This is a genomic window from Kluyvera intermedia (assembly GCF_021440345.1).
GTDB lineage: Bacteria > Pseudomonadota > Gammaproteobacteria > Enterobacterales > Enterobacteriaceae > Kluyvera > Kluyvera intermedia_A.
Genome location: NZ_JAKCNS010000043.1, coordinates 1 through 50,316 on the forward strand (window position 1 = coordinate 1; position 50,316 = coordinate 50,316).

The 50,316-nt window shown below is 53.9% G+C and carries 50 protein-coding genes; 24 read left to right on the plus strand and 26 right to left on the minus strand.

What is annotated here, in order from left to right; genetic code table 11:
- Window positions 1-399 precede the first annotated feature (399 nt).
- Window positions 400-1,113: an SDR family oxidoreductase gene (gene bdcA, locus LZ634_RS13400; RefSeq protein WP_234505912.1), complete on the plus strand. Its 714-nt coding sequence runs from the start codon at window positions 400-402 to the stop codon at window positions 1,111-1,113.
- Between the two features lie 112 nt (window positions 1,114-1,225).
- Here bdcA and amyA read toward each other — a convergent pair whose 3' ends face one another.
- Window positions 1,226-2,713, minus strand: coding sequence for an alpha-amylase (gene amyA / locus LZ634_RS13405; RefSeq protein WP_234505915.1), 1,488 nt, complete (start codon window positions 2,711-2,713; stop codon window positions 1,226-1,228).
- A 121-nt stretch (window positions 2,714-2,834) separates the two neighbouring features.
- Between amyA and LZ634_RS13410 the strand changes: the two genes are divergently transcribed.
- Window positions 2,835-3,047 carry a KTSC domain-containing protein gene (locus tag LZ634_RS13410; RefSeq protein ID WP_234505918.1) on the plus strand — a complete coding sequence of 71 codons (213 nt, stop codon included), beginning with the start codon at window positions 2,835-2,837 and terminating at the stop codon, window positions 3,045-3,047.
- Between the two features lie 96 nt (window positions 3,048-3,143).
- Here the strand turns inward: LZ634_RS13410 and uraH are convergent, their stop codons facing one another.
- The 3 genes from uraH to LZ634_RS13425 all read right to left on the minus strand — a co-directional run bounded on the left by uraH (window position 3,144) and on the right by LZ634_RS13425 (window position 6,018).
- Entirely contained in the window at window positions 3,144-3,536 is a 393-nt protein-coding gene (gene uraH, locus LZ634_RS13415; protein ID WP_234506180.1) for a hydroxyisourate hydrolase, read from the minus strand.
- 347 nt (window positions 3,537-3,883) lie between these two features.
- Window positions 3,884-4,168, minus strand: coding sequence for a hypothetical protein (locus LZ634_RS13420; RefSeq protein WP_234505921.1), 285 nt, complete (start codon window positions 4,166-4,168; stop codon window positions 3,884-3,886).
- Between the two features lie 233 nt (window positions 4,169-4,401).
- Window positions 4,402-6,018: a peptide ABC transporter substrate-binding protein gene (locus LZ634_RS13425; protein WP_234505924.1), complete on the minus strand. Its 1,617-nt coding sequence runs from the start codon at window positions 6,016-6,018 to the stop codon at window positions 4,402-4,404.
- A gap of 190 nt (window positions 6,019-6,208) precedes the next feature.
- On the opposite strand from LZ634_RS13425, the gene mpaA reads away from it, so the two are divergent.
- The gene (gene mpaA / locus LZ634_RS13430) at window positions 6,209-6,928 is read left to right on the plus strand and encodes a murein tripeptide amidase MpaA (RefSeq protein ID WP_234505927.1); all 720 of its coding nucleotides are present in this window, start codon (window positions 6,209-6,211) and stop codon (window positions 6,926-6,928) included.
- Here the strand turns inward: mpaA and ycjG are convergent.
- Window positions 6,919-7,884 carry an L-Ala-D/L-Glu epimerase gene (ycjG, locus tag LZ634_RS13435; protein ID WP_234505931.1) on the minus strand — a complete coding sequence of 322 codons (966 nt, stop codon included), beginning with the start codon at window positions 7,882-7,884 and terminating at the stop codon, window positions 6,919-6,921. The genes mpaA and ycjG overlap by 10 nt on opposite strands.
- A 100-nt stretch (window positions 7,885-7,984) precedes the next feature.
- Between ycjG and tpx the strand changes: the two genes are divergently transcribed.
- A complete protein-coding gene (tpx, locus tag LZ634_RS13440) occupies window positions 7,985-8,491 on the plus strand; it encodes a thiol peroxidase (RefSeq protein ID WP_234505934.1) in 507 nt (168 codons plus the stop codon).
- 53 nt (window positions 8,492-8,544) lie between these two features.
- Here tpx and tyrR read toward each other — a convergent pair whose 3' ends face one another.
- From tyrR to pspA, 12 genes are all read right to left on the minus strand, one after another.
- Window positions 8,545-10,086 carry a transcriptional regulator TyrR gene (tyrR, locus tag LZ634_RS13445; RefSeq protein ID WP_414467740.1) on the minus strand — a complete coding sequence of 514 codons (1,542 nt, stop codon included), beginning with the start codon at window positions 10,084-10,086 and terminating at the stop codon, window positions 8,545-8,547.
- A 331-nt stretch (window positions 10,087-10,417) separates the two neighbouring features.
- Window positions 10,418-11,122 carry an ABC transporter ATP-binding protein gene (locus tag LZ634_RS13450; protein WP_234505938.1) on the minus strand — a complete coding sequence of 235 codons (705 nt, stop codon included), beginning with the start codon at window positions 11,120-11,122 and terminating at the stop codon, window positions 10,418-10,420.
- Entirely contained in the window at window positions 11,109-11,945 is an 837-nt protein-coding gene (locus LZ634_RS13455; RefSeq protein ID WP_234505941.1) for an ABC transporter ATP-binding protein, read from the minus strand. Before LZ634_RS13455 ends, LZ634_RS13450 begins: the two co-directional genes overlap by 14 nt.
- Window positions 11,938-12,771 carry an ABC transporter permease gene (locus tag LZ634_RS13460; protein WP_234505942.1) on the minus strand — a complete coding sequence of 278 codons (834 nt, stop codon included), beginning with the start codon at window positions 12,769-12,771 and terminating at the stop codon, window positions 11,938-11,940. The genes LZ634_RS13455 and LZ634_RS13460 overlap by 8 nt, the downstream gene beginning before the upstream one ends.
- Window positions 12,771-13,820, minus strand: a complete 1,050-nt coding sequence (locus LZ634_RS13465) for an ABC transporter permease (RefSeq protein ID WP_234505944.1) — start codon at window positions 13,818-13,820, stop codon at window positions 12,771-12,773. Before LZ634_RS13465 ends, LZ634_RS13460 begins: the two co-directional genes overlap by 1 nt.
- A gap of 79 nt (window positions 13,821-13,899) precedes the next feature.
- Entirely contained in the window at window positions 13,900-15,468 is a 1,569-nt protein-coding gene (locus LZ634_RS13470; RefSeq protein WP_234505947.1) for an ABC transporter substrate-binding protein, read from the minus strand.
- 124 nt (window positions 15,469-15,592) lie between these two features.
- Complete coding sequence (locus LZ634_RS13475; protein ID WP_234505951.1) at window positions 15,593-16,660, minus strand: YcjF family protein; 1,068 nt, start codon at window positions 16,658-16,660, stop codon at window positions 15,593-15,595.
- Entirely contained in the window at window positions 16,657-18,054 is a 1,398-nt protein-coding gene (locus LZ634_RS13480) for a YcjX family protein (RefSeq protein WP_234505954.1), read from the minus strand. Before LZ634_RS13480 ends, LZ634_RS13475 begins: the two co-directional genes overlap by 4 nt.
- 34 nt (window positions 18,055-18,088) lie before the next feature.
- The gene (pspD, locus tag LZ634_RS13485; protein WP_234505958.1) at window positions 18,089-18,307 is read right to left on the minus strand and encodes a phage shock protein PspD; all 219 of its coding nucleotides are present in this window, start codon (window positions 18,305-18,307) and stop codon (window positions 18,089-18,091) included.
- Between the two features lie 14 nt (window positions 18,308-18,321).
- The gene (gene pspC, locus LZ634_RS13490) at window positions 18,322-18,681 is read right to left on the minus strand and encodes an envelope stress response membrane protein PspC (protein WP_112204796.1); all 360 of its coding nucleotides are present in this window, start codon (window positions 18,679-18,681) and stop codon (window positions 18,322-18,324) included.
- On the minus strand, window positions 18,681-18,905 hold the full coding sequence (pspB, locus tag LZ634_RS13495; protein WP_061279508.1) for an envelope stress response membrane protein PspB: 225 nt from the start codon (window positions 18,903-18,905) through the stop codon (window positions 18,681-18,683). The genes pspC and pspB overlap by 1 nt, the downstream gene beginning before the upstream one ends.
- Before the next feature lie 164 nt (window positions 18,906-19,069).
- Window positions 19,070-19,738, minus strand: coding sequence for a phage shock protein PspA (gene pspA, locus LZ634_RS13500; RefSeq protein WP_234505962.1), 669 nt, complete (start codon window positions 19,736-19,738; stop codon window positions 19,070-19,072).
- Between the two features lie 167 nt (window positions 19,739-19,905).
- Here pspA and pspF point away from each other — a divergent pair, with 167 nt between their 5' ends.
- The 19 genes from pspF to osmB all read left to right on the plus strand — a co-directional run bounded on the left by pspF (window position 19,906) and on the right by osmB (window position 40,990).
- Window positions 19,906-20,874 (plus strand): phage shock protein operon transcriptional activator, encoded by a 969-nt coding sequence (gene pspF, locus LZ634_RS13505; RefSeq protein ID WP_234505965.1) that lies wholly within the window; start codon window positions 19,906-19,908, stop codon window positions 20,872-20,874.
- 287 nt (window positions 20,875-21,161) lie between these two features.
- A complete protein-coding gene (locus tag LZ634_RS13510; protein WP_234505967.1) occupies window positions 21,162-21,701 on the plus strand; it encodes a fimbrial protein in 540 nt (179 codons plus the stop codon).
- A 54-nt stretch (window positions 21,702-21,755) separates the two neighbouring features.
- The gene (locus LZ634_RS13515; RefSeq protein WP_234505971.1) at window positions 21,756-22,442 is read left to right on the plus strand and encodes a fimbria/pilus periplasmic chaperone; all 687 of its coding nucleotides are present in this window, start codon (window positions 21,756-21,758) and stop codon (window positions 22,440-22,442) included.
- A gap of 21 nt (window positions 22,443-22,463) precedes the next feature.
- Entirely contained in the window at window positions 22,464-25,004 is a 2,541-nt protein-coding gene (locus tag LZ634_RS13520; protein ID WP_234505973.1) for a fimbria/pilus outer membrane usher protein, read from the plus strand.
- Window positions 25,005-25,022: 18 nt separating this feature from the next.
- Window positions 25,023-25,556 carry a fimbrial protein gene (locus tag LZ634_RS13525; protein WP_234505977.1) on the plus strand — a complete coding sequence of 178 codons (534 nt, stop codon included), beginning with the start codon at window positions 25,023-25,025 and terminating at the stop codon, window positions 25,554-25,556.
- Between the two features lie 22 nt (window positions 25,557-25,578).
- Window positions 25,579-26,652, plus strand: coding sequence for a type 1 fimbrial protein (locus tag LZ634_RS13530; RefSeq protein WP_234505979.1), 1,074 nt, complete (start codon window positions 25,579-25,581; stop codon window positions 26,650-26,652).
- A 156-nt stretch (window positions 26,653-26,808) separates the two neighbouring features.
- The gene (locus LZ634_RS13535) at window positions 26,809-27,471 is read left to right on the plus strand and encodes a helix-turn-helix domain-containing protein (RefSeq protein WP_234505981.1); all 663 of its coding nucleotides are present in this window, start codon (window positions 26,809-26,811) and stop codon (window positions 27,469-27,471) included.
- A 201-nt stretch (window positions 27,472-27,672) separates the two neighbouring features.
- Complete coding sequence (gene sapA, locus LZ634_RS13540; RefSeq protein ID WP_234505984.1) at window positions 27,673-29,322, plus strand: ABC transporter substrate-binding protein SapA; 1,650 nt, start codon at window positions 27,673-27,675, stop codon at window positions 29,320-29,322.
- Window positions 29,319-30,284, plus strand: a complete 966-nt coding sequence (gene sapB, locus LZ634_RS13545; RefSeq protein ID WP_234505986.1) for a putrescine export ABC transporter permease SapB — start codon at window positions 29,319-29,321, stop codon at window positions 30,282-30,284. Before sapA ends, sapB begins: the two co-directional genes overlap by 4 nt.
- On the plus strand, window positions 30,271-31,161 hold the full coding sequence (gene sapC / locus LZ634_RS13550) for a putrescine export ABC transporter permease SapC (RefSeq protein ID WP_234505988.1): 891 nt from the start codon (window positions 30,271-30,273) through the stop codon (window positions 31,159-31,161). Before sapB ends, sapC begins: the two co-directional genes overlap by 14 nt.
- Window positions 31,161-32,153 carry a putrescine export ABC transporter ATP-binding protein SapD gene (sapD, locus tag LZ634_RS13555; protein ID WP_234505991.1) on the plus strand — a complete coding sequence of 331 codons (993 nt, stop codon included), beginning with the start codon at window positions 31,161-31,163 and terminating at the stop codon, window positions 32,151-32,153. The genes sapC and sapD overlap by 1 nt, the downstream gene beginning before the upstream one ends.
- Window position 32,154: 1 nt before the next feature.
- Entirely contained in the window at window positions 32,155-32,961 is an 807-nt protein-coding gene (gene sapF / locus LZ634_RS13560) for a putrescine export ABC transporter ATP-binding protein SapF (protein ID WP_234505994.1), read from the plus strand.
- A gap of 123 nt (window positions 32,962-33,084) precedes the next feature.
- Complete coding sequence (gene fabI / locus LZ634_RS13565; RefSeq protein ID WP_052281631.1) at window positions 33,085-33,873, plus strand: enoyl-ACP reductase FabI; 789 nt, start codon at window positions 33,085-33,087, stop codon at window positions 33,871-33,873.
- Between the two features lie 208 nt (window positions 33,874-34,081).
- Complete coding sequence (locus LZ634_RS13570) at window positions 34,082-35,239, plus strand: carboxymuconolactone decarboxylase family protein (RefSeq protein WP_234505998.1); 1,158 nt, start codon at window positions 34,082-34,084, stop codon at window positions 35,237-35,239.
- 81 nt (window positions 35,240-35,320) lie between these two features.
- Complete coding sequence (locus LZ634_RS13575; protein WP_234506001.1) at window positions 35,321-37,255, plus strand: exoribonuclease II; 1,935 nt, start codon at window positions 35,321-35,323, stop codon at window positions 37,253-37,255.
- A gap of 150 nt (window positions 37,256-37,405) precedes the next feature.
- The gene (gene pdeR, locus LZ634_RS13580) at window positions 37,406-39,391 is read left to right on the plus strand and encodes a cyclic di-GMP phosphodiesterase (protein WP_234506004.1); all 1,986 of its coding nucleotides are present in this window, start codon (window positions 37,406-37,408) and stop codon (window positions 39,389-39,391) included.
- 82 nt (window positions 39,392-39,473) lie between these two features.
- Window positions 39,474-39,656, plus strand: coding sequence for a hypothetical protein (locus tag LZ634_RS13585; RefSeq protein ID WP_234506007.1), 183 nt, complete (start codon window positions 39,474-39,476; stop codon window positions 39,654-39,656).
- A 74-nt stretch (window positions 39,657-39,730) separates the two neighbouring features.
- A complete protein-coding gene (locus LZ634_RS13590; protein WP_234506009.1) occupies window positions 39,731-40,480 on the plus strand; it encodes a DNA-binding transcriptional regulator YciT in 750 nt (249 codons plus the stop codon).
- A gap of 294 nt (window positions 40,481-40,774) precedes the next feature.
- Window positions 40,775-40,990, plus strand: coding sequence for an osmotically-inducible lipoprotein OsmB (gene osmB, locus LZ634_RS13595; RefSeq protein ID WP_234506012.1), 216 nt, complete (start codon window positions 40,775-40,777; stop codon window positions 40,988-40,990).
- 86 nt (window positions 40,991-41,076) lie between these two features.
- On the opposite strand, the gene yciH is transcribed toward osmB, so the two are convergent.
- From yciH to pgpB, 5 genes are all read right to left on the minus strand, one after another.
- Window positions 41,077-41,403, minus strand: coding sequence for a stress response translation initiation inhibitor YciH (gene yciH, locus LZ634_RS13600; RefSeq protein ID WP_234506014.1), 327 nt, complete (start codon window positions 41,401-41,403; stop codon window positions 41,077-41,079).
- Window positions 41,403-42,137: an orotidine-5'-phosphate decarboxylase gene (pyrF, locus tag LZ634_RS13605; protein WP_234506016.1), complete on the minus strand. Its 735-nt coding sequence runs from the start codon at window positions 42,135-42,137 to the stop codon at window positions 41,403-41,405. Before pyrF ends, yciH begins: the two co-directional genes overlap by 1 nt.
- A gap of 151 nt (window positions 42,138-42,288) precedes the next feature.
- On the minus strand, window positions 42,289-43,458 hold the full coding sequence (gene lapB / locus LZ634_RS13610; RefSeq protein WP_234506019.1) for a lipopolysaccharide assembly protein LapB: 1,170 nt from the start codon (window positions 43,456-43,458) through the stop codon (window positions 42,289-42,291).
- 6 nt (window positions 43,459-43,464) lie between these two features.
- Window positions 43,465-43,773 (minus strand): LapA family protein, encoded by a 309-nt coding sequence (locus LZ634_RS13615; protein WP_234506023.1) that lies wholly within the window; start codon window positions 43,771-43,773, stop codon window positions 43,465-43,467.
- A 184-nt stretch (window positions 43,774-43,957) separates the two neighbouring features.
- On the minus strand, window positions 43,958-44,668 hold the full coding sequence (pgpB, locus tag LZ634_RS13620) for a phosphatidylglycerophosphatase B (protein WP_234506026.1): 711 nt from the start codon (window positions 44,666-44,668) through the stop codon (window positions 43,958-43,960).
- Between the two features lie 167 nt (window positions 44,669-44,835).
- Here pgpB and ribA point away from each other — a divergent pair, with 167 nt between their 5' ends.
- Window positions 44,836-45,426 (plus strand): GTP cyclohydrolase II, encoded by a 591-nt coding sequence (gene ribA / locus LZ634_RS13625; protein WP_052281643.1) that lies wholly within the window; start codon window positions 44,836-44,838, stop codon window positions 45,424-45,426.
- Window positions 45,427-45,694: 268 nt separating this feature from the next.
- Here ribA and acnA read toward each other — a convergent pair whose 3' ends face one another.
- The 4 genes from acnA to cysB form a co-directional block, all read right to left on the minus strand.
- Complete coding sequence (acnA, locus tag LZ634_RS13630; protein WP_234506029.1) at window positions 45,695-48,370, minus strand: aconitate hydratase AcnA; 2,676 nt, start codon at window positions 48,368-48,370, stop codon at window positions 45,695-45,697.
- A gap of 206 nt (window positions 48,371-48,576) precedes the next feature.
- Window positions 48,577-48,744, minus strand: a complete 168-nt coding sequence (locus LZ634_RS13635; protein WP_234506031.1) for a hypothetical protein — start codon at window positions 48,742-48,744, stop codon at window positions 48,577-48,579.
- A gap of 2 nt (window positions 48,745-48,746) precedes the next feature.
- Window positions 48,747-48,863 (minus strand): YmiA family putative membrane protein, encoded by a 117-nt coding sequence (locus LZ634_RS13640; protein ID WP_234506034.1) that lies wholly within the window; start codon window positions 48,861-48,863, stop codon window positions 48,747-48,749.
- Between the two features lie 336 nt (window positions 48,864-49,199).
- On the minus strand, window positions 49,200-50,174 hold the full coding sequence (gene cysB, locus LZ634_RS13645) for an HTH-type transcriptional regulator CysB (RefSeq protein WP_234506037.1): 975 nt from the start codon (window positions 50,172-50,174) through the stop codon (window positions 49,200-49,202).
- Between the last annotated feature and the right edge of the window lie 142 nt (window positions 50,175-50,316).

Genomic DNA, 50,316 nt, shown 5'->3' on the forward strand with positions numbered 1-50,316 from the left:
ATAAGTTGGAGTCATTACCAAAATCTGCAAACACAGGTAATTCATTCTCAGATTGTTCGTTCTTTTCAGTAAGCATGACCGTTAAGGGGTCTGTTGCCTTATTAACGGTTCTCTTCAAACCATGATCGTTGTCTATCCCATTGTTTACAATTAAGAAATACCATACATTGCACATCAAAAATTGACAAGATGGAAACTTATTTTATTGCTGAGAAAATTGCACTCTCTACATAATAACTCCATCCAGAAACCCAATCGGCCAATGAAATTTGGCTACCCCTTAAGCCAGGTACACCAATTTGGCTACTGGCGACCTTGCAGGTCCTCGCGATGATCCTTTATACCTGGTTGATGCCGATGTACCAACAACCCCATGACAATCTCATCAGGAGTTCTCTTATGACCGTATTTAAGCATAAATCCGTACTGGTTTTAGGTGGTAGCCGTGGTATTGGGGCGGCAATCGTTCGACGCTTTGCCTCCGACGGTGCATCGGTGGTTTTCAGCTACGCCGGATCGCGTGAAGCGGCGGAGGAACTGGCAAAGGAGAGCGGCAGCACTGCGGTATTGGCCGATAGTGCCGATCGTGACGCGATAATCAAGCTGGTGAGCGACAGCGGGCCGCTGGATATTCTGGTGATCAACGCCGGGATCATTCTCTTCGGCGATGCGCGCGAGTTGGACAGCGACGACGTCGACCGCCTGTTCCAGATTAATATTCATGCGCCTTATCATGCGGCAGTCGAGGCAGCGCGGCAGATGCCTGCCGGTGGGCGCATTATTGTGATTGGCTCCGTCAACGGCGACCGCATGCCCCTTCCAGGACTCGCCGCCTATGCCGTCAGTAAATCAGCGCTACAGGGGCTTGGACGCGGTCTGGCGCGTGATTTTGGGCCGCTGGGGATTACGGTTAATATCGTACAGCCCGGGCCGATTGATACCGACGCTAATCCGGAGTCAGGCCCGCTAAAAGAACTGATGCACAGCTTTATGGCGATAAAACGCCACGGCAGACCGGAAGAAGTGGCGGGAATGGTAGCGTGGCTTGCCGGGCCGGAAGCCTCTTTTGTTACCGGCGCGATGCACACCATAGATGGTGCGTTTGGGGCGTAACGGAGAGAACGTTAGATTGCGCCGCTGGCCCCGAAGAAAAAGCCAGCAGCGCCATCGATCATTTTGCCACGACGCTCAATGCCCCAGGACTACGCATGATAACCGGGCCAAATCAGAGCACATCTTCCATCACCCACACGCTGACGCTGCCGCCGTTGCAGGTAAAGACCGCGCCGCCCTCTTCGCTGGTCTCGACGATCTCCTCCCGGTTGTTGAGAAAATCTCGCCAGCGCTTATTGCCGTAATTCTCCCCGAGTGTCAGCGTTTTTTTACCCTCATCACCGTTTGAAAGCAGCACAACGCAGCCAGGCATTTCATCCGTTCCGCTACGGCTAAAGGCGATACAGTTTGGGTGATCAAACCATAGCGTCTGCACACCGTGGGCAAACCGTTGGCGCGCGTCAATCAGCTCATGCAGTTGCTCAATGACCGGCATATCAATGGTGTAGGTTTCACCATCGCCGCCGGTATCTTCGTAATGCGCGCCAAACAGATCGGGATAAAATACTGACGGTACCCCGTTTTCGCGCAGCAGGATCAGCGCGTAGGCCAGCGGTTTAAACCAGGCTTCTACCGGCGCTTCCAGCGCCTGGAGCGGCTGCGTATCGTGGTTAGCCACCAGCGTCACCGCATGGAACGGGTCAGCTTCAACCAGCGTGCCGGTGAAAATCTGGCTCATATCGTAATCGCGCCCCATCCGTGACGCTTCGTGAAACTTCAGTTGCAAAGGCGCATCGAACAGCATCGTTTGGCCTTCAACCTGCGCGATATATTGCTGCAATTTATCCACTTCATGGGACCAATACTCGGCGACGATAAACAGCGGCCTGGTCGCCACCTCCTGCACGTGTTCTATCCACTCTTTATAGAACCACGCGGGAATATGTTTCACCGCATCCAGACGAAAGCCGTCGCAGCGGGTTTGCTCCAGCATCCAGCGCGCCCAGTATTTGAGTTCTTCGGTCACCGCGTGGTTGCGAAAATCAATATTTTCACCCATCAGGTAATCAAAGTTGCCCATTTCATCGTCGACCTGATCGTTCCAGCCTTCGCCGGTATAGTCGTTAACGATTTTGAAAATACCGTCTTCATTCGGGTTTTCAATATGGTCGATACCGCTAAAACACTTGTAATCCCAGACAAACTGCGAATATTTCCCCTCGCGGACCGGAAAGTAGTAGCGAGTCCACGCTTCACAGTCGATGATTTCCTCGCCAATCTGAGTGCGATCCTCCGCGTTGACCCGCTGTACGCGGATCCGCTCTTTTTCATCCGCCCCCATTTTGTGGTTGACGACCACGTCCATCAGCACCGCAATGTCGTGCTGTTGCAGCGCGGTAATCGCCTCCAGCAGTTGAGCTTTATCACCATACTTGGTGGCGACCGAACCTTTTTGGTCAAACTCCCCCAGGTCAAACAGATCGTAGCTGTCATAGCCGACGGAATAGCCGCCGGATGCACCTTTAGTGGCAGGCGGCAGCCAGATCATATTGATGCCAATTTCATTCAGGTTCGGGGCAAGCGCCGCCACTTCAGGCCACAATTCGCCGCCTGCGGGATAATACCAATGGAAACATTGTAGTAAGGTGGGATTTCGCATACCTGTTCTCCGTATAAGGCGACAGGAAAACTATAGATGATCCGTCAGTAAGCGTTAAGATAAGCCTTCAGCCGAGTTAGCCCGACAGCGGCTCAAAGATGAAGGGAGTAATGGGATCATCATGCAGCGTCAAGACGTTTCATCATCACGCATTAAATCAATTGGTTATGACGTAAAACAAAAAACTCTCGAAATTGAATTCTTTGGTTTAGGGATTTACCAATACGTCGGGGTCCCGGCCAGGACTTACGAAACATTTTTAACCGTAAAGTCCAAAGGCCGTTTTTATGATGGCGTCATTAAAGATAAATTTCTGTGCAGGAAAATGGATTAAACCGTCTATGAGACTTGCTCAATACACGGTTTAATCTGATAAGGGCTAGCGATTCGGCGGCCTAATAGATAAAAAGCTTTCGCCGCTTAACGTGAATTAACTCCCTTTGTAAGTCGAATACCCATACTGGCTAAGCAAAAGCGGAATATGGAGCTTTTCATTGGTTTTTGTCACGGTAAAGAGTACCGGGACCTCGGGAAAGAAGGACGACAGCTTTTCAGTCTTGAAGTAATTCCCCGTTTTAAACGTCACTCTGTACACGCCAGGTAACATATCCTGGTGTTCAGGGTACAGAGATTTGATCCGGCCATCGCTATCTGTTTTCCCCTGGGCCAGCGTGTCCCAACCGGTTGCCTGCTGTTTTTCCAGGGTGACATCCACATCTTTTGATGGAATGCCCGTTTGTTGGTTCAGTATATGAACACTCAATGTTCCTGTTGGCGCACTGAACGCCAGCGGTGCAAAGAGAGAGGCAGATAACAGAGTCAGGCTGACGATTTTTTGGGTCATTTTTCTTTTCCTGTAGTTGAAATCACAGGGAAATCTTAGCCATCTTATTGATAAATAATATTCAATTTTTTGTTATCAGTTGGTTAATGATTACTCATTAGTTATCTTTAAACTGAAATATAACAGCGAGTTATCTTGAGTCAAAACGTGCCAGTCGAGACTGCGGTTGCATAATCGCATCAGCGATGACCTATGCCATATCGCTGCCGTTCTGGTAGTCGAAAAAACGCTCGCGACCCAGGAACTAAAAAACCGCCTAACGGCAGTATCTCTAAATGACAAAGCCCCGAGTAATCGGGACTCCATCGTTATCATTTTAAAACTCATTAATTTCCGCTAAGGAGCATCTTCGTGATATCACAGCGTGTTAGCGGCTCAGTAATATTCGATTCTTCAAACACATCAACACCATCAAACTTTTGGTGGTTAGCGCCATTCATTGTGGTTACTGAGCGGTCCACGTGGATGAGCTGATAGTTTGGTTGAATACCTTTCCCGGTAATACCTAATCTCACAGCGATAACATCCGGCCTGCTCAACATCTCCAACAACTTCTCCACGAACTCGCTTGGTAGTGAAGAAATATTTCCATTCCAGTTTTTATTGCTCACGATCTCGCTCCAGTTAATTAATTCTATTAACAAAAGCGGTATAAACAATCATGTTCTTAAATACCCCTACCTGGGAACGCAAAAACGCGGGATTAACCGCAAGGCTATATCGTTGAATACGTCATTTATACCGTCAAAAAATGATGTGCTGAGCTAAGGTGAGAAAGAGACAATGGCGCTGTAAGTAGCGCCATTGCTGGTTTTGGATGAGGTCAGATAGAGAATAGATACAACTAGTGCTTAACGATATACATCGTGTGCGTGTACGCCACGTCTTCCGGGTTGGTTATCGGATACCCTTTCAGCCATGGTTTGATTAAGCGACCATTGGTGTACTGGTAAATCGGCGCAATCGGCGCTTTGGCAGCCAGAATTTTTTCCGCTTCGTTATAGTCAGCGTTACGCGCTGCGGCGGTGTTTTCCAGCGCCGCCTGACGAATCACCTTGTCATAGGCCGGTTCGTTAAAGCGTGCAATATTGCCGGTATTGGTTGAAGTCAGCAGCGACAGGAAAGTCGACGGTTCGTTGTAATCCCCAACCCATGACGCACGAATCACATCAAAATTGCCGGTGTTACGGCTGTCAATATAGGTTTTCCATTCCTGATTTTGCAGCTTCACGTCAACGCCGAGATTTTTCTTCCACATCGACGCCACCGCAATGGCAATTTTCTGGTGGTTTTCTGAGGTGTTATACAAAAGCGTCAGCTTCAAAGGACGGTTCGGACCGTAGCCTGCCGCCTGCAGCAGCATTTTAGCCTGCGCATTGAGTTCCGCCTGGCTGCTCTGTTCCAGCGCCGATGGCTGCGGAGTGAAGCCCGCCGTCACGTCAGGTGTTAAACGCCAGGCGGGTTTTTCACCGGTACCCAGTACCTTCTCCGCAATAATCCGCCGGTCGATGGTCATGCTCAGCGCCAGGCGCACACGCGCATCGGCGGTAGGCCCCTTCTGGGTATTAAAGGCGTAGTAATAGGTGCCCAACTGCGCCGGGGTATAGACCTGGCCCGGCAGCTCTTTGAGCAGCTTCTGGTACTGATTTTTCGGGAATGATTCGGTGATGTCGATATCGCCAGCCAGATAGCGTTTAGTGGCCGACGATTCCTGATTAATCGGTACAAAAGTGACTTTCTGAATCACCGTTTTCGCATTATCCCAGTACTGTTTGTTCGGGGTCGCAACCAGTTTTTCGTTAACCACTCGATCCGCCAGAACGTAAGCGCCATTGCCCACCAGCTTACCCGGGCGCGTCCAGTTTATATCGCTTTCAACGTTGGCTTTATTCACCGGGTACAGTGAGAAATTGGCGGTCAGATTCACAAACCACGGCAGCGGTTTATCGAGCTGAACGCGCAGAGTACGCGCATCAACGGCCGTTACGCCCAGAGTCTCTGGCTTAGCTTTGCCATCGATGATGTCCTGCGCGTTAGTGATACCAGCCAGTGCGGCAAACCAGGCAAATGGCGAGGTGGTTTTCGGATCCACCAGACGCTGCCAGCTATAGACGAAATCCTGCGCCGTTACCGGGGTACCGTCTGACCATTTCGCATCGTTACGCAGGGTAAAGGTCCAGATTTTTTGGTCATTGGTCTGCCAGCGGGCGGCAACACCAGGAATAATATTACCGTTGGCATCCTGGTTAACCAGGCCTTCGAACAGATCGCGGATCACCTGAATTTCAGGCAACCCTACTGCTTTAGCGGGATCCAACGAAGCGGGTTCATCTTTGATGTGGCGAACCAGATCTTGCTGTTTTGCCAGCACCGTTCCAGCGGGAACGTCGGCCGCAAACGCGGCAGAACTCAGACCTGAAAGCAACACAGCAAAGCAGGTCAAGGTGAAAGGATACTTCATGACATCCCCTTAAATTAGATAAACCCAAGTAACATAATGGAAATATTATTTGTTTCACTTTCTATAAATGCAAATGTCATATCATAGAAAGTTGATTTATGCCGCCTATTACCGCACAGGAAACTATTTGATTCGCGGCGACTTTTGCACAACACTGCTCAATAACGCACTTCGCATCAGGATTCTTGCTATGTCAGCACTTCGCCCTCGCGCTCAGCGCGGCGCGTTCCCTCAGGGAACACAACACTATGGCCGCTCTCTGCTGGGCGCGCCGCTTATCTGGTTTCCCGCGACGGTTGCCGGCCCGCAAAGTGGGTTGATCATTGCCGGTACCCACGGGGATGAAAACTCCTCCGTGGTGACACTCTCCTGCGCACTGCGGGCATTGGCCCCGGAGCTGCGTCGCCATCACGTGATTCTGGCGGTCAACCCGGACGGCTGTCAGCTTGGGCTGCGGGCGAACGCCAACGGTGTCGATTTAAATCGCAACTTTCCGGCGGCTAACTGGAAAGCGGGCGAGACCGTGTATCGCTGGAACAGCGCCGCAGAGCAGCGCGACGTCGTACTGCTGACCGGCAGCCGCCCGGGATCCGAACCGGAAAGCCGCGGGCTGTGTCAGCTCATCCATCAAATTAACCCGGCGTGGGTGGTGTCATTCCATGACCCACTGGCCTGTATCGAAGATTCCCGTAACAGCGAGCTCGGGCAGTGGTTGTCTAACGCCTTTACGCTGCCTCTGGCCAGCAGCGTGGGCTATGAAACACCCGGTTCGTTTGGCAGCTGGTGTGAGGATATTGGCCTGCACTGTATCACCGCCGAATTCCCGCCGGTCTCCTCTGATGAGGCCAGCGAGAACTATCTCGATGCGATGACGCAGCTATTGCACTGGCAACCTGCTAATCACAAATGAAGCTCACCGCAGGTAAAGCGCAGCGCGGGCTGCGCATCGACGGCGAGCCAGGTTGGGCCATCAAGATCGGCGAATCTGACCTGGGTTGCTAGCGGCAATGCGGCGTCAATCGCCCGAGACGTGCAGAGCATGCAGCCCAGCATCAGCGCAAACCCTTGCGCTTTAGCTTCGGCGGCGAGTGCCAGCGCCTCGGTCAGGCCACCGGTTTTATCGAGCTTGATATTCACCATCTCGTAGCGGCCGCGCAAGACGGGCAAGTCTTCGCGGGTATGGCAGCTTTCATCGGCGCAGATAGGCAGCGGATGAATAAAATTATCCAGCGCCTCATCTTCACCGACCGGCAGCGGTTGTTCCAGCATCGCCACCTTGAGATCGGCCAGTAACTGGCAGCGCGCCGCCAGCCCATCACCACGCCAGGACTCATTGGCATCGACGATAAGCGTGGCCTCAGGCGCCGCTTCCCGAATCGCCACCATGCGCTCGCAGATAAAATGGTTGTCCAGCTTGACCTTTAACAGCGTCGCCCCGCTTTCCCATAGCGCTCTGGCACTGGCAGCCATCTGGTCAGGCGTACCGATAACCACCGTCTGGGCAGTCACCACCGTCGTCGGTAGCACAACACCAAGTTGAGTGACAACGTCACTTTTAACCAGGTGCGCCTCCAGACTCCACAGCGCGCAGTCCACCGCGTTGCGCGCGGCACCTGCAGGGAGCAAGGTCGCTAACTGTTCGCGCGTGATGCCTCGTTCAAGCTGTTCGCCAATCGCCATAATCTGCGCCATTACCGAGGCCAGACTTTCACCATAGCGCGGATACGGCGTGCATTCGCCGATACCTTTCACGCCATCCTGTTCAAGCTCAACCACCACCACCTTTGCTTCGCTGCGGCTACCGCGGGCAATAACAAACGGCGAGTGCAGCGGCCAGGCTTCTTCATAAACGCGCAGCTTTCTCATTTCCACTCCTTTTAGTGAGACGCAAATAGGGTTTGCCGTGTTAACACCTGATGACATACACTAGGGCAGACGTTAACTATATGTAAACAGGAAGATAATCATGTCGCAAACCGTACATTTCCAGGGCAATCCCGTTGCTGTTCAAGGTTCTATCCCGCAGGCTGGCGATAAAGCTCAACCGTTTACGCTGGTGGCAAAAGATCTGTCTGACGTCACCCTCGGCCAGTTCGCTGGTAAACGTAAAGTTCTGAACATTTTCCCAAGCATCGATACCGGCGTTTGCGCGGCATCTGTGCGTAAATTCAACCAACTGGCTGGCGAACTGGCGGATACCGTCGTTCTGTGCGTTTCCGCTGACCTGCCATTTGCCCAATCTCGCTTCTGCGGTGCAGAAGGTCTGAGCAATGTGGTTACTCTGTCCACCCTGCGTGCGCCAGAATTTCTGCAGACCTACGGTGTGGGCATCGCTGATGGCGCCCTGAAAGGCCTGGCGGCACGTGCCGTTGTCGTCATCGATGAAAACGACAATGTCGTTTACAGCGAGCTGGTGAACGAAATCACCAACGAGCCGGACTACGATGCTGCCCTGGCTGCGCTGAAAGCGTAACAACCAGAGCGTCAAAGCAAAACAGCCTCTTCTTAAGAGGCTGTTTTTTTTTATTACTCTTCGCCCTTCTTACTGCTCAGGCCATATTCACGCAGCTTATTTGCAATCGCGGTATGTGAAACGCCCAGGCGTTTTGCCAGCTTACGCGTACTTGGGTAGCTGTGATAAAGCTGAGCCAGCACCGAGCGTTCGAAGCGACGCGTAATGTCATCCAGCGATCCTTCCATCGCCTCTTCACCTACCGCCACGCTGGTGACGTCATTATCCGGCAGCAGCACGTCCTGCGGACGCAGTTCATAGCCCTCAAGCTGGGTCAGCGCACGATACACCGCATTTTTTAACTGGCGTACGTTGCCCGGCCAGCCGTAGCGAGTTAATACCGTATTGAGATCGGCGGCAAGTTTAGGCCGGGAGATCCCCTGCTCATCGGCAAATCGCGCCACAAACAGCTCGGTCAGCGGCATGATGTCCTGTGGACGATCGCGCAGCGGCGGTAAATTGAGAGTCAGGACGTTGAGACGATAGTAGAGATCTTCGCGGAACAGCCCTTTTTGCACCAGTTCAACCAGGTTTTTCTGGGTGGCGCAAATCACGCGGACATCGACATGGACTTCATGATCTTCACCAACGCGACGGAAAGTGCCGTCATTAAGGAAGCGCAGCAGTTTAGTTTGCATACGCGGCGACATTTCACCGATTTCATCCAGCAGTACCGAGCCGCCGTTAGCCTGCTCGAAGAAGCCTTTTTTACCTTCAGCCGCATCGCCAAATAGCTCACTCTCCACCGCATCTTCCGGTATCGAGCCGCAGTTCAGCGCCAGATAGGGTTTTGCCGCTCGTGGGCTGGCTAAATGGCAAGCATGCGCCAGTAAATCTTTACCGGTGCCGGTTTCCCCGATAATCAGCAGCGGTGCGGTCAGCAGCGCCAGCTTGCGCGCCTGATCCACCACCTGACGCATACGTGGGCTGACGCCGACAATCTGGCTGAAAGCGCTAACATCCTGCGTGGTCATGGTTTGCAGTTGACGCCCCATTTTCAGCGTCGAGCGCAGCATCACCACCGCGCCGCCAAGAATACGCGTATCGTCTTCACCGTTCAGGTAGACCGGCGTCGCCTCCAACAGGAAGTTTTGTCCCTGGATGACCACATGCTCGGCGAGTGACTCCACGGAGTCGCTTTCCAGCCAGCGCTGGAAGTTAAAACCGCTAATCAGCTGCGTCACATTGTGGCTGCGCATACGTTCCTGGTTCATGCCGAACAGTTGGCAGCTCGCCGGGTTAGCGCGTTCAATTTTGCTGCGGGTATCCAGCGATAGCACCGGCTCCGGCATCGCTTCCAGCAATGCGCTTAGCGCCAGATGCTCGCGCTCTGAAGGCATCCACGGTACGGTACGGACGTCCGTCACACCGGCAATACGGCGGATCTCCGCCATCAGGCTGCTGAAGCTGGTGAATTCCAGCTCCGCGAAATTAAGATAGATTCGGCCAACAGGGTCGATATCGATTCCGCGCAGGTCAATGCCGCGCAGGACCAGAAGATCGAGCAGTTCACGAGTCAGACCGAGACGGTCTTCACAAAAGACTTCAAGACGCATGGGAGTTTTCACCCTTAAAAGCCAAAGACATATGAATAATAAGACAGTTCTTCGCTGGCGGGAAGATGACTGTCAACAATTATTGACAGTATGGCGGAAAAATCGACTTTGTGCCGTAAAGTTATGCGTTCAAGCAGCGGAAAAGCGCATAGAGCAGCAACCCTCACCCCAACCCTCTCCCTTAAAAAGGGAGAGGGGGCAGATTGTGCCCGTACTTGAGATGATTTTCTCCTCAGCATTGCATGGTAGAAATAGCTACTGAAGCCCAAAAACGCACTAAACGGTCCCCTCGCCCCTCCGGGGGGAGGGTTAGGGTGAGGGGAGCCACAGCTCATCCCATCCGGTGTTCGCCGCGCCCTATCGCATCGCGATCGAAAAAGCGCTGGATCACGCCGTCGGCCATAAACGCTGCCCGGTCAGACATATGGGCAATCACATCCGCATCGTGGCTGACGAGAAGATAGGTCATGCCGTGATCCTGCTTCAGGCGGTTGAGCAGATTGAGGATTTCCGCCTGGACCGACATATCCAGCGCCGAGGTTGGTTCATCCAACAGCAGGATTTTCGGTCTTAGCAGCAGCGCGCGGGCAATGGCCACGCGCTGACGCTGGCCTCCGGAGAGCTGATGCGGGTAGCGACGCACGGCATCTGCGGGCAACCCTACCTGATCCAGCGCGGTACTCACCCGCATTTCGATATCGCCCTCGCCATGAATCTGTAGCGGCTCGGCCAGCGTGCGCCACAAGGTATGGTTCGGGTGCAACGAGGCGTAGGGATCCTGAAAGACCATCTGCACATTACGGCGTAGTTGGCCCTGAAAACGTGTTCCCGCCGTGATCCCCTGTCCGAATAGCGTCACCTGTCCACGCCAGTCGCGCTGTAGCCCGGCGATCACCCGCAGAATCGTCGATTTCCCGCAGCCCGACTCGCCAATCAGGCTGAAGGTTTCGCCGGTCTCTACGTGGAAACTGGCGGCAGAAACCGCCGTTTTATCACCAAAAGTGACCTGTAGCGCCTCGAGACTAACGATTGCCATCTGTCGACTCCTCGAAGCTCTTATTACGGTCAAGCGTGGGTAATCTTTGCCCGTAGGTTTGCGTATTTGGACGGCAGGTCCACAAAGTGCGCGTATAGGGATGCGTGGCCTGCGGTAAATCACCGGCGGCCATCTCATCGACACTGTTGCCCTGGTACATCACCAGAACCCGATGGCAGTGCTGCGCCACCAGCGGTAGATCGTGGCTAATCAGCAGCATTGCCATGTTCCGCTGTTCACATTGCGTCACCAGCAGCTCGAGGATCTGATTACGCAACCGCGCATCCAGCGCCGAAGTAGGTTCGTCAGCAATCAGCACTTGCGGATCGTTGATCAGCGCAATGGCTATCATCACCCGCTGACCCATGCCGCCGGACAGTTCGCCCGGATAGCGCTTCAGCACCTGCACGTCCAGTCCCATCGCCAGTACCGCCGATTCGATTTTTTCCTGCCGCTCGCGGCGGTTCAGGCGCTGGTGCAATGTCAGCGCCTCTTCCAGTTGCGCGCGTACCGTTTTCACCGGGTTGAGCGCATAGCGCGGATCCTGCAACACCATCGCGATATCGTTGCCCCGCAGCGCACGCCAGCCGCGCGCATCCAGGCTCTGCACATCGCGGCCCAGCACGTTCAGCTGGTCAGCGCTGACGATACCCGGTTTGCGTACCAATCCCATCAGCGCGCGCGCAGTCATTGATTTACCGGAACCCGATTCGCCAACCAGCGCCAGCCGCTCGTTGCCGAGCGTAAAGTTCATATTATTGACCACCCGGGAGCCGGGATAATCAATATTCAGTCCCCGTACGGACAGGCGTTGTTCAGTCATGTTGCGGCTCCAGAACGTCACGTAAACCATCGCCCAGCAGGTTAAACGCCAGGCTGGCAATCAGAATCGCGCCCCCTGGTGCGGCGGCAATCCACCACTGGTCAAATATCACCTGCATACCATCGGCTATCATCGCGCCCCACTCTGCCATCGGCGGACGCGCACCGAGCCCGAGGAAACCCAGACCCGCAGCGGCCAGAATAATCCCCGCCAGATCCAGCGCCAGCCGTACGATAGCTGACGGCAGGCACAGCGGCAGAATATGGCCCACCAGCAGGCGTAGACCTCGAATGCCCATCATCTCGGCGGCGGCCAGATAGTCGCTGTGCCGCAGACGCTGAATTTCGCTACGCGCCTGACGTGCGTAGGCAGGCCAGGTGGTCAGCGCCAGCGCCAGTGCGCCGTTAACCAGGCCTGGGCCAAGCATCGCGACAAAAGCAAACGCCAGAATCAGTCGTGGCATCGACATCACCACATCGGTAAAGCGCATCAGAATACGTTCCAGCCAGCCGCCGTAATAACCGGAGAGAACCCCCACCAGCAGGCCGACCGGCAGCGTAATTGCCGTCACCAGCGCCACCAGCCCTAGCGCTGGACGGGTGCCGTAAATCAGTCTGGATAGCAGGTCGCGTCCGAAGCTGTCGGTACCCAGCCAGTGTTGGGCGTTGGGCATTTGCAGGCGCATAGCGGCATCCTGCCAGTTCGGGTCCATCGGTGCGAGCCATGGGGCGAACAGCGCCGTCAGCACCAGTAAGCTGACAATAGCCAACCCGCAGCATGCGGCAGGCGAACGTAGTAGACGACGTAAAAACAGTGACGTTGGCATCAGCTCACCCTCGGGTCGGTCAGCCGCACCAGCACGTCGGTGAGGTTATTAATGAGTACAAAGGAAACACCAATCAGCAGCGTGCCCCCCATAATTGCCGACATATCCCCGGCGAACAGCGCCGTCGTCAGATAACGACCGATACCCGGCCAGGAGAACACCGTCTCAGTCAGCACTGCGCCTTCCAGCATCGAGGTATAGGCCAGCGCAATCACCGTTAACAGCGTGCCGCGAATATTGGGTAGCACGTGGCGCAGCAGAATACTCATCTCTCCCGCCCCTTTGGCGCGGGCCAGCAGAATGTACTCTTTGTTCATCTCGCTGAGGCAGGCAGAGCGCGTCAGGCGCGTAATGCTGGCCATCGAATAGTAGGCCAGCAGCAGCACCGGCAGCACCAGATGGCTGACGGCGTTGCGAAACGCCTCTTTATCGCCGGACAGCCAGGTATCAATCAGCACAAAGCCGGTTTTCGCTTCAATAGTGAACTGATAGATATCATCGAGTCGACCCGGGCCGGAGCTCCACTGGAGCCTGGCGTAAAACAGCGCCAGCATCAGCAGACCGAGCCAGAAAATCGGCACTGAGTTGCCCAGCAGGGTTAAGGTACGCACGGCAAAATCCCATGGCGAACCGGCGTAGCGAGCGCATAGCACGCCGGCAATCACGCCAAGCACGGCGCCAACCACCAGCGCCAGCGTTGCCAGTTCTAAAGTTGCCGGAAACGCGGCCAGCAGGTCATGCAGCACCGGCTGCCCGGTGGCGCTGGCGGTCCCCAGATCGCCGTGGGCCAGATTCAGCAGATAGTGCCAGAACTGCACCGGCAGCGAGCGGTCAAGCCCTAACTGGTGACGGACCTGATCGTAGGTCGACTGGCTGGCGTGGTCGCCGACAATTTGCAGTACACGGTCGACGGGCGATAGCGCCGAGAGGGCAAACGTTACCAGCAGCAGTCCCAACAGGGTCAGTGCCAGCGTGAAAAGTCCCTGAAAGAGCGCAGACAGTAAACGCCGGGTTCGCTGCGCGGTTGGATTAGGTAAAGCGGCGGGCATGGGCATTCCGTATATCAACAATAAAACGAACAGCAGCGGCCCGAAAGCTCACGCCTGCGGGCCGCTGCTGCAATTGCAATTACTTGGTGACGTTGTCGTACCAGACCATATCGGCGTTAAGCCCCTGCTGGTAGCCCTTCACGTTATCGCGGATAACGATCTGCGTCTTGCCCTGGTCAATAAAGACATACGGCGAATTGCGCTGCAGCTCTTCCTGCATTTTCTTATACAGGTCAAGGCGCTTGGTGGCGTCCGGTTCAGCTACCGCCGCCAGCGTCGCTTTATTCAGTTCAGGTATTTTCCAGCCGTTGAGACCCGCCACGGTGCTTGATTTACCATCGTTAAACGCAAATGCGCTGGCGTTGGAGTGGGCATCGAAGTAGTCCGGGATCCACAGGCGAATCGCCGCCTGGTGCTGTTTAGCGCGCACGCGGGCGTACACCTGGCTACCTGCCGCCGGCAGCAGCTCAACCTTGACGCCGCCCTGAGCAAAGCTCGCCTGCATTGACTGGGCGATGGTGATAAACGGCGGTTTGTTTTCCACGTCGAGGGTAAAGTGCGCATCTTTAATCCCGGCTTTCGCCAGAATCTCTTTGGCCTTCGCCGGGTCAAATTTAAACGGCGTGTTGTCCAGTGCGCCGGGGAAACCAACCGGCAGGAAGCTCTGGTGGACGAAGTACTGCCCTTTCAGCAGATCTTTGGTGATGCCGTTATAGTCTACCAGCCAGCGGGCCGCTTCCCAGAATGCCGGATTTGCCAGCAGCGGGTTAGCGCTGTTGCCGGTATTGAACACCACATAGTTTTGTTCGGCGGAAGGAATGCTCAGCACCTGCAGCCCCGGTTTGCCTTGCAGCGCGTCAATTTGGTCGGCACCGAGGTCGCGCGCCACGTCAGCATCGCCCTGCTGGATAAGCAGGCGGCGGGAGGCTGGATCCGGCACGTTTTTAATAATCACGCTTTTCAGCTTCGGCGCACCGGTTGGCGAAGTCTCGTTGGCCTCAAGGACGATAGCCTGATGAGGCTGGTAGACGCGCATTTTGAACGCACCGCTGCCCGCCGAGTGCATTTTCAGCCACTCGTTACCAAAGTCGTTGGCCTTCACGTTGGCCGCCACTAATTTTTCATCAACGATAGAGGCGATTGGCGTGGAGAGAATATTCAGCGCCACCGCCGGGCTGACATCGGCAGTCCAGCTCACCTGCAGCGTGTGATCGTCAATTTTTTTCAGCTGGCTGGCAATGTTGTCAGGCTGCCAGCCGAGGACGTTGAGAATAAACGCCGGGGATTTGTTGAGCGTGACGGCGCGAGTGTAGGAGAAGATCACGTCTTCCGGGCGCAGCGCGTTGCCGGAAGCAAATTTGGCGTCATTTTTCAGTTTGATGGTCAGCGTTTTCGCGGCCGCATCGGCCTGCCAGCTTTCTGCCAGGATCGGCGTAATTTTAGCCGGATCGTTACGGTCAGGCTGCACCAGACGCTGGTAAAGGCTTGGCACCGTCTGGATGCTGGAGAGCTCGTTGGCTTCTGCCGGGTCGAGACTCACAATATCATCAAGGCCTTGAGCAACCACCAGCGTATTCGCAGGAGTTGCGGCGTAAGCGGAGGCTGACAGCGCGGTCAGCACAAATAAAGACAGCAGCGTTTTGGTCATCGGACTTCCTGAAAATGATTATGTCGTTGAAGTTATCGACTAAATTAGCGCTGCTGGTCACTTTCAGTAAAGATAAGTATAGATATACGTTATGCCAATTTGGCATAACGTTATTTATTCAGATTCATTTTTCCTGCGACGTCGCCGTTTTTCCCTTCTGCAAGGTGGCTTTTAGCTGCCCTACCAGCTCTCGACGGAAATCGCCTAAACGCGGTTTGTCGTTGTCCAGCCACGGCAGTGGACGACACAGCTCCATCGCTTTAATGCCCAGACGTGCGGTGAGTAAACCGGCGCCAATCCCCTGCGCGGCACGCGTAGACAGACGGGCGGCCAGATCCTGCGACATCCAGTCCATGCCGACTTCACGCACCAGCTCGCTGGCCCCGGCGAAGGCAATGTTAATCAGTACCAGACGGAACAGGCGCAGACGACTGTAATACCCCAGCTCAATGCCGTACAGGTTAGCAATGCGGTTAATCAGCCGCAGATTACGCCAGGCAATAAACGCCATATCCACCAGCGCCAGCGGGCTGACGGCGATCATCAGCGTCGACTCTGCCGCCGAGCGGCTGATTTCACGACGGGCCTGGGCGTCCAGCACCGGCTGCACCAGATGGGCATAGAGACTGACGATTTCTCTGTCGCTTTGGGTTTCGTGTATTGCCGCATACCAGCGCTGCAGTGCCGGGTGCGATTGATCGAGCCCTGCCTGCCGTGCCAGCCCTTCACAGAAAGCACGGGCCTTGCCCACGCCGTGGCTGTGCATCAGCGTACGTGCTTCATCACGCTCCTGTGCGCGCTGGCGTAAGCGCCACAACCTGCGCCATTCGGTGGCAACGGAACCGACGCCCGCGCCAATAATTAACGCTCCGGCGACGCAGCCTCCCAGCGATACCCAGTCCTGAGTTTGCCAGGCGTTAGCCGTCCACTGTACGCCCTGCGCAACTACGCTTATCCCAAACAGGCCAAGCCCTGCGCCGACCATTTTGCGCCACAGGCTACGCTTTGGCCGCAGCGCGGCCTCAATGCTGGCCTCTGCCTGCCCTTCACTTTCGGTTTCATCATCCAGGATAACCGGCGCAAATTTCTCGGCGGTTTCGCCAGCAAACGCCTGCGAGGCTTTAAATTGCTCGGTTTTCTCTTCGGTCAACGGGCCTGAAAAATCAATCCGCGGTTTAAATGAATCGCTCATCGCAGTTTATCTCCAATCAAAAACTCCAGCGCGGCATCGAGGCGAATATGCGGCAGAGGCTGGTCAACGTCCATCGTCTGTGGACGGAAATTCTCAAACTGAAAGCCCTGTTTATCCCAGAATGCCTGACCCGGCAAACGGGCCGGCACTTCGCCTGGATAAACGGTCAGCGGCTCGCCGTCGCTCAGTCGATGACCGCGCAGCGCCGGAATTTTCTCGCCGTTGACATCAATAAGCCCGCTTTGGGTCGCCTGCACCGAAGCCAGCCCCAAACAGTCCATCGTAATGCCTTCAAAGGCCGCATTTTGCCAGGCATCCTGAATAAGCTGTTGCAGCAGCGACACCATATTGCCGTGCTGATCGACCGTCACGTGATCCGCTTTGGTAGCGGCAAACAGCAGTTTGTCGATAACCGGGGAGAACAGACGGCGGAACAACGTCCGCTGGCCGTAGTGGAAACTGTGCATCAGCTGCGTTAGCGCCAGACGCATATCGTTAAACGCCTGCGGCCCGCTGTTGAGTGGCTGCAAGCAGTCCACCAGCACAATCTGGCGATCGAAACGCAGGAAGTGTTCTTTATAGAACCCTTTAACCACCTTTTCGCAGTAGTAGTTAAAACGCTCGCGCAGCATACCGGCATTAGTGCTTTTGCCCGCCTGCGCCAGTTTCGCTTCGCCCACTGCGTCAACATCCGGCCAGGGGAAGAACTGTAACGCGGGTGCACCGGCTAGTTCGCCCGGTAACACGAAACGGCCCGGCTGGATGAAATGCAGCCCCTGCTGTTTGCACTGGTGAAGATAGTCGGTCCAGGCCTGAGCGATTTCCGCCAGCCGGTTTTCATCCGCTGGTGCTAGCGGATCCAGCCCGTCACAGAGCTGTCGCCATTTGGCTGACCACTCTGCGCGCTGGCCGTTTAGCAACCCGGTCATCTGTCGCGACCAGCTTAAATAATCCTGGGTCAGCATCGGTAAATCGAGCAGCCATTCGCCGGGATAGTCGACAATCTCCAGATACAGCGTGGAGGTCTCTTTAAAATGGCGCAGCAACGAGTCGTTGGATTTGTAGCGCAGCGCCAGGCGAATTTCGCTGACGCCGCGCGTTGGCGTAGGCCAGGTTGGCGGCTGGCCGTAAAGCTGTGCCAGTCCTTCATCATAGGTAAAACGGGGAACCCCGAGATCGCGCTGAGGGATGCGCTTCACGCCCAGCAAGCGTTCGTCGCGCACCGCGCTCAGCAGCGGCAGACGCGCGCCGGTGTGAATGTTCAGCAGCTGATTGACCATACCGGTGATAAACGCGGTTTTGCCGCTACGGCTAAGGCCGGTCACGGCAATACGAAGATGCCGGTCAACGCTTCGGTTGACCAGCGCATTGAATTCAGTTTTGAGTCGCTTCATTGCTTAATAGACACTCCTGTCAACGCCGATACCGCTATTTTGCCATGGGGAAATACCGTTTGGCGAGGCGCGACAATAAGGGTTCCAGCGCCACCGCCAGCAGCATTTTCAATGGCCGACGGGCGACGGACTTCACCGCCCAGCCGGCAACACCCGCCGGGCCATAGCGAAGTGCGGTCAGCAAGGCGAGCTTGCCGACTATTTTTAAACCAGGTTTAACTTTCTGCCCTGCCCGCTGCCATTTATTGCTCATCATTAACCTCTTACTTAGAGCTGACGGAACCGGCTGCGCAAGCTAAAGGTGTCGGATGTGACGTAACGTTCCATCTCGCGCAGACGCTGTTCACCAGCGGAAAGCTCAGCATCAACCGCATCCAGCAGGTCGCGACTGGTTGGCTGGTGCTCACCATAGTTCGCCCCTTCCGGCATCGGGTCGAGGGCAAACGTCAAAATAATGTAGGCGACGACGACAAAGAAAAAGAGCCCAAATAGCATCGCCAGTACGGTAATAATGCGCACCAGTTTCACCGGCACGTCGAGGAATTGCGCAATACCGGCGCAGACCCCTTTCACCATGCCCTGCTGCGGAATGCGCCAGAGCTTTTTGCTAAAATCCAGTGCTGCCATTAGCGATCCCTCCAGTTCGGATGTTCTGCATCAAGAATGGCTTCCAGTGCCTGAATACGCTCGCGCATCCGCTTAGCGTCATCGGTAAGCTGCATCAGCCGCTGCTGTTCACCCTGCGAGAGTTCGCCGGAACGGGAACGGTTGCTGTAGTGCAGCCACAGCCAAATCGGCAGGACAAACAACACAAACAGCGTCAAGGGGATGCCGAGGAAAAGCGCGCTCATAAATACTCCTTATGATTTCAACCCTCATTATTTCGCACTGCATGATGCCGGCAAGGGAACGACTTCCCCATCACTCACCCTGGTCAGTGACGGGGGCCAATGCATCTGCAACTTAAAGTATGACGGGCATATGAGCAGCGGTACTGTACGTACCGCCAGATTTATTATTCGTTGTCCTGCTTCATTTTGGCTTTCAGCGCAGCCAGCTGATCGCTGATTTCATCATCCGCTTTCAGCTCTGCAAACTGCTGATCCAACGATGGTTGTTTGCCAAAACGATGGCTTTCCGCTTCCGCTTCCATGTGGTCAATACGGCGTTCAAAGGATTCAAAACGCGCCATCGCCTCATCCAGTTTACCGCTATCCAGTTGACGGCGCACATCGCGGGACGAACTCGCCGCCTGATGACGCAGTGCCAATGACTGCTGACGGGCACGGGTTTCGCTGAGTTTATTCTCCAGCTCACCGATCTCTTTTTTCATCCGCGCCAGGGTTTCGTCCACCAGCGTCACTTCGTGTTCCAGCGTGGCGATAACGTCAGTAAGTTTCTGCTTCTCAATCAGCGCAGCCCGCGCCAGATCCTCTTTCTCTTTACGCAGCGCCAGTTCGGCCTTTTCTTGCCACTCAAGCTGCTGTGCCAGTGCTTTCTCAACGCGACGGCTCAGCTCTTTCTTTTCCGCCAACGCACGCGCTGATGTGGAGCGGACTTCAACCAGCGTGTCTTCCATCTCCTGGATCATCAGACGCACCAGCTTTTGCGGGTCTTCCGCTTTCTCCAGCAGTGAGTTGATGTTGGCGTTCACGATGTCGGCAAAACGAGAAAAAATACCCATAATTCAATCCTCATAGTTCTATGTTTCGGGCTTAGCCCTGCGAAGAGACTATTACAACTTCCGTGCCAACTTTTTATCTTATTGATTATAAACGAGGTGATTGAAATTTGTGCCATTAACGCCTACAGTGAGATGGCGAATTACACCAACAAGTGGCGAATTTCATCATGGCAGATTACAAAGATAACCTTCTCGGCGAGGCCAACCGCTTTCTTGAGGTGCTGGAGCAGGTGTCGCGGCTAGCACCGCTGAACAAACCAGTGTTAATTATCGGCGAACGGGGTACCGGCAAAGAGCTTATCGCCAACCGCCTGCACTACCTTTCTTCATGCTGGCAAGGGCCATTTATCTCGCTTAACTGCGCGGCGCTAAACGAAAATCTACTGGACTCTGAACTGTTCGGCCACGAAGCCGGGGCATTTACCGGTGCACAGAAGCGCCATCCTGGGCGTTTCGAACGTGCCGATGGCGGCACGCTGTTCCTCGATGAACTGGCGACGGCTCCGATGCTGGTGCAGGAAAAACTGCTGCGGGTGATTGAATATGGTGAACTTGAGCGCGTGGGCGGAAGCCAGCCGCTGCAGGTGAACGTTCGCCTGGTGTGCGCCACCAACGCCGACTTGCCGCAGATGGTTGAGGAAGGCCACTTTCGCGCCGACCTGCTCGACCGCCTGGCTTTTGACGTCGTACAGCTCCCCTCGCTACGCGAACGGCGCAGCGACATTATGCTGATGGCAGATCATTTTGCTATCCAGATGTGCCGGGAGCTTAAGCTACCGCTGTTCCCGGGTTTTACCGAACGCGCCCGCGATACGCTGCTCAATTACCGCTGGCCGGGAAACATTCGCGAACTGAAAAACGTGGTGGAGCGTTCGATGTATCGCCACGGCAGCAGCGAAATTCCGCTCGATGAGATTGTTATCGATCCGTTCCTCCGCCAGACGGTACTGCAGCCACAGCCTACCGCCAAAGGGCCGACGCTGCCACTCGATCTCCGCCAGTTTCAATCGGTGCAAGAAAAAGAGCTACTTGAGCAAAGTTTGCAACAGGCCCGCTTTAACCAAAAACAGGCGGCCGAACTTTTAGGCCTCACCTACCATCAGTTGAGAGCGCTACTGAAAAAGCACCAGCTTTAAATTCGTCCTTTCCCTTGAATGCCCTACTATTACAGTGAGGGCAACGCCAGACCGTACGCCATTAATTCAATGAGTTGTACCAACACTTTTCATCTTATGAAGAGAACCCGCGTTCTTTACCTTCCGCAATAAAGTCTATAAAGAGACAAAGTCACTTCAATTTCGCACTATCAAAGACAAGAATTTAGTTAGCCCAATACATAGCTTAAATTAATATATTAGATGTCGTAAGACACGTAGAAATATTTCTAAGAATCCATTATTGCACTTATTTAAGGATTAAATGAATGACCATCAATAAACCACTCACACTTTGCGCACTGATGCTTTGCGGAGTATTTGGCGCACAAGCCGCAGGGACCAACACAATTACTTTCACCGGCAAAGTAATTGAATCCGCTTGTACTATTTCAGTAAATGATGGTAACGCAAGTCTGGATTTAGGGTCAACGCTTGCTACTGATATCGCTACTTCAGGCCAGACTGGCGCTCCTAAAGAGTTCAATATCAGTTTAGCGGGTTGTCCGAAGGCCGCGGTAGGCGTACCGACTAAGGCTTTTGTGAAATTTACTGGTGATACCGATGGCAACACCAGCTACTTTAAAAACACCACCTCCAGCGAATCACCTGCAACCAATACAGGCGTTATGTTGAAAGACGGTAAAGGCACCGCAATCATCAATAACGATGGTAACGGTCAAATCAATCTGCCAGCTGAAGGCGGTGATATTAGTCTGACCTATTCCGCTATGTTGGTGGCAACGGCAAATACACCTACTCAGGGTGATGTATCCAGTACCCTGACATATACAGTTAGCTACGAATAATTGATCGACAAGTGCTAAATAGCCTATTTAGCACTTGTTTTTATAGGTATTTAAATGAATTTTTCTAAACTCGGCATCATCTCGGCTGTGGTCAGCATTTACGCTTGTAATGCTTTCGCCAGCGTCACTATCGGTGGTACACGTCTTATTTTTGATGGCAGCAAAAGTGAAACCTCTTTTTCCATTGAAAATAAAGATAAGGTGACTAATCTGGTGCAATCATGGATAACGCCTGCCGACGCAGCCACGCCGGGCAAAGAGGCTATTATCATCACCCCGCCACTGTTTCGTCTTGATGTTGGTGATAAAAATGTTTTACGCATTGTTCGTTCAGGCCTGCCGATGCCTGAAGATCATGAAAGTATGTATTGGTTAAACATTAAAGGTATCCCAGCGACCGGAGATGATCAACCCGGTAATTCGGTACAAATTGCCGTCAACTCACGTATTAAATTAATTTATCGGCCAAAATCACTTTCCGGCACAACGCCTGAACAATTTACGCAGAATATACGCTGGGCTATTACCGGTGGAACATTAACGGTCAATAACCCAACAAATTACTATATGAACTTCGCCTCGGTGAAAATTAACAATCGTGCCATTGATACCGTTACCTGGGTCTCGCCAAAGTCAACCGCTAACTTCAAAATTAATTCAGATATTAAAAGTGGGACAATATCATGGCGACTCTATAACGATTTCGGCATGGCAGGAACCGAACACACCGCATCAATTTAACGCCAGTGGTATAGAATGACCATGAATCGATTATTAGCATCAACTCCGCCAGTTTTCATATTTATTATTTCATCATCGTGCGGTGATGCCTTCGCTCGTGAGCATTTTAACGCAGCATTGCTTGAAACCGGGCAAGGTTCATCATCCACTGTCGATCTTTCCGTTTTTGAAAGAGGAATGCAGGCACCCGGGAAATATCATGTTGAAATTATCCTCAATAACAAAAAGGTGGATACCCTCGACGTTAATTTTATTGAAGATCCCTCTTCTAAAGATAAAACCAACCTCATTCCTTGTCTTTCAACTGAACAGCTTTTGGAATGGGGAGTCAAAGTTGATGACTATCCCGATATCTATACCGGTAAACAGGACTGCGCAAATCTATCTGCCATTCCTGCGGCAACAACTGAATTCAAATTTGAACGCCAACAGTTAGCGATTAGTATCCCGCAGGCTGCCATGTTATTCCGGCCACAGGATTATGTTTCGCCAGAAAAATGGGATGAAGGGATCCCCGCACTGCTGCTTAGCTATAACTTAAGTGGGATTACGACACGTGAAAGGGGCAATAGCGGCCAGGATGGTAGCAGTCAATACGGCAGTTTTCATCCGGGGATAAACGTCGGCCCGTGGCGTTTCAGAAACTTTACCACCTGGAATCATGATACTGACGGAAATAACAACATTGACTCTGTTTATACCTATGTATCTCGTGATATCAAGGCCTTGAAAAGCCAGCTTATCATGGGCGAAAGCAACACCAAAAACGACCTTTTTGACAGTTTTGCCTTTCGCGGCGCGGAGCTGTCCTCTGATGACGACATGACGCCGGACAGCATGAGAAATTATGCGCCAGTGATCCATGGCATTGCGAAAAGCAACGCCGTCGTGACCGTCACGCAAAATGGGCACAGCATTTATCAAACCGCCGTGGCGCCTGGCGCATTTGAAATCAACGATATTTACTCCACCGGCAGCGCCGGCGATCTTCAGGTCGAAATCAAAGAATCTGATGGCAGTATCCAAACGCTTATTGTGCCTTACGCATCGCTTCCAGTGCTGCACCGTGAGGGCCACTATGACTACACCATTGTGACCGGCAGAACGGATATCGGCAGCGGTAAAGAGGCGAATTTTGCGCAATCAACGCTGATTTATGGGCTGCCCTTCGGCCTGACGCTTTACGGCGGCGTTCAGTATGCCGATATCGATTACAGCGCACTCACCTCTGGTCTCGGTATTAATCTCGGTGACATCGGTGCACTCTCGCTGGACGTAACGCAAGCCTGGTCAAAATCCTATACGCACGATGGGGACACGAACCCAATCCAATCGAGTCACCGCGACAGCGGCCAGTCGCTGCGCTTGCGTTACAGTAAAGATATTCTGGCAACGGGGACAAACGTCAGTATCGCCGGATATCGCTATTCGACGCAGGGCTACATGACACTGCCTAATGTTCTGCAAAGTTACGACCGCGATGATGATATTGGCCACAGCAAAGACAGAACCGAATTTACCCTTTCGCAAGATATTGTGTATGGCTCAATTTCGGCAAGCTACGTCAAAGAGCACTACTGGGATCAAAGCACAATGTCTTCCGTCAGCGTCGGCTATAACAATAGCTGGCGGGGAATAACCTACGGACTGAACTATACCTACAGCATGAACCAGGAGGATGAAGATGACGATGATGACAGCGACCGCAACGAAAGCCAGTTCTCACTTAACGTTAGCATTCCCTTCGATAAGTTCTTACCGGGCAGCTATATCAATTACAGCCTGAACAACACACGTCATGGCGCGACAACGCATAACGTCGGTATATCGGGCACCGCGCTCGAAGACAACCGGTTGAACTGGGGGATACAAGAAGGGTATTCCAACGATGATAACCAAACTAACGGCAGCGTATACGGCAACTATAAAAGCCGTTACTCCGAGTTCAACGGCGGTTATTCCTATGACGCCAACAGCCACCAATTCAACTACGGTATTCAGGGCGGTATTGTTGCGCATAGCCATGGCATAACGTTGGCGCAAACGCTTAACGACACCATCGTACTGGTTAATGCGCAGGGCGCTGAGGGTGTGCCTGTCAGCAGCCAGACCGGCGTCATGACCGATGGTCGCGGGTTTGCCGTTGTTCCTTACGCTAACCCCTACCATAAAAATAGCGTCTCCTTAGATACGGAAAATATTTCCAATCATTCTGTCGATTTGCAAGAGACGACAAAATACGTCTACCCCACCCGTGGCGCCGTTGTTGAAGCAGGGTACCGTGCCAACATTGGCTCTCGCGCATTGTTAACGCTGGTTCAAAGCAATGGCAAGCCGGTTCCTTTTGGTGCAACGGTCAGCGTGAACAAAACCTCAGAAAATGAGAACAACAGCAGCATTGTCGGTGACGATGGGCAAGTGTATTTGTCCGGTTTAAAAGACGCGGGCTCATTACAGGTTGAATGGGGAAAAAATGGTACATCACGATGCGCAGTTACCTATTCATTACCCGAGAAAAAGAGCTTATCGGGCATAGAATTACTGCATGCGAAATGTCTCTAACTAAGGGTTAATTTTCAGATGATGAAAAGATATACGCTGCTGCTGGGGCTCATTTTGTCGTGCCAGACGATGGCATACAACACCAGTGATACGATTCAAGTCCATGTCACGGGACAAATTATTACTGCCGTATGCGAAGTGGCATTAGATAACACAGTGTCCCTTGGCCAGGTAGCCAGGCAGGATCTCTCGGTGCCGGGGGGAAATAGCGCGCCGGCTCCATTTGTCGTTAAGCTATTTCAATGTTCACCGGAATTATCAAAGGTGACCATCACATTTAGTGGCACCCCCTATACCGCCGACCCGGCTTATTCGCAGGCTATTTATGCCAATGAACTTGCCGATGGTGCACAAGACGTTGGCCTCCAGATCCTGAATATGGACGGTAATTCGCTCATCAATTTAGCTAACGGCGTCGATTACACCATGCCACTGGATACCGAGACCCACAGCAAAATGCTGTATTTCACTGCCCGAATGTATACCCCACACGGCACGCCAACCCCCGGATATTTTAAGAGCGCAGTAACGCTGAGCTTCACCTATCAATAATACTCACGGTGCGATACAGCATATGAAAATTAATCAATTAATCTTATTTATTTTATTCATCCTCTTTAGTCAGCAAAGCCTCGCTGCCTGCGCCCGCGGCGGCGGAATATTTGCAGACAAAAGTCTCAGCACCTCGACCATTGCCCTCCCGGCAAATTTAGTTGTCGAAAGTCGTAGCTATACCGCAGGTGAGACCCTTTACGATTCAGGTTGGAAATCAGGTTCAAACTCAGAACTGACCATTAGCGGCTGCGGTAGAAACTACGTTGTGGGTTTTTTCTACCTCAACAGCCCACAGGTAGATAGCCCAGGGGGCACGCAGGTCATGCCAACGAATATTACCGGGCTGGGTGTGAGGGTCACAGCACAAAACCAGGCTGGCCCCTATGATGGTGCAATGCCTATTGATAATGATTGGCATGATGGCGATCGCGGAAGCGACCATGTTCTGAGGAATTCACAATATAAGGTGGAGCTCGTGACGCTGGGTGGCCCCATTTCATCTGGGCAGATGAGCTTTGGTAGCCCGCTTGCCCAGGTGGAGTTTCGGGAAAGCCGCAGCCACAGCGCTAACGGCGACGTTGCCTCAAACGTGGCGCTCACCAACACCAAGGTCACCATTAAAGCCATGGGCTGCAATGCCGATGTCTCATCAATTAATTTTGCATTTGGTACGTTAAAGGTGGCGGACTTTGATTCAGCAACCAAGGTGCCCGCACCGGATACGCAGGTCGTCACGCTGACATGTGAATCCGGGACCAACGTCTCACTCGCTCTCAACGCCACGCCAGCGGCGGGTAACAATGGCAATAATACCGTTATCGCACTTACCGGTGAGGGAAACGTGGACGTTGCCTACGGCATTGGGGTGCAGCTCGGGTTGCAATCTAGCGGCTACAATAGCGGTAGCAATGGTCTGCCGCTTAACCAAAACATCACCCTGTTCTCCTCCTCAAGAAACGGAAGCACATACACCAGCGGTGGTACAGGCGCTCAGGAGCAGCTCACTTTCAGCGCCAGCTACTTCAAAACACAGTCGATGGTTACCGCTGGGTCGGCAAACACTTCAGCCTCGCTTACGCTAACTTATAATTAATATGAATATATTCATAGGATAATGAACATTTAAAGAATCAGTTCACATTCGCTCAATAGCAATTATGAATTGATAGTTTAGCTAAACTCGATTCACACATGAGATGAAGCGCCATATGATGCTTCACCTCATTCAGGTTTAATTAATATATCAATCATGACCAACTCGTTGAAAACAGCAGCCGACCAGGTGTGGGGAAAAAAGCCGGTCCAGCACCATCACATCATCATGGATGCCATTTTACCTTTTGTTAAAATTATTGATTGCCATAAAAATAAGAAGCTTAACCTGATGTATTCAGGGAAGGAGGTTTGCTATTTTTTGTTTGAAGGTTATGGGGCGTTTTGTCGAAGTTCTGATGGTCTGATGTTAGGCAATATTCGTGCACCACACATAGCCGGCCTTAACAATATAATACTCCCTTATGCTGATGAATATTATATCCGGCCAGAAAAGGAGTGCGTCATGATGATGGCTAGCACTGATATGGTCAAAAAAGTGATTGCAGACAACAACCTTTGGGAAAGTCTGGCCATTATCCTTGCCTATCAGTCCTATGAATTTAGTGGTGTGATTAACCGGTTAACGGGGCGCTCAAGTTATGAACTCATCTGCAACCAAATCGTTGCGTTAATGGATGAACCCGCTGATATTCGTTTGAGTATCACTCCTGCGCAGTACATCATGAATAAAACGCTGCTTTCACGTAGCTATGTGATGAAGATCCTTGCTAAACTGAAAAGTAGTCAAAAAATCATCATTGAAAACAAAGCGTTGATCTGCGCGAGCGCACTCATTAACGAGCTGTCCCAGCGTTAACGGTTGAGTGCAACAGCGATATTCCCTCCGCAGCGTCCCTCCTGCCCGATATTTACCATTGTGCAGACCCACATGGGGTAATTTCTTTTCAAGCGATAAGCCCCCGATTGGCGACTTTTAAGTCAGTTGAATTCATACATTTTCCCCTGACCGCTGTAAGTGCGATACACTTTGCAGATCAATCGAAAAAACAACGAAACTATGCGCCTGAATTTGTCACCTTTCCTGGCTGCGCTGGGGTTGATTTGCGGTCAAGCGATTGCCGCACCGCAACCGCTCGCCCCACCCCATGCCGACATACGCGACAGCGGCTTTGTCTACTGCGTTAGCGGGCAGGTCAACACCTTTAACCCGCAAAAAGCAGGTAGCGGGCTGATTGTCGATACTCTGGCGGCTCAGCTTTACGACCGCCTGCTGGACGTCGACCCGTATACCTATCGACTGGTCCCGGAGCTGGCAGAAAGCTGGGAAGTACTCGACAACGGCGCGACCTACCGTTTTCATTTGCGCAACGACGTGCAGTTCCAGACCACTCGCTGGTTTACTCCGACGCGTACGCTGAATGCCGACGACGTGGTGTTTACCTTTGAGCGTATTTTTGACCGCAAAAACCCGTGGCATAACGTCAACGACAGCGCTTTCCCCTATTTCGACAGTCTGCAATTCGCCGATAGCGTGCAGAGTGTCCGCAAGCTGGATAACCGCACGGTGGAGTTCCGCCTGACTCGTCCGGATGCGTCTTTCCTCTGGCACCTTGCAACCCACTATGCCTCGGTGATGTCGGCTGAGTACGCCGCAAAGTTGACCAAACAGGATCATCAGGAACAACTCGACCGCCAGCCGGTGGGCACCGGGCCATTCCAGCTCGATGAATACCAGGCCGGGCAGTATATTCGCCTGCAGCGCCACCCTAAATTCTGGCGCGGCACTCCGTTAATGCCGCAGGTGGTGGTTGATCTGGGCTCCGGCGGCACCGGTCGTCTGTCTAAACTGTTAACCGGCGAGTGCGATGTACTGGCCTGGCCTGCCGCCAGCCAACTGACGATTTTGCGTGACGATCCGCGCCTGCGCCTGACCCTGCGTCCGGGCATGAACATTGCCTACCTGGCGTTTAATACCGACAAACCGCCGCTCAATAATCCTGAAGTGCGCCACGCGCTGTCGCTGGCTATCAATAACCAGCGCCTGATGCAGTCGATTTATTACGGCACCGCTGAAACCGCCGCATCTATTTTGCCGCGCGCCTCCTGGGCTTACGATAACGAAGCTAAAATTACCGAATACAACCCGAAAGAGGGACGTCGGCGGTTGCAGGCTCTCGGGATTGATAAACTGACGTTGCATCTGTGGGTGCCGACCAGCTCACAGGCGTGGAACCCAAGTCCACTCAAAACCGCCGAACTTATCCAGGCTGATATGGCGCAGATTGGCGTAAAAGTGGTGATTGTGCCGGTCGAGGGCCGTTTCCAGGAAGCCCGGTTGATGGATATGAACCATGACCTGACGCTGTCTGGCTGGGCCACGGACAGTAACGATCCCGACAGTTTCTTCCGTCCGCTGCTGAGCTGCGCGGCCATTACCTCGCAAACCAACTTTGCGCACTGGTGTAATCGCGAGTTCGATAGCGTATTGAGAAAAGCGCTGGATTCGCAGCAGCTGGCCTCGCGCATTGACGCTTACGATGAAGCCCAGCAGATTCTGGCGCGCGAGCTGCCCATTCTACCACTGGCGTCGTCGCTGCGTTTACAGGCCTACCGTTACGATATGAAAGGACTGGTGCTGAGTCCGTTTGGTAACGCCTCGTTCGCCGGTGTGTCACGGGAAAAAGAAGAGAAGGTGCAGAAACCATGATCATTTTCACCCTTCGCCGCCTGCTGTTGCTGTTGGTCACGCTCTTTTTCCTGACCGTCATCGGCTTTTGCTTAAGCTACTTTACGCCACACGCGCCTCTTCAGGGCGCCTCGCTATGGAACGCCTGGGCGTTCTGGTTCGATAGCGTGATGCACTGGGATTTTGGTGTTTCCAGCATTAACGGCCAGCCTATTTCCGATCAGCTACGCGAAGTGTTCCCGGCGACGATGGAGCTGTGCATTATGGCCTTTGGCTTTGCGCTACTGGTCGGTATTCCGGTCGGTATGCTGGCGGGGATCACCCGCAATAAATGGCAGGATAAGGTCATCAGCTTTTTCGCCCTTCTCGGCTTCTCTATTCCGGTCTTCTGGCTGGCGCTGCTGCTGACGCTGTTCTTCTCGTTAACGCTGGGCTGGCTGCCGGTTTCCGGGCGCTTCGATCTGCTTTATGAAGTGAAAAATGTGACCGGCTTTGCGCTGATTGACGCCTGGCTGTCCGACTCACCGTGGCGTGATGAGATGATCATCAGCGCCCTGCGGCATATGGTACTGCCCGTGCTGACGCTGGCGGTGGCGCCGACTACCGAAGTGGTCCGTCTGATGCGTATCAGCACCATTGCCATCTACGACACCAACTACGTGAAGGCAGCCGCCACGCGCGGTGTTTCCCGCCTGACTATTCTGCGTCGACACGTGTTGCATAACGCGTTACCACCGGTGATCCCGCGCCTCGGGCTGCAGTTTTCCACCATGCTGACGCTGGCGATGATTACCGAGATGGTCTTCAGTTGGCCGGGTCTGGGGCGCTGGATGATTAACGCAATCCGTCAACAGGACTACGCCGCCATTTCCGCGGGCGTGATGGTGATTGGCGCCCTGGTAATCATCATCAACGTGATTTCCGATATTTTGGGTGCTATGGCTAACCCGCTGAAACATAAGGAATGGTATGCCTTACGATAGCGTCTACCTCGAAAAGCGTCCACCAGGTGCCCTGCTCACCGTGTGGCGTAAATTCTACGGCGATACCACTGCGATGATTGGCTTTTACGGCTGCATCGGGCTTATTTTGGTCTGTATTTTCGGCAGTTGGTTCGCGCCGTACGGTATTGATCAACAGTTCCTCGGTTATCAGCTGTTGCCGCCGTCATGGTCGCGCTATGGGGAGGTTTCCTTCTTCCTCGGGACCGATGATTTAGGCCGCGATGTGCTGAGCCGTTTACTGAGCGGTGCAGCGCCAACGGTTGGCGGCGCCTTCGTGGTCACGCTTGCCGCTACGGCGTTTGGCCTGGTACTTGGCGCATTCGCCGGATCAACGCATGGCCTGCGTTCGGCGGTGCTCAACCATATCCTCGACACCCTGCTGTCGATTCCGTCGCTGCTGCTGGCCATTATCGTGGTGGCGTTTGCCGGGCCGCATCTCTCCCACGCCATGTTTGCCGTTTGGTTGGCCCTGTTGCCGCGTATGGTGCGTTCGATTTACAGCATGGTGCACGATGAGCTGGAGCGCGATTACGTCATCGCCGCTCGCCTCGACGGCGCAACCACCTTGAATATTTTGTGGTTCGCCATTCTGCCCAATATTGCCGCTGGACTGGTCACGGAAATTACCCGCGCCCTGTCGATGGCAATTCTCGACATCGCCGCGCTCGGTTTTCTCGACCTTGGCGCTCAGCTGCCGTCGCCCGAATGGGGCGCGATGCTGGGCGATGCGCTGGAGCTGATTTACGTTGCCCCATGGACGGTTATGCTCCCGGGCGCAGCCATTATGGTCAGCGTGCTGCTGGTTAACCTGCTGGGTGACGGTATTCGCCGTGCCATTAATGCGGGGGTGGAATAATGCCATTACTTGATATTCGCAACCTGACCATCGAGTTTAAGACTAACGAAGGTTGGGTGAAGGCCGTCGACCGCGTCAGCATGACGCTGGCCGAGGGTGAAATCCGCGGTCTGGTCGGTGAATCAGGCTCCGGTAAAAGCCTGATCGCCAAAGCCATCTGCGGCGTTAACAAAGACAACTGGCGCGTCACCGCCGACCGCATGCGCTTTGATGATATCGACCTGCTTCGCCTCTCCAACCGCGAACGTCGTCGGCTGGTCGGCCATAACGTGTCGATGATTTTTCAGGAGCCGCAGTCGTGTCTCGACCCGTCGGAACGCGTCGGTAAGCAGCTCACGCAAAACATTCCCGGCTGGACGTTTAAAGGCCGCTGGTGGCAGCGTTTGGGCTGGCGTAAACGTCGCGCCATAGAGCTGTTACACCGCGTCGGTATCAAAGACCATAAAGACGCGATGCGCAGCTTCCCCTATGAACTGACGGAAGGTGAATGCCAGAAGGTGATGATCGCCATCGCACTGGCTAACCAGCCGCGTCTGCTGATTGCCGATGAGCCAACCAACGCCATGGAGCCAACGACCCAGGCGCAGATCTTCCGCCTGCTTACCGGTCTGAACCAGAATAACAACACCACCATTCTGCTCATTTCACATGATTTACAGATGCTGACCCATTGGGCGGATAAAATTAACGTCATGTACTGCGGGCAGACGGTAGAGAGCGCGCCGAGCGAAGAGCTGGTGACGATTCCCCATCACCCGTATACCCAGGCGCTTATCCGTGCGATCCCGGATTTTGGCCGCTCAATGCCGCATAAAAGCCGTCTGAACACCCTTTCCGGTGCGATACCGCTGCTGGAACAGCTGCCGATGGGCTGCCGTTTAGGGCCTCGCTGCCCTTATGCCCAGCGCAAATGCATTGAAACCCCGCGTCTGACGGGAGCGAAGAATCACCTGTTCGCCTGTCATTTCCCGCTCAATATGGAGAAAGAGTGACATGGTCGAAACGCTGCTTGAAGTTCGCAACCTGAGTAAAACCTTCCGCTACCGTACCGGCTGGTTCCACCGGCAAACGGTGCAGGCGGTGAAGCCGCTCAGTTTTACCCTGCGTGAAAAACAGACGCTGGCGATTATCGGCGAGAACGGTTCCGGTAAATCAACGCTGGCGAAAATGCTGGCGGGTATGGTTGAACCGACCACCGGCGAACTGCTGATTGATGACCATCCGCTGGAGTTTGGCGACTACTCTTTCCGCAGCCAGCGCATCCGCATGATTTTCCAGGATCCGAGCACCTCGCTGAACCCGCGTCAGCGCATTTCGCAGATCCTCGATTTCCCCCTGCGCCTCAACACCGACCTTGAGCCGGAAGCGCGGCGCAAACAGATAATCGACACCCTGCGCCTGGTCGGCCTGCTGCCGGACCACGTCAGCTACTATCCACATATGCTAGCACCGGGGCAAAAACAGCGTCTGGGGCTGGCGCGCGCGCTGATTCTGCGCCCCAAAGTCATCATCTGTGACGAAGCGCTGGCGTCGCTGGATATGTCGATGCGTTCGCAACTTGTTAACCTGATGCTGGAATTACAGGAAAAACAAGGTATCTCTTATATCTACGTCACCCAGCATTTGGGGATGATGAAACACATTAGCGATCAGGTGCTGGTGATGCATCAAGGCGAAGTGGTCGAACGCGGCAGTACCGCCGATGTGCTCGCCTCTCCGCTGCACGATTTAACTAAGCGGTTGATTGCCGGGCATTTCGGCGAAGCACTGACCGCCGATGCCTGGCGCAAAGACCGCTAGTCAGACCACGCCGTAGTGGTCGGAGTAACGATTTCTGGCGACTCATGCTAGAATCGCCGCGATTTAACGGCCGCCTGCGTGTTTAACAGGCCGCCATAACAATGAATATAAGGATTAATAGCTATGGGTTTTCTTTCCGGTAAGCGCATTCTGATTACTGGCGTCGCCAGCAAACTGTCCATCGCCTACGGTATTGCACAGGCAATGCGTCGCGAAGGGGCTGAACTGGCGTTCACCTACCAGAACGACAAACTGAAAGGCCGTGTAGAAGAGTTCGCTGCCTCCCTGGACTCCAGCATTGTGCTGCCGTGCGATGTAGCTGAAGATGCGAGCATCGAATCCCTGTTCACTGAACTGGCAAAAGTCTGGCCGAAATTTGACGGCTTCGTTCACTCTATCGGTTTTGCTCCGGCTGACCAGCTGGACGGCGACTACGTGAATGCAGTAACCCGCGAAGGCTTCAAAATCGCTCACGACATCAGCGCGTACAGCTTCGTTGCTATGGCAAAAGCTTGCCGCAGCATGCTGAACCCGGATTCTGCCCTGTTGACCCTGTCCTACCTGGGCGCAGAGCGTGCTATCCCTAACTACAACGTGATGGGTCTGGCAAAAGCGTCTCTGGAAGCAAACGTACGCTACATGGCGAACGCGATGGGCCCAGAAGGTATCCGTGTTAACGCCATCTCTGCGGGTCCAATCCGTACGCTGGCCGCTTCCGGTATCAAAGATTTCCGTAAAATGCTGGCGCATTGCGAAGCAGTTACCCCAATTCGCCGCACCGTGACCATCGAAGATGTGGGCAACTCCGCAGCTTTCCTGTGCTCTAACCTGTCCGCTGGCGTATCCGGCGAAGTTCTGCACGTTGACGGCGGCTTCAGCATCGCTGCCATGAACGAGCTGGAACTGAAATAAGTTTTCTGCCCTAAAAACCCGGAGTCGGCGTTCAACGCTGATTCCGGGAATCTCCCCCTTCCCGCCTCTGTTATTCCAGTAAGTTATTAATTAGCACCGAACAATATTTTCTCCCTCGTCACGCATGCGCCAGGATAATTACCCATAACGATCCGGCAACATCATTTTTGCAGCGGCTGGCTCGCCACCTTCAAATCAAGGAACTCCCATGGAGCCACGCCACGTTTCCGGCAAAAATCACTGGTATCACGAAACCCAGTCGCGAACTCAACACAGCGATGTGATGCCGCTGGTTCCCGAAGCCGCCCACGTTGACGACCGATTTTTACTCGATCTGGCGCTACCGGATGCCTTGCTTAGCGCCAGCCAGCAGTGGCTGAGCGCTGCCCGGCAATTAGCCAATACGCTGTTTCCCAACGTCGTCACGACCAACCGGCTGCGTACTTTCAGCGCCTATGACCGCTTAAGCACCGCGTTAACCGTGGCGCAGGTATCTGGCGTACAGCGCCTGTGTAACCACTACGCCGCCCGACTGGCGCCGCTGCCCGGCCCGGATTCCTCACGTGAAAGCAACCATCGTCTGGCGCAGATAACTCAATATGCCCGCCAGTTGGCCAGCTCTCCGTCGATTATTACCCCTCGCGCACGTCAGCAGCTCGACGATGTGGGGCTCACGCTGCACGATATTATCCTGATTAACCAGGTGGTTGGTTTTGTCGGCTTTCAGGCCCGTGTGATTGCGCTGTTTCAGGCATATATGGGGTTCCCGGTACGCTGGATCCCCGGAATGCCGATTCAGGAAGATGCCGATGCCGGGCTGTTTGCTGCTGAAAGTACGCCGTGGCACAGCGATATAGACGGCATTGAAGCGCATCAGACCAACACGCCGCAGGGCGAAGCGCTGGCCCGCTGGCAACAGGTTCCTGAACTGGCAACGCTGGCTCCCGCACTTGTTCAGGAAGAGACGGTTCTGAACCGACTGGGAGAGTTAGTCGATGCCCTATCTTTTGCCCACCCGTTACAACCGCTGGCCTCGCTCATCCCCGCGAGAATTAACGGTAGCGTGAGTTGTTTTCATTATTACGGTTCGCAGTGGCAAGGCGCCAGCGGCCTGCCAGAGGCCGTACGCAACGGCGAACGCGCATTCCAGGCCTGGAGTCACCCGTATCCCTGTGAGCGCGCCGTGGCCCAGGCGGCCCAGTTATTAACCCGTGCACCGGATCGTTTTAGTGCTACCCAGTTAAGTCCCCTGATTGAACAAGGGTTTTCCACGCCGGATGCGATTACGCTGCTTGCCTGGAGCGCCTTAAGTGGCTGGCTAAACCGCCTGCGTATTGCGCTTGGCAGCGCGCAACAAGTTACGTAAAAGGGTGAAACAGCGCTTGCTGCAACCCATGGATTCGCGTAAAAATGTCAGCCGCTCTTTTGGCCACGAAAATAGAACATTATGCTTCAGGATAACCCGCTGCTAGCGCAGCTAAAACAGCAACTTCATTCCCAGACGCCACGTGCAGAAGGGGTCGTTAAAGCCACGGAAAAAGGTTTCGGTTTCCTCGAGGTAGACGCGCAAAAAAGCTACTTTATTTCGCCGCCGCAGATGAAAAAAGTGATGCACGGCGACCGCATTATTGCTGTGATCCACGCCGATAAAGGTAAAGAGAGTGCCGAGCCGGAAGAACTGGTTGAGCCGTTCCTGACTCGCTTTGTGGGTAAAGTTCACCGTAAAGACGATCGTCTGTCTATCGTGCCTGACCACCCGCTGCTGAAAGATGCGATTCCTTGCCGCGCTGAGCGCAATGTAACCCACGATTTCAAAGAGGGTGACTGGGCCGTTGCTGAAATGCGCCGTCATCCGCTGAAAGGCGACCGTACCTTCTACGCCGAATTGACCAAATTTATCACCTATGGCGATGACCACTTTGTGCCATGGTGGGTCACTCTCGCTCGTCATAATCTGGAAAAAGAAGCCCCTGACGGTGTTGCTACCGAGATGCAGGACGAAGGTCTGGAACGCCGCGATCTGACGGCCCTGGATTTCGTCACCATCGATAGCGCCAGCACCGAAGATATGGACGATGCGCTGTACGTTGAAGAAGCCTCTGATGGCAAGCTGCTGCTGACCGTTGCCATTGCCGATCCAACCGCATGGATCGTGGAAGGCAGCAAGCTGGATGACGCGGCGAAAATTCGTGCGTTCACCAACTACCTGCCGGGCTTCAATATCCCGATGCTGCCACGCGAATTGTCTGACGATCTGTGCTCCCTGCGCGCCAACGTGGTGCGTCCGGTTCTGGCTTGCCGCATGACGCTGTCCGCTGACGGGGCCATCGAAGACAATATCGAATTCTTTGCCGCCAATATCGAGTCCAAAGCGAAACTGGCCTACGACGATATTTCCGGCTGGCTGGAAAACAGCGGAAGCTGGCAGCCGCCGAGCGAGGCCATTGCCCGCCAGATTACGCTGCTCTCCCGCGTTTGCCAGGCCCGTAGCGAATGGCGTAAGACCCACGCGCTGGTGTTTAAAGATCGTCCTGACTACCGCTTCGTGCTGGGCGAGAAAGGTGAAGTGCTGGATATCGTGGCCGAACCGCGCCGCATTGCCAACCGCATTGTCGAAGAATCGATGATTGCCGCCAACATTTGCGCGGCTCGCGTACTGCGCGACAAACTCGGCTTTGGTATTTATAACGTGCACACCGGTTTTGCCCCTGACAATACCGAAGCGCTGGCTGCCCTGCTGAAAACCCACGACGTACACGTCGATCCGGTTGAAGTACTGACACTGGACGGCTTCTGCAAACTGCGCCGCGAGCTGGATGCCCAACCGACTGGCTTCCTCGATAGCCGCATCCGTCGCTTCCAGTCGTTTGCTGAAATCAGCATCGAACCGGGCCCGCACTTTGGTTTGGGTCTCGAAGCGTACGCCACCTGGACTTCACCAATCCGTAAATATGGCGACATGGTTAACCATCGTCTGCTGAAAGCGATTATCAAAGGTGAAACCGCCGCGCGTCCGCAGGATGAGATTACCGTACAGATGGCCGAACGCCGTCGTCTGAACCGCATGGCGGAACGTGATGTGGCCGACTGGCTATACGCCCGCTATCTCAATCCGCAGGCCGGGACCGAGACGCGCTTTGCCGCTGAGATTATCGACGTCAGCCGTGGCGGTATGCGCGTGCGTCTGGTTGATAACGGCGCGGTCGCCTTCATTCCGGCACCGTTCCTGCACGCCGTGCGTGACGAAATGGTCTGCAGCCAGGAAAATGGCACCGTGCAGATCAAAGGCGAAGTGGCGTATAAAGTCACCGATGTTATTGATGTCACCATCGCGGAAGTCCGCATGGAAACCCGCAGCGTTATCGCCCGTCCGGTCGCATAACCTGCATAAAACGGCCCCCTCGGGGCCGTTTTTTTATCTCCCGCACATCTACCCTCTTTTTTCCCAGCGAAATCCCGAAAACCGTTCACACTAAATACCATGGTATGGGTTTCCGGGCGTACCTGAACGTAGGTGTACATGGGAGAAAAAATGACTAAGTCTTTAGCACAAAATCTTCTCGACCCTAATTCCGGCGAAACCAGCCTTTATTGGCGTTTATCACGCGATAATCCTACTTTACACCTCAGCATCGACCCGGACTCCAGTGCCGAGTTAACCGTTACGTTGAGCGAAGATAGCACCCGCCGTATTCAAGCGATGACCGTCACCACCTCCAGCGTCGCAGTCAATATTCAACTTAACGGCTACGACGTTCCTGTGCATCTGATTGGCCGTAAGGTGAGCTGCACCGAGTGGGCAGGCACCGCCTCCTCATGGTTTGATACCTCCTCCGTCGCCCGAGACCTGCTGCAGGGATTATTATTCGCCGAACAGGTGGTGTCAGAGGCCAACGCGGTGATTGTTATCCTCGACCGCGACGGCAAGATCCAACGTTTCAACCGGTTATGCGAAGAGTATTCCGGGCTTAAAGAGCAGGACGTGATTGGCAAAACGGCATTCGAGCTGTTTATGACCACCAGCGAGGCTGCCGCGGCGAGGCATAACGTGAGCCAGTTTTTTACCAACGGCGGCCCCTATGAAGTTGAGCGCTGGATAAAAACGCGCAAGGGGCCGCGTCTGTTCTTGTTTCGTAATCGCTTTGTGCACAGCGGCAGCGGTAAAAATGAAATCTACCTCATCTGCTCTGGAATCGATATTACCGAAGAACGCCGCGCTCAGGAGCGCCTGCGCGTACTGGCGAATACCGACACCATTACCGGGTTGCCTAACCGCCACGCGATAAACGAACTTATCGGCGAGGCTCTCGATAAATGCGGCCCCGATGAGCAAATTGGCCTGGTTTACTTCGATCTCGATAACTTCAAGAAGGTCAACGACGCTTACGGCCATGTTTTCGGCGATCAGCTGCTGCAATCCGTGGCGCTGTCGATTTTAAGCTGCCTTGAGGAGGGACAGACGCTCGCCAGGCTCGGCGGCGATGAGTTTATCGTCCTCGCCACCGAAACCTCACAGAGTGCGTTGGAGGCGATGGCGTCACGCGTGCTGACCCGTCTGCGCGACCCTTTCCGTATAGGGCTCATTGAAGTCTACAGCGGCTGTTCGCTGGGCATTTCCATTGCACCACAGCACGGCCAGGACCGGGAAAGTCTGATTCGCAACGCCGATACCGCGATGTATACCGCCAAGGAGAATGGCCGCGGGCGCTTTAGCGTTTTCTCCCCGGAGATGAATCAACGGGTTTTCGAATATCTGTGGCTGGATACCAATCTGCGCAAGGCGCTACAAAGCGATCAACTGGTAATTCATTATCAGCCGAAGGTGGCGCTGGATGGCAACGTCTACAGTCTGGAAGCGCTGGTACGCTGGAACTCACCGGAGCGTGGGCTGATCCCGCCGATGGATTTTATCGCCTATGCTGAAGAGTCGGGCTTAATTGTGCCGCTAGGACGTTGGGTTATGCTGGATGCCATCCGCCAGGTGGCGCAGTGGCGTGATAAAGGGATCAATCTGCGCGTGGCGGTTAATGTCTCGGCGCGACAGCTGGTCGATCAATCGATTTTCAACGAACTCAGACAGGCGCTCAAAGCGCAAAACTTCGACCAGTGCCCGATAGATATCGAGCTTACGGAAAGCTGTCTTATCGACAACGCCGATCAGGCGCTGGAGGTCATCCAGCAGTTCCGCTCGCTGGGGGCGCAAATTCATCTTGATGACTTCGGCACCGGTTACTCTTCGTTGTCCCAGTTGGCCCGTTTTCCTATCGACACCCTCAAGCTTGACCATGTTTTTGTCCAGCGTGTACACGACCAATCGGTCTCACAGTCGCTGGTGCTGGCGATCATTGCCGTTGCCAAAGCGTTGAATTTACGCATTATTGCCGAAGGAGTTGAGGATGCGGACGATGATGTTTTTTTGACTCAGAACGGCGTCGACGAACGCCAGGGCTATCTTTTTGCTCGCCCGATGCCGGCCGCCGAACTTGAACACTGGCTTAAGGCGCATTCGGGGTTATAAGGTAAGCCATTTTTTTCACTTCTCTTTTGGCAGTAAATTTTGCATCATTGATTTCAATCGAATTTATCAACAGGATCCCACTATGTCCGAGCTCGATGCGCGCCAGTTAGCCCAACGTATTGATACCGTCCTCGATATTCTGGTCGGCGGTGACACCCATTCCGCAATCAACAACCTGGAAATATTAAAAGCGGAATTATTGGCGCACGCCGCAGACGAACGCGACAACCGCTCAGGTCAGCCAAAATCCCCGTGGGAAATCTGACACCATTCGCCCTGCGATAAGCGGCGCTGCGTATAAAACCCCCGTTTTCGCACAGAGAAATTGATGCATTGATTATGAATTCCCGACAGCAAACCATCTTACAACTGGTCATTGATAAAGGCCGGATGAGCGTCTCCGAACTGGCGAAAATGACCGGTGTTTCGGAAGTGACTATTCGTCAGGATTTGAACCTGCTGGAAAAGCAGAGCTATCTGCGACGAACCCACGGCTTCGCCGTGCCGCTGGATAGTGAAGACGTTGAAACCCGCATGATGAATAATTTTGCGCTCAAACGTGAACTCGCCGATTTTGCCGCTTCGCTGGTGCGCCCGGGTGAAACGGTCTTTATCGAAAACGGCAGCAGTAATGCCCTGCTGGCCCGCGCGCTGGCCACCCAGCCGGATATCACGATTATCACCGTGAGCAGCTATATCGCCCACCTGCTGAAAGAGACGCCGGGGGAAGTGATTCTGCTGGGCGGTATTTATCAGAAAAAAAGCGAAAGCATGGTGGGACCACTCACCCGCCAGTACATTCAGCAGGTACATTTTAGCAAAGCGTTTATTGGCATCGACGGCTGGCAGCCTGAAACCGGCTTTACCGGCCGCGATATGATGCGCGCCGATATCGTCAATGCGGTGCTGGAAAAAGGCAGTGAGGCGATTGTTCTGACCGACAGTTCGAAATTTGGCGCCATTCATCCGTATCCGTTGGGGCCGATGAACCAGTTCAATCGGGTGATTACCGATGACAACCTGTCCACCGAAAAACAGCTGCAACTTGAGCAATCTGGCCTGACGGTGAATATCGTCAAACGCCCGTAAGCTTAACACCCGATGCGCCCCGCATCGGGTTTTCCGCCCCTCACCGCTGAAAATACCCCGCCTCGCTATGAGAGTTTTCCGACCCCGCAATTAAGATTTTTTACCTGTCGGCAACATCACAAATTCGTAAAATTAATGTTAGCGATATAACAGGAAGTAACTATCACTTGCGTAATTTTTAGCAATCAATTTACAACCTGCGCAACAAGCTTCACGGACAATGCTCTGAGTACTTCTGGCAACTGCTATAATAAAAGCGCTTTTTCCGTGAATAGAATATTCAGGAGAAATACAATGAATTCAATGAACAAGAAAATGACTGCTGCCGTTTTAGCCGTAACGCTGGTCATGTCGCTGAGCGCATGTTCTAACTGGTCCAAACGTGACCGTAACACCGCGCTGGGTGCTGGTGCCGGTGCCATCGGTGGTGCCGTATTAACCGGTAGTACTCTGGGTACGCTGGGCGGCGCTGCGGTAGGTGGGATTATTGGCCATCAGGTTGGCAAATAATTAGCGATAGCGTCGTTGATTTGACTCGAATATCAGGGCTCCGCGAACAATCGGAGCCCTTTTCATTGGTGGGATGAACCGGCGACTCAACCGCCAGCCAGCTTCACCTTCATGCCTTTTGCTTCCAGCAGCGTTTTTAACAGGTCGCGCTTGTCGCCCTGAATCTCAATCACGCCATCTTTGAACGAGCCGCCGCAGCCGCATTTCTTCTTCAACTCAGCGGCCAGCTTCGCCAGCGCGTCATCGTCGAGATCGATACCGGTAATCAAACACACGCCCTTGCCTTTGCGACCGCTGGTCTGACGCTGGATACGTACCACACCGTCGCCTTTCGGGCGTTCCACTGCGACTTTCGGTTCATCAATACGACCGCTGTCGGTCGAATAGACCAGGCGACTGTTGCTGTCGTTCATTACGCCCCCAAATTCAACGATGCATTAATGCTGCGCAAGGTCTGCGCCGGGTCGGCAGACTGCGTCACTGGACGACCGATAACCATATAGTCAACGCCCGCCGTCTGCGCCTGCTCTGGGGTCATAATACGGCGCTGATCGCCCGCATCGCTACCCGCAGGGCGAATGCCCGGCGTAATCAGTTTAAACGCCTGGCCGAGTTCCTGCTTGAAGCGCACCGCTTCCTGCGCTGAACACACGACGCCGTCGAGGCCACAATTTTTGGTCAACTGCGCTAGTTTCGCTGCATAATCGGCCGGTGATAGCGTGATGCCCAGGTCCAGCAGATCGCTTGATTCCATGCTGGTCAGCACGGTCACCGCAATCAGCAGCGGCGCGTCTTTACCAAACGCGGTCAGCGCTTCGCGCGCGGCCGTCATCATTCGTGCGCCGCCTGACGCGTGTACGTTCACCATCCAGACGCCGAGATCCGCCGCCGCCGCTACCGCGTGCGCCGTCGTGTTTGGAATATCATGGAATTTCAGGTCCAGGAAGATATCAAAGCCGCGCTGCTGCAGGTCGCGCACCAGCTGTGGCCCAAACAGAGTAAACATCTCTTTGCCGACTTTCAGGCGACAGTCGCGCGGATCGATGCGGTCTACGAAGGCCAGCGCCTTGTCGCGATTATCATAGTCGAGGGCGACAACAACAGGAGAGGATGTAACGACACGGGAAGAAGATGAAGCAACGGACATGACTGGACCTTCTTATTGATGGGCACGCGGGGGTGCGGAAAAGGTAAACGGGCAGCATTCTACCTGCACGACCCAGCCCGCACAATGCCGGATGCCTGCGTAGGGGGAAATTAGAGTATGTTGTAACTAAGCGAGTTGTTTTTTTGAAAACTTACTGCCCGTCGAGCCCACGAATTGGTTTAATCGTCGACCACGCCCGGCAGGATGGGCAATGCCAATAGAGCGTATAGGCGGTAAAACCGCACTTCTGGCAGCGGTAGCGCGGCTTACTGCGCACCTGTTCGCCAACCATGTCACGCAGCACCATCAGGCTCTCTTTCGCGCGCCCTTCTTCCGCCTCATTGAGGTGGTAATCCATCAGCTTATGGAACACGCGCATTGTTGGATGTCGTTGCAGCTGGCGCGTCACGTAGGTCTGCGCCACTTCGCTGCCTCTACCCTGCTCCATTACCTGAGCCAGCATCAGTTCAGCCGTGGCACCGGTATTCTCTTCAACGCAGCGCTGTAAGAAATGTTCCCACTCGCTGTTTTTCCCCAGTTGGTGATAGCAGGTTTGCAGCATTTCCAGCGTTTCACTGACCAGTTCTTTGTCCTGGTCGATAACACGCAGCAGGCTGTCCATGGCTTTGGCATAGTCGCCCTTCGCCATCCAGGCGCGTCCCATCATGATTGAAACACGTGCGCTGGACGGGTCGGCCGCTGCGCCGCGTTTAAGCAGCGACATGGCTTTATCCAGATCGTCATTCCCCATCTGCTGCAACGCCAGTTCGCACCAGAAATGGGCAATCTCGCCACGATGTTTGTCTTTTCCCAGCTTAACCAGGCGCTCGGCGGTGTCGATGGCTTTTTGCCAGTCGCTGGTCGCCTGATAAATCTGCAGTAGTTGCTGGAGTGCGCTAATGCGGAAATCAGTTTCATCCACCAGCTGGTTGAACATATCTTCGGCGCGGTCATACATCCCTGCCGCCATGTAATCGCGGCCGAGCTGTTGTACCGCCAGCAGACGCTGGTCATAGGTCAGCGAGGCGCTTTCCATCAGGGTTTGGTGGATGCGGATAGCACGGTCAACTTCACCGCGTGAGCGGAACAGGTTGCCGAGCGTCAGGTGGGCTTCTACGGTGCCGGTGTCCTCTTTGAGCATATCGAGGAACAGGTCAACCGCTTTATCCTGCTGGTTACTTAATAGAAAGTTCACCCCTGCCACGTAGTCACGCGACAAGCGGTTCGCTTCGTCCTGTTTGGACTGTTGTGCACTTCTGCGCCCCATATACCAGCCATAGGCGGCGGCGACGGGTAAAAGCAGAAACAACAACTCCAGCATAGCTAATTATTCCTTCGCCATCGGGGCCGCCGGAGTTTCCGGAGTGACCGAATCTGGCGCAATCTGATGCTCCAGTCTTTTGATCTTACGTTCTGCGCGCAGCAGCGATACACGAACGCGTAACCAGAACAAGCCACAGACCAGCCAGCCAATAGCGAAACCAACGGCAAACAGCACCGCCAGTAGCGTCGAAATTCGGAACTCACCCTGCGCCAGTAAATAGTTGAAGGTCACAAGCTGATCGTTTTGCGCACCCAGCGTCACTGAGATGACGAAAATCGCTAACACCAATAAAAATATAAGTAGGTATTTCACATTACTTCCCGTTATGCGGCTTCTGCAGTGTAAACACCGCACCCAGCCTTATAAAATAACATCTTCACCGCGACGACGAAATGGAAAAGCGTGCCATAAGACAACGATCTGAGGGTAACTACGATGAAAATCAACCCTTTTCCTTTTTTTCCAGCGTCACGCCCCTGTTTTATGTCTCTTTTTCCTACAATCTACATAGCCGTTGGGCCAACCCGCAGGCCAGGGTCGCCAAAAGCCAGGACATCACCGTTGCCACCATCAAATCCAGCGGCCAATGCATGCCCAGCAGCAGACGACTTCCCATCACGCTAATGGCCCATGCCACGGCTAGCGCCAGCCCCAGCGCATTGCGACGCGACCACAGCAGCCCCACCAGAAGTAAAGCCCAGGTCGCCGCAAACATGGTGTGGCCGGATGGGAAGGCAAAGCCGGTTTCTTTTTGCCAATGATGGCGTAAAAAACCCGGGATATCATTTTGATGCGCCAACTGTTCTTTCACCAGCGCGCTTCGTTCGCTGCGCTTTAAAGTGTAGAACTGCTCGACAGGGATCTGCTGTGTTTTTTCAAGCCACAGAACAAACGGCCTGGGTTCCTGCACCTGCGCTTTAATCAGCGATTTCGCCCCCTGACCCGCAAGGACCGCCGCGCTCAGAATGACGACCAGAATGACGCATGTGCGAAAATCAGGCCTCAGTCGCCATAAAACCACGGCACAGAGCAGCAGATGCGTGATTATCCCCCACGGCTGAGTCACCGTTTCGGTGATAGCGTACAGCACGTGCAGCCCCCAACCACTCGGTCCAGGCAACCACTGCCAGCCCGTCAACCAGACGGTAATCGGCATCAGTAATAATATGGCGGCGGCAAGTGTCGTTCGTCCGGCAATGGCGCGCATTTCTCTTCCTTTTTCTATCAATGTCACTACGTTAGCGAAAAATATCATGTCAAAATTGTGCGCTTTACGGGCGGTTGCCCGCGCATCATTAGGTGAAGTAAAGCACGTTGTGGCAAAATAAGGAAAACAGAAAGCGCCGCTGGCGCTGAGATAATCTGGAGAATCACATGCAGCTTAAACGTGTGGCAGAAGCCAAACTGCCAACCCCCTGGGGCGATTTCCTGATGGTGGGTTTTGAAGAACTGGCAACCGGTCACGATCATGTGGCGCTGGTTTTTGGTGATATTACCGGGCAAACGCCCGTGCTGTCTCGGGTTCACTCGGAATGTTTGACCGGCGATGCGCTCTTTAGCCTGCGCTGTGATTGCGGTTTCCAGCTCGAAGCGGCGCTGTCGCACATTGCCGAAGAAGGTCGTGGTATCCTGCTGTACCATCGCCAGGAAGGTCGTAACATCGGCCTGCTGAACAAAATTCGCGCCTACGCGCTGCAGGATCAGGGCTACGACACCGTCGAAGCCAACCACCAGTTGGGTTTTGCGGCTGATGAGCGTGACTTCACCCTGTGTGCCGATATGTTCAAACTGCTGGGCGTTGATGCGGTTCGCCTGCTGACTAACAACCCGAAAAAGGTTGAGATTCTGACCGAAGCCGGCATCAATATCGTGGAACGCGTCCCGCTTATCGTCGGGCGCAATCCGAAGAATGCTCACTATCTCGACACGAAAGCGGCGAAGATGGGGCATCTGCTCAAACAGTAATACGATTGTCGCCGTTTATGCTCATAAGCGGCGACACTTTCTTCGCGCAGCAACGTCCACTCGCTTTATCTCCCCTGTTTTTTATCCCTCCGCTTGCTAGCAGCATGCTTATCGCACGGTTTATACATTCCACTGAATAAAACGTTCTACGGTCTTCATCTGAACGTGGCTTTCCTACAGTGATTTTGCGCCTGGAACGTTAAGCGACTGCTTCAGATAACCGCAGTCGCGCTTAGATGGGATGGGGGCCAACGAGTGCCCCCTTTCGTTAGTTCAGCATATTACGGATAACATAGTGCAGGATGCCGTCATTCTGGTAATAGGTCAGTTCGGTAGCCGTATCGATACGGCAGCGACACAGCAACGTCTGCACGTTGCCATCAGCGCGGGTGATTATCACTGGGATTATCGCCCCCGGACGCAGCTGCTGTAGCCCGGAAATATCAATCCGCTCATCCCCGGTGAGGTTAAGCGTTTTACGCGTTTGCCCCTGTGGGAATTCCAGCGGCAAGATCCCCATACCAATCAGGTTAGAACGATGAATACGCTCAAAGGATTCGGCGATCACCACGCGAACACCCAATAAACGAGGCCCTTTCGCCGCCCAGTCGCGGCTGGAGCCGGAACCATACTCTTTACCCGCAATCACCGCCAGCGGCGTACCCTGAGCCTGATACTGCATGGCGGCATCATAAATCGACATCACTTCGCTTCCAGGTAGCAGCCGAGTCATACCGCCCTCCACGCCGGGTACCATTTCATTGCGAATACGGATGTTGGCAAAGGTACCGCGCATCATCACCAGATGATTCCCGCGACGTGAACCGTAGGAGTTAAAGTCGCGGCTGGCTACGCCATTCTCCTGAAGATAGCGTCCGGCCGGGCTATCCGCTTTAATGCTCCCTGCTGGCGAGATATGGTCGGTGGTAACGGAATCCCCCAACATCGCCAGTACCCGGGCACCGCGAATATCCTGTACCGGTTCCGGCGTTACGCCCATTTCATCAAAGAACGGCGACAGACGGATATAGGTTGAGTCCTCCTGCCAGCCGTAGGTATCCGATGCGGGAACCTGAATCGCCTTCCACTCCGGCGTTCCGGCAAATACTGCCGCATACTCTTTGTGGAACATGTCGGTGGAAACCTGCTGTACCGCTTGCGCTATCTCGGCGCTACTCGGCCAGATATCCTTCAGGTAAACCGGCTGACCGCTGGGGTCATGCCCCAAAGGGTCGAGGTTCAGGTTAACCTTCATGTTGCCCGCCAACGCATAAGCCACCACCAGAGGCGGAGAAGCCAGCCAGTTGGTTTTCACCAAAGGATGTATACGACCTTCAAAGTTACGGTTGCCGGACAGCACCGCTCCTACGGTCAAATCACCCTGCTTAATGGCTGTCTCAATCGGTTCCGGCAGCGGACCTGAATTACCGATACACGTTGTACAACCATAGCCCACCAGATTAAAACCCAGCTGGTCTAAGTACGGCGTCAACCCGGCATGCGCCAGGTAGTCGGAAACAACCTTAGAGCCGGGTGCCAGCGACGCTTTTACCCAGGGTTTCGGCATGAGTCCCCGCGCTGCGGCCTTTTTCGCCAGCAGCCCGGCCGCCATCAGCACGCTAGGGTTAGACGTGTTAGTACAAGAGGTAATCGCCGCGATCACTACCGCACCTTCCGGCAGCGCGTGCTGTTGACCGTTGAGCGTAAAATCGATAGCCGGTTTATTCCCGCTCGCCGCATTCACCTCAAGCTCGGAAGCCGCGTTAAACGCCTGCGGCACATTACCGAGCGCCACGCGATCCTGCGGTCGTTTCGGCCCCGCCAGGCTGGCTTCAACATCGGCCATATCCAGCGCCAGACTCGCGGTGAAAATCGGTTCGTCTCCAGTGTGCCGCCACATGCCCTGCGCTTTGGCATAGGCTTCCACCAACGCCACCTGCTCATCGCTACGGCCACTGAGGCGCATGTAGGAAAGCGTCACATCATCAAGAGGGAAGAAACCGCAGGTTGCGCCGTATTCCGGCGCCATATTGGCGATGGTTGCCCTGTCGGCCAGCGGCAATGAGTCCAGACCATCACCGTAAAACTCAACAAATTTACCTACCACCCCGAGTTTACGCAGCATCTGCGTGACCGTCAGCACGAGGTCGGTGGCGGTGATCCCTTCACGTAGTTTGCCAGTCAGTTTGAAACCAACCACGTCGGGGATCAGCATCGAGACCGGCTGCCCCAGCATCGCCGCCTCTGCTTCAATACCGCCAACGCCCCAGCCAAGCACGCCGAGGCCGTTAATCATGGTGGTGTGTGAGTCGGTACCGACCAGCGTGTCGGGGTAAGCCAGCCAGTCATCGCCCTGCTGTTCGCTCCATACGGCTTTACCGAGGTATTCAAGGTTAACCTGATGGCAAATCCCGGTACCCGGCGGCACCACGCGGAATCGGCTGAACGCCTGCTGCCCCCAGCGTAAGAAGGTATAGCGCTCGTGGTTTCGCGACATTTCGAGACGCACGTTTTCATCAAAAGCGTTATTGTCACCAAAACGGTCAACCGTGACCGAGTGGTCAATCACCAGGTCAACCGGCGAAAGCGGATTCACCTTGCGGGTGTCTCCTCCCAACCGTTTTACCGCCTCGCGCATGGCGGCAAGATCGACCACCGCCGGAACACCGGTGAAATCCTGCATCAACACACGCGCAGGACGATAGGCTATTTCGCGGTCAGCATGGGCATGTTTCAACCAGCCGGCCAACGCCTGAATGTCGTCGGCCGTGACCGAATCGCCATCTTGCCAGCGCAGCAGGTTTTCGAGCAGAACTTTAAGGGATTTCGGCAGGCGGGAGAGATTTCCCAGGGTTTCGGCGGCTAGCGCCAGACTGTAGTAGTGGTAGGTTTTATTATCGACCTGGAGCGTATCCTTGCAGGCCTCTCGTAGTGTTAACGACATAGCTCCTCCTTAAATAGCGGGTATCACGACTCTCCTTAGGGGATATATAAAAGATAACACACCCAGCGGATATCGCCGGGAAAGGGCTCAGATTGATAAATGCGATCAACGGCTTAATAAAACTAGCAACCGTCTGGAATTAATAGCAGGGAAAGGGTTTGTTTCGTCCTGGAGCGGGAAATGAAAGGTGGATAATACCCATGAGATTATTGTTTATTATTCTCATCTTGATTGAACAGATCAATAAAACCCTTTTGCTCGGGGGTCAATTTCCATTCGTCAGGAATATCGACTTTATTATTCTTTTCGACCGGCGGTTTCTTCGCCGCAGGTGTGCGGGGCTTCACGGGTTTGACACGTTCGGACGTCAGCATAGTTAGCCCCAAAACTTCCACACCAGGAGGGCAATTGCCAGCCAAAACAGCGCAGAACCCATGAATACGCTCAGCCACGCTTTGCGTTTCACGCCAGAGCCTTTATTTTCTGCTGCCATGACGCCTCTCTCACAATCGATATTACTTATCATTTTCACACCAATTAATTGTTACAACTAATCATCACTGGGATAAATCCTAAGTAAATTCTAAGCAAAAATCCAGTATTTTTGCGAATGCCGCGTAGAGATTTATTTATTCTTTTGACGACAAATAGATATTTGCGTAGAGAAGTTTGCCTAACGTTAAATTTATTTCTACTTTTGCTGCATTGTTGCCAATAGAAACAATTCTTAATCAAGAAACTCTTACAATTGAGGGGATTAAAGAACAGAAATACTGCTGGAGATATAAGGATACCCGCCTCCAGAGTCAGAGGCGGATAAACAGAAGGGTTATTTTTCTGGCAGCTTAATATCGTTGAACATCGCTTCAATGTCTTCATTGGAGCGCAGCGCTACCGCGGTATCGACCACATCACGGGTCAAATGCGGTGCAAAACGCTGAATGAAATCATACATGTAGCTACGCAGGAACGTGCTGCGACGGAAACCAATTTTAGTGGTGCTGTGGCTGAAAATGCCTTCCGCATCCAGCTTCACCAGATCCGGATCGGAGAGAGGATCGACCGCCATGCTGGCTATTACCCCGACCCCCAGCCCTAGTCGTACGTAAGTTTTAATCACGTCCGCATCGGTGGCGGTAAAGACAATCCGTGGCGTCAGCCCTGCGCGGTTGAACGCGGTGTCGAGTTCAGAACGGCCGGTAAAGCCAAAGGTGTAAGTCACCAGCGGATACTGCGCCAGCTCCTCAATCGTCACCGAGGTTTTCGAAGCCAGCGGGTGCTCTGGCGTCACAACGATGGAACGGTTCCAGTGGTAGCATGGCAACATAACCAGATCGTCATACAGATGCAGCGCTTCTGTCGCGATAGCAAAGTCCGCGTTACCTTTCGAAACGGCTTCGGCGATTTGCGTAGGTGACCCCTGATGCATATGCAGAGAAACGCGCGGGTAACGTTCGATAAACCCTTTAATGACGCCCGGCAGCGCGTAACGCGCCTGGGTGTGGGTCGTTGCCACGTACAGCGAACCTTTATCCGGCCAGGTATGCTCGCCGGCTACCGATTTAATGGCATCGACTTTTGACAACACTTCGCGGGCAATACGGATGATTTCCTGACCTGCGGGCGTAACCTGCGTCAGGTGTTTACCGCTACGGGCGAAAATCTGGATACCCAGCTCATCCTCCAGCATTCGAACCTGCTTACTGATGCCAGGCTGCGAGGTATACAACCCTTCAGCGGTAGAGGAGACGTTAAGGTTGTGATTGACCACCTCAACGATATAGCGAAGTTGCTGTAATTTCATGCTGTTGTATCCAGTCTGCACTTGGTAAACGGTTATAAAGACGATTTATTTATAAGAAATGCATCTTCTATAACCACTATATCATTTATAGCAAGTGTGTATAGATGGAAACAAAAAATAATAACGTTGTTTACAAAGGGCC

Coding starts and splice junctions, on each gene's coding strand:
- bdcA (WP_234505912.1), top strand. CDS start 400: ATGACCGTATTTAAGCATAAATCCGTACTGGTTTTAGGTGGTAGCCGT.
- amyA (WP_234505915.1), bottom strand. CDS start 2,713: ATGCGAAATCCCACCTTACTACAATGTTTCCATTGGTATTATCCCGCA.
- LZ634_RS13410 (WP_234505918.1), top strand. CDS start 2,835: ATGCAGCGTCAAGACGTTTCATCATCACGCATTAAATCAATTGGTTAT.
- LZ634_RS13425 (WP_234505924.1), bottom strand. CDS start 6,018: ATGAAGTATCCTTTCACCTTGACCTGCTTTGCTGTGTTGCTTTCAGGT.
- mpaA (WP_234505927.1), top strand. CDS start 6,209: ATGTCAGCACTTCGCCCTCGCGCTCAGCGCGGCGCGTTCCCTCAGGGA.
- ycjG (WP_234505931.1), bottom strand. CDS start 7,884: ATGAGAAAGCTGCGCGTTTATGAAGAAGCCTGGCCGCTGCACTCGCCG.
- tpx (WP_234505934.1), top strand. CDS start 7,985: ATGTCGCAAACCGTACATTTCCAGGGCAATCCCGTTGCTGTTCAAGGT.
- tyrR (WP_414467740.1), bottom strand. CDS start 10,086: ATGCGTCTTGAAGTCTTTTGTGAAGACCGTCTCGGTCTGACTCGTGAA.
- LZ634_RS13450 (WP_234505938.1), bottom strand. CDS start 11,122: ATGGCAATCGTTAGTCTCGAGGCGCTACAGGTCACTTTTGGTGATAAA.
- LZ634_RS13455 (WP_234505941.1), bottom strand. CDS start 11,945: ATGACTGAACAACGCCTGTCCGTACGGGGACTGAATATTGATTATCCC.
- LZ634_RS13460 (WP_234505942.1), bottom strand. CDS start 12,771: ATGCCAACGTCACTGTTTTTACGTCGTCTACTACGTTCGCCTGCCGCA.
- LZ634_RS13465 (WP_234505944.1), bottom strand. CDS start 13,820: ATGCCCGCCGCTTTACCTAATCCAACCGCGCAGCGAACCCGGCGTTTA.
- LZ634_RS13470 (WP_234505947.1), bottom strand. CDS start 15,468: ATGACCAAAACGCTGCTGTCTTTATTTGTGCTGACCGCGCTGTCAGCC.
- LZ634_RS13475 (WP_234505951.1), bottom strand. CDS start 16,660: ATGAGCGATTCATTTAAACCGCGGATTGATTTTTCAGGCCCGTTGACC.
- LZ634_RS13480 (WP_234505954.1), bottom strand. CDS start 18,054: ATGAAGCGACTCAAAACTGAATTCAATGCGCTGGTCAACCGAAGCGTT.
- pspD (WP_234505958.1), bottom strand. CDS start 18,307: ATGAGCAATAAATGGCAGCGGGCAGGGCAGAAAGTTAAACCTGGTTTA.
- pspC (WP_112204796.1), bottom strand. CDS start 18,681: ATGGCAGCACTGGATTTTAGCAAAAAGCTCTGGCGCATTCCGCAGCAG.
- pspB (WP_061279508.1), bottom strand. CDS start 18,905: ATGAGCGCGCTTTTCCTCGGCATCCCCTTGACGCTGTTTGTGTTGTTT.
- pspA (WP_234505962.1), bottom strand. CDS start 19,738: ATGGGTATTTTTTCTCGTTTTGCCGACATCGTGAACGCCAACATCAAC.
- pspF (WP_234505965.1), top strand. CDS start 19,906: ATGGCAGATTACAAAGATAACCTTCTCGGCGAGGCCAACCGCTTTCTT.
- LZ634_RS13510 (WP_234505967.1), top strand. CDS start 21,162: ATGACCATCAATAAACCACTCACACTTTGCGCACTGATGCTTTGCGGA.
- LZ634_RS13515 (WP_234505971.1), top strand. CDS start 21,756: ATGAATTTTTCTAAACTCGGCATCATCTCGGCTGTGGTCAGCATTTAC.
- LZ634_RS13520 (WP_234505973.1), top strand. CDS start 22,464: ATGAATCGATTATTAGCATCAACTCCGCCAGTTTTCATATTTATTATT.
- LZ634_RS13525 (WP_234505977.1), top strand. CDS start 25,023: ATGATGAAAAGATATACGCTGCTGCTGGGGCTCATTTTGTCGTGCCAG.
- LZ634_RS13530 (WP_234505979.1), top strand. CDS start 25,579: ATGAAAATTAATCAATTAATCTTATTTATTTTATTCATCCTCTTTAGT.
- LZ634_RS13535 (WP_234505981.1), top strand. CDS start 26,809: ATGACCAACTCGTTGAAAACAGCAGCCGACCAGGTGTGGGGAAAAAAG.
- sapA (WP_234505984.1), top strand. CDS start 27,673: ATGCGCCTGAATTTGTCACCTTTCCTGGCTGCGCTGGGGTTGATTTGC.
- sapB (WP_234505986.1), top strand. CDS start 29,319: ATGATCATTTTCACCCTTCGCCGCCTGCTGTTGCTGTTGGTCACGCTC.
- sapC (WP_234505988.1), top strand. CDS start 30,271: ATGCCTTACGATAGCGTCTACCTCGAAAAGCGTCCACCAGGTGCCCTG.
- sapD (WP_234505991.1), top strand. CDS start 31,161: ATGCCATTACTTGATATTCGCAACCTGACCATCGAGTTTAAGACTAAC.
- sapF (WP_234505994.1), top strand. CDS start 32,155: ATGGTCGAAACGCTGCTTGAAGTTCGCAACCTGAGTAAAACCTTCCGC.
- fabI (WP_052281631.1), top strand. CDS start 33,085: ATGGGTTTTCTTTCCGGTAAGCGCATTCTGATTACTGGCGTCGCCAGC.
- LZ634_RS13570 (WP_234505998.1), top strand. CDS start 34,082: ATGGAGCCACGCCACGTTTCCGGCAAAAATCACTGGTATCACGAAACC.
- LZ634_RS13575 (WP_234506001.1), top strand. CDS start 35,321: ATGCTTCAGGATAACCCGCTGCTAGCGCAGCTAAAACAGCAACTTCAT.
- pdeR (WP_234506004.1), top strand. CDS start 37,406: ATGACTAAGTCTTTAGCACAAAATCTTCTCGACCCTAATTCCGGCGAA.
- LZ634_RS13585 (WP_234506007.1), top strand. CDS start 39,474: ATGTCCGAGCTCGATGCGCGCCAGTTAGCCCAACGTATTGATACCGTC.
- LZ634_RS13590 (WP_234506009.1), top strand. CDS start 39,731: ATGAATTCCCGACAGCAAACCATCTTACAACTGGTCATTGATAAAGGC.
- osmB (WP_234506012.1), top strand. CDS start 40,775: ATGAATTCAATGAACAAGAAAATGACTGCTGCCGTTTTAGCCGTAACG.
- yciH (WP_234506014.1), bottom strand. CDS start 41,403: ATGAACGACAGCAACAGTCGCCTGGTCTATTCGACCGACAGCGGTCGT.
- pyrF (WP_234506016.1), bottom strand. CDS start 42,137: ATGTCCGTTGCTTCATCTTCTTCCCGTGTCGTTACATCCTCTCCTGTT.
- lapB (WP_234506019.1), bottom strand. CDS start 43,458: ATGCTGGAGTTGTTGTTTCTGCTTTTACCCGTCGCCGCCGCCTATGGC.
- pgpB (WP_234506026.1), bottom strand. CDS start 44,668: ATGCGCGCCATTGCCGGACGAACGACACTTGCCGCCGCCATATTATTA.
- ribA (WP_052281643.1), top strand. CDS start 44,836: ATGCAGCTTAAACGTGTGGCAGAAGCCAAACTGCCAACCCCCTGGGGC.
- acnA (WP_234506029.1), bottom strand. CDS start 48,370: ATGTCGTTAACACTACGAGAGGCCTGCAAGGATACGCTCCAGGTCGAT.
- LZ634_RS13635 (WP_234506031.1), bottom strand. CDS start 48,744: ATGCTGACGTCCGAACGTGTCAAACCCGTGAAGCCCCGCACACCTGCG.
- LZ634_RS13640 (WP_234506034.1), bottom strand. CDS start 48,863: ATGGCAGCAGAAAATAAAGGCTCTGGCGTGAAACGCAAAGCGTGGCTG.
- cysB (WP_234506037.1), bottom strand. CDS start 50,174: ATGAAATTACAGCAACTTCGCTATATCGTTGAGGTGGTCAATCACAAC.